This is a genomic window from Geodermatophilus sp. SYSU D00663, from assembly GCF_054050655.1.
In genome coordinates this window covers 1-57671 of the sequence record NZ_JBJGZT010000027.1, presented here as the reverse complement: position 1 = coordinate 57671, position 57671 = coordinate 1, and the positions used below count along the sequence as shown (strand labels likewise).

Sequence of the window (57671 nt, the reverse complement as noted above, 5' to 3'; positions counted from 1 at the left end):
CGCTCGGCCGCGGTGATCAGCTCGTACGGGGGCGCGCCGGTGACCAGCAGCTCGGCCAGCCGTTCCAGGTGCCGCCGCCGCACCCGGCCGCTCGCGGCGAGCTGGTCGGCGTGCCCGGAGGCACTCGCCGACGAGAGCTGGTCGATGTAGGCGAACACCAGCTCGGCGAAGCGGGCCAGCGCCGCGGCGGGCATGCCGGCCGCCACCGCCGTCTCGCTCAGGTGCCGCCAGGCCACCCGGGCGCCGACCCGGTAGGCCGACAGCAGCGCGTCCATCGACCGGCCGGTGCGCGCCTCCCCGCGCCCGAGCAGGTAGGCGCCCTCGATCGCCGGGTCCACCGGCCGGCTGGCGTCCGCGCCGCCGGTGGCGAGCTCGAGGAAGCCGCCGAGGGCCAACTGGACGGCGTTCTCGATCTTGCGGCCCATCTGCCCGCGGAAGGCCTCGGCGTAGCCGGGCACCTCGACGACGATCGCCGCGACCGTCCGCTCGGCGACCGACGGCAGCTCGGTGCGCATCGCCGCCGCGACGGGCAGCGCGAAGGTCTCCTGCTGGGGGACCACGTGACCTCCCCGTGACACGGATTGTCCTCCGCGAACAGTATCCGGCGGAACGTTCACGTCCAGGGCACAGGTGATTGCACGTTCCGCAGGGAACAGTGAGGGCATGACCGCGACCGCTCCGCGCCCTTCCCCGGCCCGGCCGGCCCTCAGGGCGCTGCGCGACCGCGTCCTGCGCGTCGCCGAACTCGTCACCACCCCGCTGCTGCCCGCCGACTACCTCGACCTGGTCGACCCGCTGCGCCCCGGCGCCGACCTGCGCGGGCGGATCGAGGCGGTCGTGCCCGAGACCCGCGACGCCGCCACCGTGGTCATCCGGCCCGGCGCCGACTGGCAGCCGCACCGGCCCGGTCAGTACGTGCGCATCGGCATCGACGTCGACGGCGTCCGGATGTGGCGCGCCTACTCGATCACCTCCGACCTCGGCCGCACCGACGGCTGCTTCACCGTCACCGTCAAGGCGATCCCCGGCGGCAAGGTGAGCAACCACCTGGTCCGGCGGACCAGGCCCGGCACGATCGTGCAGCTCGACCAGGCCACCGGGGACTTCTGCCTGCCCGCGCAGCTGCCGGCCAAGGCGCTGTTCGTCACCGCCGGCTCCGGCATCACCCCGGTGATGGGCATCCTGCGCAACCACCCCGAGCTGACCGACGTCGTGCTCGTGCACTCCGCCCCCACCCCCGACGACGTCGTCTTCGGCGCCGAGCTGCGGCAGCTCGCCGCCGACGGCCGGATCCGGCTGGTCGAGCAGCACACCGACACCGCCGGGATGCTCGACGCCGCGGCCGTCGCCGCCCTCGTCCCCGACCTCGCCGAGCGCGACACCTGGGCGTGCGGCCCGGTCGGCATGCTGGAGGCGCTGGAGGAGCACTGGGCCGCGGCCGGGCTCACCGAGCGGCTCTACACCGAGCGGTTCCGCCCCAAGGTGCTGGTCACCGGCGAGGGCGGCACGGTCACCTTCACCAGGAAGGGCACCTCGCTCGAGGCCGACGGCGCCACCCCGATCCTCGACGCCGCCGAGGAGGCCGGCGTCCTCATGCCCAGCGGCTGCCGCATGGGCATCTGCTACGGCTGCGTGCTCCCGCTGCGGGAGGGCGCCGTCCGCGACCTGCGCACCGGCGAGGTGACCACCGCCGCCCCCGGCGACGGCGTCCTCGTCCAGACCTGCATCAGCGCCGCCGCCGGCGCCTGCGACATCGACCACTGACCCGCTCGACCCCCGAGGAGACGCACCGCATGACCGCTCTGCAGAAGAAGGACGTCAACCCGATCGAGCACCTCACCCCCGAGGACGTCGAGCTCATCGGCAAGGAGCTCGACGAGATCCGCCAGGGCGTGATGGACAGCCGCGGCGAGGCCGACGCGCGCTACATCCGCAAGGTCATCGACGTGCACCGCAAGATCGAGCTGGGCAGCCGCGCCGTGCTGCTGGCCTCGGGTTTCCCGCCGGCCTGGATCGCCGGGACGATCGGCCTGTCGATCGCCAAGATCCTCGAGAACATGGAGATCGGGCACAACATCCTCCACGGGCAGTGGGACTGGATGCGCGACCCGAAGATCCACTCCACGACGTGGGAGTGGGACATGGCCAGCCCGGCCGAGCAGTGGAAGCACTCGCACAACGAGTTGCACCACACGTACACGAACGTGATCGGCAAGGACAACGACCTCGGCTACGGCATCATGCGCGTCGACGAGGACCAGCCGTGGACGCCGATGTACCTCGGCCAGCCGCTGTGGAGCTTCATCAACGCCTGCTTCTTCGAGTACGGGATCGCGGCCTACGACCTCGAGCTCGGCGCCGTCATCGCCAAGAAGCAGACCGGCGACCCGGAGTTCCGCCGGCGGGCCAAGCAGGTGCTGGTCAAGATCGGCCGGCAGGTGCGCAAGGACTACGTCATCCACCCGCTGCTGTCGGGCCCGAACTTCCTGGCCACCCTGGCCGCGAACTTCACCGCCAACATCGTGCGGAACCTGTGGTCGAACTCGGTGATCCTCTGCGGGCACTTCCCCGAGGGCGTCGAGACCTTCGAGAAGAAGTCCATCGACGGCGAGACCCGCGGCGAGTGGTACCTGCGGCAGATGCTCGGCTCGGCCAACATCTCCGGCTCCAAGGCGATGCACATCCTGACCGGGAACCTGTCCCACCAGATCGAGCACCACCTGTTCCCGGACCTGCCGAGCAACCGGTACGCCGAGATCGCCCCGAAGATCCGTGACCTGTTCGACCGTTACGGCCTGAACTACCACACGGCGCCGCTGCCGAAGCAGGTCGGCTCGGCCTGGCACAAGATCATCCGGCTCTCGCTGCCGAACGGCTGGCTGGCGAACACGAACGCCCGCAACCTGCCCTCGCAGCTGGCCAAGCTCTGGAAGATGACCACCGGGGAGCCGAAGGTCCGCCGCCGGCTCATCCGGGAGCAGGCCGCCATGGCCGCCGCCGCCTGACGGCACACGGAGAGGGGCCCGGGACGGATCGCCGTCCCGGGCCCCTCGTGCGTCGGCCGACCGTCAGAAGTTGAGCGGGAGCAGGACCCGCGGGTCGACGACCGGGACCTCCCACACGTCGCCCGCAGCATCGGGGTCGATGACCTCACCCCGGCCCAGGAAGGCCGCCACCTGCGCCTGCCCCTGGATGGCGGCCGGGTTGGTCACCACGAGCAGGAACGAGTGCGGGTTGGGCAGCCGTGTCGCCCCCGCCCTGTCGTTGCGGTAGAGGCTGGTCCGCGACCACAGGTGCCCGGCGTCGACGAGCGTGTACGACGTCGGGTTGGGCACCGTCTGGTCGCCGAAGGCCACCTGGACGAGCGCCCGCTGCGGGTCGATGAGCGGCGCGAAGGTCTCCGGGCTGCCCGGACGGGAGAGCCAGGTGGACCGGGCCAGGTACTCCTGGATCTCCGCGGCCTTCGGCGCGGTGAGCGTCACCGGACCCTCACCGCGCAGCGGCATCTGCTCGGTGAAGCCGCCGACCCCACCGTTGAGCAGGCCGGCCGCACCGAGCGCAGCCGCCGTGAGCGGGCGGAACGCCGGCGACAGCCGGGCGATCTCGCTGATCGGACCGCCGGGGACGTTGAGCACGGAGCGGGTCACCGCCCGGTCGACGCCGGTCAGCATGGTGCCGTAGATGCCGCCGAAGCTCTGGCCGAAGTAGGTGACGCCCCGGCCGGACAGGTCCGGCGTCCCGTTGCCGTCGACGTCGGTGCCGCCGAGCGAGCGGATCAGCGTCATGTTGTCCGCGACGGTCTGCCGCAGCGCGTCCCGGGAGGACTGGGCCGCGGCCGCACCGGTGGCCGAGGAGCCCTCGCTGGACTCGACGTCCCCGTCACGGTCCTGGTCGATGCCGCGCCCGTGGGCGGGGATGGTCGTCGTCGTGCCGCCGCTGGTCACCTGCCAGGCGCTGTCCGGGCCGAAGCCGTGGCCGACCACGTTCGTGCCGATGGTGGCGATGCCGTTCTTCGCGTTCTCCACGGCCGCGAGGAACACGGCGTTGGTCGAGCTCGTGAACCCGTGGCCGAACACCGCGACCGGCCAGCCGCCGGCCGGGGCCTGCCCGGGCGGCAGGACGGCGACGAAGGGCAGCCGCTCGGCCTCGACCGGCCGCGGGCCGCCGTCGCGCGTCGGCGTCTGGGGGATCGTGACGTCGGGGGTGAGCCAGGACGGCGCCTGGAACGTGCCGAAGACGATCGAGCCGCCGAGGGCCGCCGTCGGGACGGGCACGTCGGTCGCCGCGGGGTCGGTGACGCCGCGGTCGGTGGCCCACTTCACCGTCGTCCCGGCGGCGGGGAAGACGCCCTGGACCTGCAGGCCCGGGCGGTCGATCCCGACGGCGCGGAAGGCGCTGCCGCTGTCGATCTGCCGCTGCAGGTCCTGCAGCCCGTCGGTGGCCGACAACGTGGTGAAGGTGTCCTGGGCGGCCTTGATGGTCGGGCCGCCCTGGACCTTGACCCGGTAGGTCGTGCCGGGCGCGAGCTGCTGCGCCGGGTGGGCGTAGAGCGTGTTGGTCGCCGGGTCCCACACGACGCGGTCGACGCCGGTCCGCCAGCCGCCGCGGTCCTCCTGGACCGTGATCTGCGCGGCGGCGGTGGCCACGTCGACCGGCTCGCTGAAGCGGATCGCCAGCCGCGGGTCCAGGTCGAAGCCGTCGAGCTGGTTGAGCTGCTGGACCAGGCCGCAGCTGATCGGCGCGCCGCAGCCGGACGTCGGCAGGTCCACCCGCCGCCCGGTCAGCTGGGCGGGGTCGCGCACGGTGAGGGTGTCGGACGGGAAGACCGAGACCGGCTCGGCCTTCTGCGGGTCGGCGAGTGCGGGGGGCGCGGTGACCGAGAGGGCGGCCGTGAAGGCCAGCGCACCGACGAGCGACGTCGTCGCGCGGTGCCAGCGTCGTTGCTGCAAGGCGTCTCCAGGTGGGAGGAAAGGGGGCGCCTCTTCCTAGTCTCCGGTGACTCGGATCACAAGACGATCACGGGAAGTCGCAGGTCAGGACCGGTCCGTCCCCGCCCGGGATGCCGGGAGGACGCCCTCCCGGCCCCGGACGGGGCCGTCACGTCCGGGCGGCCGCGGCCTCGATCGCCTCGCGGGTGCGGACGTGGGTGCTGCGCCGGCAGACGTCCTGGATCTCGTCGATCTCGTCGGTGGGGTCCGAGGTCCGGCGCGGCAGCGCCGCGGACGCACGGAGGGCCCGGGACCACGACGGTCCCGGGCCCTCCTGCGCATCGGCGCGGCCGGTCAGTTCGCCATGTCGACGAAGCGGCTGTAGTGGCCCTGGAAGGCGACGGTGACGTTGGCCGTCGGGCCGTTGCGGTGCTTGACCAGCATGATGTCGGCCTCGCCGGCCCGCGGGCTCTCCTTCTCGTACATGTCCTCGCGGTGGATCATCATGACCATGTCGGCGTCCTGCTCGATCGAGCCGGACTCACGGAGGTCCGACAGCATCGGCTTCTTGTCCTGACGCTGCTCGGACCCGCGGTTGAGCTGCGACATCGCGATGACCGGGACCTCGAGCTCCTTCGCCAGCAGCTTCAGCGCGCGGGAGAACTCCGAGACCTCCTGCTGGCGGCTCTCGACGCGCTTGCCCGACGTCATGAGCTGGAGGTAGTCGATGACCACGAGCTTGAGGTCGTTGCGCTGCTTGAGCCGCCGTGCCTTGGCCCGGATCTCCATCATCGTCATGTTGGGCGAGTCGTCGATGTAGAGCGGGGCGTCGGCCACCTCGCCCATCCGGCGGGCCAGCTTCGACCAGTCCTCGTCGGACAGCGTGCCGGCGCGCATGTGGTGCAGCGGCACCTTCGCCTCGGCCGACAGCAGACGCATGGTGATCTCGTGCTTGCTCATCTCGAGCGAGAAGATGACGGCCGGCATGTGGTGCTTGACGGTGGCCGACCGCGCGATGTCCAGACCCAGCGTCGACTTGCCCACACCGGGCCGGGCGGCGATGACGACCATCTGGCCCGCCTGCAGGCCGTTGGTCAGCTCGTCGAGGTCGCGGATGCCGGTGGGCACGCCGCGGGCGGTGCCGCCGCGGGAGGCGATGGCGTCGAGCTCGTCCATCGTCGGCTGCAGGACGTCCTCGAGGCGCGAGTAGTCCTCGCTCATCCGCTTCTCGGTGACCTCGTAGATCTCCTGCTGCGCGCGGTCGACGATGTCGTCGACGTCGCCCCGCCCACCGGCCGCGCCGTAGCCCAGCTGCACCACGCGGGTGCCGGCCTCGACCAGGCGGCGCAGGGTGGCCTGCTCGGCCACGATCTGGGCGTAGTAGCCCGCGTTGGCCGCCGTCGGCGTCGAGGCGATGAGCGTGTGCAGGTAGACCGCGCCGCCCATCTTGGACAGCTGGTCGGTGCGGTTGAGCTCCGCGGCGACGGTGATGGCGTCGGCCGGCTCACCCCGGCCGTACAGGTCGAGGATGCAGTCGTAGATCAACTGGTGCGCCGGCCGGTAGAAGTCGTTGCCGGTCAGCTGCTCCACGACGTCGGCGATGGCGTCCTTGCTCATCAGCATGCCGCCCAGCACCGACTGCTCGGCCGCGACGTCCTGCGGCGGCTGCCGGTCGTACTCCGGCGCCGTCGCCTGCGGCCGGCTGAAGTCGTCGGCCACCGCCACCTGGGTACCTCCCTCTCTCGGGGCACGCGCGCGCGTACAGACCCCGGCCGCCCGGCCGGGGCCCGGTGGGGGAAGCACCAGGACGCCTCGCGTGCCGCTCGAACACGCGTTCGAGGACATCACTACCCGGAGCCACCGACAGTTCGCGGAGGTCCGGCGCAGGAGACGACGTTAGGAAGCGGGGACGGACCCGTCCAACACCCGTGTGGGCCGCGTTCTGCACAACTTGTGGACAAGTCGGTGGACAGCCGGAGTCGACATGTGGAGACGGGGAGGACACCGGCCCGTCGTGCCGCGGTCCCGCGGGCGTCACCTGCGCCGCGGCCACCCACCGGCTGTGGACACGAGAAAGTCGGCGCGCCGGGGGCTCCGGGCGTGTCGTGTCGTCCCGTCCGGCGCAGCCGTCACAGCCGCCCGGCGGCCGGCCGGGACGCGTCCACGACGGCCGCCGTCCGGGGTGCGTCCGGCGCCGCCCCGCGCCGTCGGGGGGTCCGGGACGACGGAGGACGCGGTCCGGCCCCGGAGACGCCGCGAGGGGCGCCGGACGGGTGTCCGACGCCCCTCGCGGGCGGTGCTGCGGCCTCCTCAGCCGGCGACGACCTCGATGGGGAGGGTCGTCGTGACCTCCGGGTGCACCCGCACGGTGACGGTGTGCTTGCCGGTGGTCTTGATGCTGCTCGGCAGCTCGATGCGGCGGCGGTCCAGCTCCGGGCCGCCGGCGGCCGTGACGGCCGCGGCGACGTCGGCGGTGGTGACGCGGCCGAACAGGCGGCCGCCGTCGCCGGAGCGGGCGGGCACCCGGACGGTCAGGCCGGAGAGGCGGCCGGCCACGGCCTGGGCCTCCTCGAGCGACCGCACCTCGCGGGCGGCACGCGCCCGGCGCAGCGACTCGACCTGCTTCTCGGCACCGCGGGTGGCGACGATGGCCAGGCCGCGGGGCAGGAGGTAGTTGCGGCCGTAGCCGCCCTTGACCTCGACGGTGTCACCGGAGGACCCGAGACCGGTGACCTCCTGCGTCAGGATCAGCTTCATCGTGCTCATGGTCAGCGCGCCGTCGAGGTGTAGGGCAGCAGGGCCATCTCACGGCTGTTCTTGACGGCCGTGGCGACGTCCCGCTGGTGCTGGCTGCAGTTGCCGCTCACGCGGCGGGCACGGATCTTGCCGCGGTCGGAGATGAACTTCCGCAGCAGCGTCGTGTCCTTGTAGTCGATGTAGGTCGCCTTGTCCTTGCAGAACTGGCAGACCTTCTTCTTGGGCTTGCGCACGGGGGGCTTGGGCACTGGGTTCTCCAGGTACGGCTAGAGCGTGGTGAGGTGATGGACCGGCCCCCTCGCAGGGGCCCGCGCCGAGCGGAGCGAGGCGTGGGGAGCGAGGGGGTCCTTTCTCAGAAGGGCGGCTCGTCGGACGGGCCGGCGGGCGTCGACCACGGGTCGCTCGCGCCGCCGCCGAAACCGCCGCCACCGCCACCGCCGCCGAAACCGCCACCGCCGCCGCCACCCTCACCGCGGGAGGCCCGGGTGACCTTCGCGGTGGCGTAGCGCAGTGAGGGGCCGATCTCGTCGACCTCGAGCTCGACGACGGTGCGCTTCTCGCCCTCCTTCGTCTCGAACGAGCGCTGCTTGAGGCGCCCCGAGACGATGACCCGCGAACCGCGGGTGAGGGACTCGGCCACGTTCTCGGCCGCCTGCCGCCAGACGTTGCAGCGGAGGAACAGCGCCTCGCCGTCCTTCCACTCCTGCGACTGCCGGTCGAAGGTGCGCGGCGTCGAGGCGACCGTGAAGTTGGCGACCGCGGCCCCCGACGGCGTGAACCGCAGCTCCGGGTCGGAGGTCAGGTTGCCGATGACGGTGATGACGGTCTCGCCGGCCATGGTCAGTGGACCTCGGGCCGGAGCAGCTTGGTCCGCAGGACCGACTCGTTCAGGTTGAGCTGACGGTCGAGCTCGGCGACCGCGGCGGGCTCGGCCTGGATGTCGACGACGGCGTAGATGCCCTCGACGTGCTTCTTGATCTCGTAGGCCAGGCGGCGCCGGCCCCAGATCTCGGTCTTGACGGTGCCACCGGAGTTGGTGACGACGGTCAGGAACCGGTCGAGGGAGGGAGCGATCGTGCGCTCCTCCAGGTCGGGGTCGAGGATGACCATCAGTTCGTAGTGACGCACGGAGAACCCCACCTCCTCTGGTCTGGGCGGCTGCAGGACGTCTGCAGCAGGAGGGTCGTACACGCGTCGCGCGCCCTGCCTGCCTCGGACGGCACACGGGACGCGCCCCCCGAGGGTACCAGCGCGGCCGCCGGCCCCCGCCGGGGTCAGCGGGAGCGGACCGCCCGGGAGGTGCGGACCAGCGCGGCCGTGCTGCCGGCCAGCGCGACGACGGCGACCGGCGCGGCGGGCGGCAGGGCCGGGCCGGACGGGGCGCCGTCGGCGCTCACCGTGCTGCTCTCCTCGTCGAGCGCGCCGCCGTCGAGCCCGCCGAGCCCGCCGGAGACCGGCACCGCGGCACCGTCGCGGCCGCCGGCGACCCCGCCGGAGCCGTCGGTGCCGCCGCTGCCGGACGCGGTGCCCGACGGGGAGCCGGCCAGCCGCGACGGGTCGAAGGCCGCGGACCCGCCGCCGGAGGGCGCCATCCGCGCCGCGCCGCCGCCGAGGTCGTAGGAGTAGGCGTCGCCGTCGACCCCCCGGGCGGCCGCGGGGGCCTCCGGGGCGGCGGCCGGGGCCTGCGGCGCGGTGGGGCCGGTGGGGGCCGGCGCCGGGAGCGACGGGAGGGAGGGCAGCGGGACGTCCACGGTCGGCAGCCGCGGCAGGCCGACCGAGGGCAGGTCCGGCAGCGGCAGCAGCGTGGTGACGAGGAACGGCGTCGGGACGCCGATCTGCACCGTCGTCTGCCGGCCGTCGTAGGTGACCGGCTGGGTCTGCGGCAGCGTGCTCAGCGCCCGGGTGGTCACGGTGTTCAGCGCGCTCCCGACGATCGAGGTGTTCGGGACGACGACCCGGTACGTGTAGGTGATCGTGCAGGTCAGGCAGGTGGTGTCGAAGCGCTCGGTGACGCCGGCGTCCTCCGGCAGCGGCTCCGGGCCCGACGGCAGGCCCAGCGTGACGTCGGTGAACACCTGCACGGTGACCAGCGAAGGCAGCAGCCCGCCGCCGCCGACCTGCACCGTCTTCGGCTCGATCCGGTTGGTGAAGGTGACCGTCCCGCCCGGGTCGACCGACACCAGCGGCGGGGTGAGGTCGCGGATGTCGACGGTGGCCGACGGGGCGGCGCCCGCGGCGGGCGGCAGCAGGACCGCGCCGCCCAGGACGGCGGCCACCACGAGCGCGAGCGCGGCCAGGAACCGCCGCGCGGCCCGCCGCGTCGTGCCGGTGGCCGCCGTCCCCGTCGTCATCCCCTGCGTCCCCTCCGCCCGCGTCCCCGTGTCACGGCGCACGCCACCACCCGCGCGTGTCCGCCGCCACGTGTCCCAACGAGGACGTGACCTGCGCGATACGGGTGGGTCCCCGTCCGGGGCGGAACTACTGTCGCCGGGGTGGCGGAGCACCCGATCGGCGTACACGTCGGCCCCGGCCTGACCGAGGACAACGAGCTGGACGCGGGCGGGCCGCTGGCCCGGGCCGCGGAGATGGACGCCGACGGCGTGCAGGTCTTCCTCGGCGACCCGCAGGGCTGGAAGGCGCCGCCGCCGCGCCCGGACGCCGAGGACCTGCTGGCCTCCGACGTCGCCGTCTTCGTGCACGCGCCGTACGTGCTCAACGTGGCCTCGACCAACAACCGGATCCGCATCCCGAGCCGCAAGACCCTCGCGGTGCACGCGCGGGCGGCGGCGGCGATCGGCGCCCGCGGGATGGTCGTGCACGGGGGCCACGTGCTCGCCAAGGACGACCCGGCCGCCGGGGTCGACAACTGGCGCAAGACGTTCGCGCGGCAGGCCGAGGACGGCGGCTTCCCGCTGCCGCTGCTCATCGAGAACACCGCCGGCGGCGACAACGCGATGGCCCGCGAGCTCGGCGCGGTGGCCCGGCTGTGGGACGCCGTCGGGGAGTTCGGCGCGGGCTTCGTGCTCGACACCTGCCACGCCTGGGCCGCCGGCTGGGACCTCGCCACCGCCGTCGCCGACGTCCGTTCGACCACCGGCCGGGTCGACCTCGTGCACCTCAACAACAGCCGCGACCCGCACGGCTCGGGCCGCGACCGGCACGCGCCGCTGACCGAGGGGGAGATCCCGCTGGAGCTGCTGCTCGAGGTCGCACGCGCCGCCGACTGCCCCGTCGTCCTGGAGACGCCCGGGGACGCCGCCGCGCACGCCGAGGAGGTCGCGCTCGTCCGCGCGGCGCTGCGCGGCTAGGCGGGCACCCGCCGGCGCAGGGTGAGCCGGTCGGGGGCGCCGTCCAGCGGGCCGCCGGCCGGGTCGTCGACGCCGGGCCAGCTGGTGCGGACGACGTCGCCGTCGGGGTGCAGCACGTCGCGGACGACCAGGCCCATGAGCACCACGACGGCGAGGTCCCGCACGGTCACCGCGAGGAAGAACCACTCGACGCCGACGCCGCGGTCCTCGGTGCCGAGGTACCAGAGCATCCGCACCACCCAGAGCACCGCCTCGGCGGCCTGCCAGAGCAGCAGCGAGCGCCAGCGCGGCCGGGCCAGCACCGCCAGCGGCAGCAGCCACAGCGAGTACTGCGGGCTCCACACCTTGGTGACCAGCAGGAACGCCGCGACCAGCAGGAAGGCGACCTGGGCCACGCGCGGCCGCACCGGGGCGCGCAGCACCAGCCAGCCCAGGCCGGCGCAGACCAGCAGCACGCAGACCGCGACGACGGTGTTGAGCAGCACCGGCGGCGTCCCCTCGGGCAGCGGGCCGTCGAGGAACCGCCCGTCGGAGGCGGTGATCAGGATGTTCCAGATGCTGTCCGGGTCGGCCGGGCGGGCGGTGTTGAGCCGGAAGAACAGCGACCAGTTCTCCGGCGCGAGCAGCGCCACCGGCAGGTCGACGGCGAGCCACGCGGCCCCGGCGGCGACGGCGGCGCGCAGCCACTCGCGCACGCGCCCGGCCCGAAGGCACAGCAGGAACAGCGCCCCGAGCAGCAGCAGCGGGTAGAACTTCGCGGCGACACCGAGGCCGAGCAGCACGCCGGCGAGCACCGGCCGGCTGCGCGCCCACGCCCACAGCCCGCCGGTGGCCAGCGCGACGGCGAACAGGTCCCAGTTCGTGAAGGCGTGCACGAGCAGCAGCGGGGACAGCCCGACCATCGCGGCGTCCCACGGCCGGTGCCCGGCCAGCGCCAGCACCTCCCGGACGAGGAGGAACGCGCACAGGGTCAGCAGCAGGCAGGTCGCCACGTAGTAGGCCTGCACGGGCGGGACCTGCGGCAGGAGACCGGCCGCCGTCGCGAGGTCGCCGTAGGCCCGCCCGAGCAGCGCGGCCAGGGCCGTGAAGGCGCCGGTGAGCACCGGGTACTCGACGGCCGAGTCGAGGTAGGGGACCGCGGCGGCGTCCAGGCCGTGCAGCGTGAACAGCGGGACGGTGTCGGAGTAGCAGAAGTGGGTGTACTGCACCGACCCGGCCCAGTTGCCGTCGGCGCAGGGCGCCTGCTTGAGCCACGCGGCCGCCAGGACCACGGTGGCGTAGAGCAGGCAGATCCGCAGCGGCGTCCAGAACAGCGCCCGGCCGGTCACCGCGTGCCGCCCCCACGGCCCGCCCACCGCCTCGCTGGCCTGCGCGGCGACCGGGTCCGACCACGTCGGCACCACCCGGTCGGGCCGCCCCGCGGGCGCCGGTGGCGGGGCCGCCGGTGCCGGGGCCGCGGACGCCGGAGACGCCGCGGGCCCGTCCGCCGGCTGGTCGGCCGGGGCGGACGGGCCCGTGGGGGAGGAGCTCACCCAGTCAGTCTGCCGGGTGGGGTCAGCCGGTCAGCTGGGGCTGCTGCGCGGTCGTGGGTGCCGGCTGACCGGGTTGCGTCGGCGGCCCGGTCGGCTGGCCGCCCGCCGGGGGAGGGGTGACGGGCGACGGCGGCGGGGTCGGCACCGTGGGCACCGACGGGTCGTTCGGCTCCTCCTCGGTCGTCCCGTCGTCCGGCGGCGCGGTCTCGGTCGGCGTGGCCGGGGTGGTGGGCGTCGGCTCCGTCGTCGGCGCGGACTGCGTCGTCGGCGCGGACTGCGTCGTCGGAGCCGCCTGGGTCTCCGGCGCCGGGACGCCCTCGCCCGTGTCCCCGCGGATGACCGGCCGGTCGGGCAGGTCCTCCTCCGGGGTGCCGGCGAGCACGGTGTCCATGAACTCCTGCCAGATGGCGCCCGGCAGGCCGGAGCCGTAGATGATCGCGCCGTCGGAGTTGCGGATCGGCTGGTAGCCGTCGGTGCCCATCCACACCGCCGTCGACAGCGACGGGGTGTAGCCGACCATCCAGGCGTCGGAGTTGTCGTCGGCGTCGATGCCCTGCGTGCCGGTCTTGGACGCCACCTCGCGGCCGTCGTCGAGCGCCCGGCGCGAGTACTGGGCGACGCCCTCGAGCGCGAAGGTGGTGTCGTTCGCGACGTCCTCGCTCATGACCCGCTCACCGGCCGGGGCGCCGTTCTCCAGCAGGACGGTGCCCTCGCTGTCGGTGACCCGGCTGACGAAGAACGCGTCGTGCCGCACGCCGCCGCTGGCGAAGGTGGCGAAGCCGACGGCCTGGTCGATCGGGCGCATCTCGTACTCGCCGATGCCGATCGAGGAGCCGGTGACCCCGGACTCGGGGGCGGCCAGCGTCGTCTTGTCGTCGAGCAGCGAGCCGGTGGCCGGCCAGGTCTCGGGCATGCCGGTCGCGGCCAGCGCCGTCTCGCGGACGTTCTCCGGGCCCACCTCGTAGGCCAGCCCGTAGAACGTCGTGTTCAGCGAGCGGGTCATCGCCTCGACCAGGGTGCAGGCCGGGCAGGAGGCGCCGCCGGAGTTGCGCACCGGGGCGTCGCGGTCGGGGAAGGTCTGCGGCGAGCTGCCGTCCCGGCGCGAGGTGACGCTGATCCCCTGGTCGAGCGCGGTGGCCAGCACGTAGGGCTTCATCGACGAGCCGGGCTGGCGGCGGGCCTGCGCGTAGTCGACCGCGCCCTCACCGGCGCCGATGTCACCGCCGTAGTAGGCGCGCACCCCACCGGTCCGCGGGTCGACGGCGACCAGCGCCTGGCGCAGCGTCTCCCGCGGCTCGCCGTCCATGACCTCGTTCACCGCGGCCAGCGCCGCGTCCTGGGTGGCCTTGTCGACGGTCGTGGTGATCCGCAGGCCGCCGGCCTGGATCTGCTCCTCGGTGTAGCCGCGCGCCTCGAGCTCGGAGATCGCCTGCGACACGACCAGGCCCTCGGGGCCGGTCGGGGTCCCCAGGGACGAGGACTGCGGCTTGGGCAGCACCGGCGGGTAGACCGACGCGTCGCGGTCGGCCTGCGTCATCCAGCCCTCCTCGACCATCGCGTCGAGGACCAGCCCCCAGCGGTCCTGCGCGCCCTCCGGGTTGGACTCGGGGTCGTAGGAGCTGGGGCTGCGGATCTGGACGGCGAGCACGGCGCCCTGCTGCGGGGTCAGCTGGGCGGCCGGTACGCCGAAGAAGGTGTTGGCCGCCGCCTCGATGCCGTAGGCGCCGCGGCCGAAGTAGATGGTGTTGAGGTAGTTCTCGAGGATCTCGTCCTTCGAGTGGTTGTTGTCCAGCTTGATCGCCAGGAACAGCTCCTGGAACTTGCGGCTGAACGTCTGGTCGGAGTTCTGCAGGATGGCGTTCTTCACGTACTGCTGCGTGATGGTGGAGCCGCCCTGCGTCGAGCCGCCGGTGAGGTTGTTCCACGCCGCCCGGACGATGCCGGTGAAGGAGATGCCCGGGTCGGAGTAGAAATTCCGGTTCTCCGCGGCGAGCACCGCGTTGCGCGCGGCCTCCGAGACCTGGTCGAGCGTGACGTCCCGCCGGTTGGTGTCGCCGAGGCGGGCCATCTCGGTGGTGCCGTCGGCGTAGTACACGACCGTCGTCTGCGACCGCTGCACCGAGCTCGGGTCGGGCACCTCGGTGGTCGCGTAGACGACGCCGACGAAGACACCGAGCAGCACCAGCAGGCCGAGCAGGGTGCCGAGGGCGACCTTCAGCCGGCGGCGGCGCCGCTGCTTCTTCGTGCGCGCCTTCTTGCCGCCGCCGGGCTTGCCGCCCGCGGGACGTGCACCGGTGGGCCGGGAGCCGCCGGGACGCGAGCCGCCGGAGCCCCCCGACCGCGTGGCCGTCGGGCGGCCGCGGCCGGCGGATCCGGAGCCACCGGTCGCCCGGGCGGCCGGCGGGCGCCGCGGCGGGCCGCCGGACGGCCCGACCGGCGTGGTCTCGTCGTGGGGAGGCACCAGGCAGCCCCTCCTCGGGTGTCGGTGGGCGGATCGGGTCCGGCCCAGCGTGGCGTCGTTGGCTGTGGTGACCGGGGAGGACGCGCAGGCGCACCGTCCTCCCGGGACGGGTGTGACGGACGGGTCCGCCGGTGTGCAACCGTGCGCCCGGCGGTCCTAGTCCGTGGCAGCGCGGCGGCGCCGGCGCGGCTGCCGCCCCGGCTCGGGCTCGTTCCCGAGCACGTAGGAGCAGTCCAGGTGGTTCCACCCGCACCCGCGGCACACCTCGACGGTGTACACGGAGAACTCCTCCTGCATGGCGTCCATCCGGGCGAGTTCCGCCTCGGTCTTCGCCTGCCCGGACACGTGGCCCAGCCCCTCACCGTAGACGTAGTTGACCAACGTCAGGCGCTCGCGGCGGCAGACCGGGCACGGGTCGTCGGTCTGCTCGCCGTGGTACCTCGCGGCGCGGGTGAGGTAGGGGCTGGCGTCGCAGACCTCGAACAGCCCGGTGCGGCCGGCGTGCACGTCCGCCAGGACGGCCCGCCTCTGCAGCGAGTAGTCGACGACGGAGCGACGTCCGGGCACGGCCGTCAATGTACGCAGGTCCGCCGGCGCCCGGGCCCGTCGTCACCCCGTGTGCGCGCCCTCCGCGAGTGGAGGAGGGGCCTCGGGTTGCCGACCGGATCACCTCCCGATGTATCGTCTCGATACATCGAACGGCAGGGGCCGACGGGGGGCGAGATGCTCGAGTTCGCCATCCTCGGACTGCTGCAGCAGTCCCCGATGCACGGCTACGAGCTGCGGAAACGGCTCGCGGAGGTGCTGGGGGGCCTGCGCAGCATCTCCTACGGCTCGCTGTATCCCGCGCTGAAGCGGTTGCACGCGGCCGGGTTCGTCACCACCGACGAGTCCGACCGGCGCGCGCCGCTCCCGGCCGACGCACCGCCGCTCACCGGCCGGCGCGGGAAGGTGGTCTACACGATCACCGCGGAGGGCAAGGAGCGCTTCGCGGAGCTGGTCAGCCAGGCCGGTCCCGAGGCGTACGACGACGGCAGGCTCTTCGGCGTCCACCTCGCCTTCTTCCGGCACACCGCCGCCGACGTGCGGCTGCGCATCCTCGAGGGGCGCCGCCGCACGGTCGAACGGCAGCGTGACGGCCTGCGGTCCTCACTGGCGCGGACCCGCGAACGGCTCGACCGCTACACGCTGGAACTGCAACGCCACGGCCTGGACTCGGTCGACCGGGAGGTGCGCTGGCTGTCGGAGCTCATCGACAGCGAGCGGCGCCGGCCCGAGCCGGGGCCCGGCGGTGAGCGCCCGCCGCCCGGCGAGGGGTGAGGCCGCCCCCGGGCGGGACCCACCCCAGCGACACCGCACAACAGGCACCACGGCTGTCCAGCTCGACCGGCAGCCACCGCCAGGACCGGAACGGTCCCGCGACACGGACCACCCGGTCCAGGGAGAGAGGAAACCCATGGGAGCTGTCAAGGTCGCCATCGTGGGCGTCGGCAACTGCGCCGCCTCGCTGGTTCAGGGGGTGCACTACTACCGCGACGCCGACGAGACCACCTCGGTCCCGGGCCTCATGCACGTCCGCTTCGGCGAGTACCACGTCTCGGACGTGCAGTTCGTCGCGGCGTTCGACGTGGACGCCAAGAAGGTCGGCCGTGACCTCTCCGAGGCCATCGTCGCCAGCGAGAACAACACCATCAAGATCACCGACGTCCCGCCGCTGGGCGTCACCGTGCAGCGCGGCACCACCCTCGACGGCCTGGGCAAGTACTACCGGGCCACCATCGAGGAGTCCGACGAGCAGCCGGTCGACGTCGTCGCGGCGCTGCGGGAGTCCGGCGCCGACGTCCTCGTCTGCTACCTGCCGGTCGGCTCGCAGCAGGCCGCGGAGTTCTACGCGCAGGCCGCCCTCGACGCCGGCGTCGCGTTCGTCAACGCCCTGCCGGTGTTCATCGCCGGGACGAAGGAGTGGGCGGACAAGTTCACCGCCGCCGGCGTCCCGATCGTCGGCGACGACATCAAGAGCCAGGTCGGCGCGACCATCACCCACCGGGTGCTCGCCAAGCTGTTCGAGGACCGCGGCGTGCAGCTCGACCGCACGATGCAGCTGAACGTCGGCGGCAACATGGACTTCAAGAACATGCTCGAGCGCGAGCGCCTGGAGTCCAAGAAGATCTCCAAGACCCAGGCCGTCACCAGCCAGGTCGACCGCGACATGGGCACCGACAACGTGCACATCGGCCCGTCGGACCACGTGCCGTGGCTGTCGGACCGCAAGTGGGCCTACGTCCGCCTGGAGGGCCGCGCGTTCGGTGACGTCCCGCTGAACCTGGAGTACAAGCTCGAGGTCTGGGACTCCCCGAACTCGGCCGGCATCATCATCGACGCCGTCCGCGCGGCGAAGATCGCCAAGGACCGCGGGATCGGCGGCCCGATCCTGTCGGCGTCGTCGTACTTCATGAAGTCCCCGCCGGTGCAGTACAGCGACAGCGAGGCCCGCGACGCCGTCGAGGCCTTCATCCGCGGCGAGGTGGAGCGCTGACGCGCTGACCGCGTCCCGCAAGCCGGCAGGCCCGTCCCCCGACCCGGGGGGCGGGCCTGCGGCCTGTCGGGGGCCCGGTGCCGCCGGGCTGCCTACGCTGACCGCCATGCCGCGCCGCCTGCTCGCGATCGCGCTGGTCCTGCTGGCGGTCCTGCTGGCCGGGTGCTCGGACGACCCCGCCGACCGGCAGCCCGGCGACCCGGTGACCGCCGAGGAGGCCGAGGTGCTCGCCGGCCTGCTGGCGCGGGACGCGGAGGAGGGTGGCGCCGACGTCGAGGTCGCCGCGCCCTTCGGCGACGGCGGCCTGCTGCGCCTCACCGGCGAGGTCGACCTCACCGGCTCCGCCGGCCGGGCGCAGGCGGTGACCACCTACGGCGACGGGCGCCCCGACGACACCCGCACGCTGTTCTTCACCCGGGACCGCATCTGGTTCGGCGACGTCCCCGGGCTGGCGGACGCCCTCGCCGCCGCGGGCCTGCCCGACGTCCCGTTCGTCAGCCGCCCGCTGGCGACCGGGCCCGACGCGGTGCCGCTGACCGACGTCCTCGTGACCGTGGTGCTCAACCTGGGCGCCCCCGAGGCCGACGACGCCGCCGCCTTCCGCGGCGGCGAGCACACCTGGGAGGGTCAGCGCTCGGTCGACCGCCGGCTGGCCACGGTGTACGCGGCCGACGCCGGCTGGACGGTCACCGTGGACGACGGCACCGGCCTGCTGCTGCAGTACGTGACCCCGCTGCCCGGGCAGGACACCGAGGTCACGGTGACGCTGTCGGACCACGGGCCGCGGACGATCGCCCTGCCGGAGGACGGGCAGACGGTGGACGCGACATCGCACCCGGAGGTCGCGGCGGCGGTCGGGATCTGACGGAGGACCTCGCCGCCCCACTCGCGGGCTCGCGGCGGGACCCTGCGGGGAGGCCGCTCCGGCACCTCACCGGGGCCGGGCACGGAAGAGGGGGCGGCCTCTTCCCCAGACCGCCCCCTCCGAGGTCATTCCTACCAGACCTCGCCGGGGCGCGCGCCCCGGACCGCGCTCCCGCGGCGTGTCAGTTCGCGGAGGGGTCGGCCGGTGCCGTGGACAGGACCGCCAGGCGGCCGGTCTGCCGGGCGAGGACCGCGCGCCACAGCTGCGGTCCGGACAGCTCGCTGAGCACGTCGCCCGGGGTGCCGGGCACGCACGCCCAGGCACCCTCGGCGACCTCGGCGGCCAGCTGGCCGGGCGACCAGCCCGCGTAGCCGGCGAACACCCGCAGGCCGGACAGGCCGCTCTCCAGGGTTCCCGGGTCGGCGTCGAGGTCGACGAGGTGGACGTCGCCGGCCACCCGCCGCAGCCCCTCGACCTCACCGGCCGCGCCGGGGGCGCTGGCCAGGCACAGCGCGGTGTCGGTCTCGCACGGGCCGCCGACGTGGAAGACGCCCGGCTCGACGGCGAGGTCGCACCAGCCGGGCAGCACGTCGCGGATCTCGACCTGGCTGGGCCGGCCGAGGACGACGCCGAGCGTGCCGCTGTCGTTGTGGTCGAGCACGTAGACCACGGTGCCGGCGAAGTTCGGGTCGGTCAGCCCGGGCATGGCCACGAGCAGCGAGCCGGGGACGACGTCGTCGAGGGTGCCGGTGGACAGCCGCGGCACCGGCGGACGCCGTCGGCCCGTGACCCGCCGGGTGGGCGGGCCGGACTCGGGTTCGGGTGAGGGCACCGGAGACATCCCGTCCAGTGTGCAACAGTCCGGGCCCCGGGGGAGGGCGGGCGCGCACCGTAGGGTGAGCCGGTGACGCGGGCCGCTGCGACCGTGCGGCTCCTGCTCGGCCGGGAGGACTTCCGCCGGCTGCTGGCCACCCGGCTCCTGGCGCAGTTCGGCGACGGCGTCTTCCAGGCATCGCTCGCCGGGAGCGTGCTGTTCAACCCGCAGCGGGCCACCGATCCGCTCGCCGTCGCCGCCGGGTTCGCGGTCCTGCTGCTGCCCTACTCGGTGCTGGGCCCCTTCGCCGGCGTCTGGCTGGACCGGTGGAGCCGCCGGCAGGTGCTCGTGCACGCCGACGTGCTGCGCGCGGGCCTGGTCGCCGTCGTCGCGGCGCTCGTGGTCACCGGGGCCGGCGGCCTGCCGCTCGCCGTCGCGGGGCTCGCCGTCTTCTCCGTCACCCGGTTCGTGCTGGCGGCGCTGTCGGCCGGGCTGCCGCACACCGCCGACGCCGGTGCGCTGGTGACGGCCAACGCGCTGTCGACGACCTCGGGGGCGGTGGCGACCGTCGTCGGCGGGGCGGCCGCGGTCGGCCTGCTGCAGATGGCCCCGGCCGGGGACGCCGGCTACGCGGCCGTGACGCTGTCCGCGGCGCTGCCCTACCTCGCGGCCGCGGCGGCCGTGGCGGGCTTCTCCCGGGCGCACCTGGGTCCCGACACCGCCACCCGGTCGGCCCGGCTCACGGCCCGGCAGGTGCTGCGCAGCATGGCCGACGGCGTCCGGGACGTGGCCGCGCACCCGCCGGCGACGGCGGCGCTGGTGGCCGTCTCGGGGCACCGGGTCTGCTACGGCGTGCTGACGCTGGTGTCGCTGCTGCTGTACCGCGGCCCGCTGGCGGAGGGGTCGGGGCCGCTGTTCCCGGGCGGGCTGGTCGGCCTGGGGCAGGTGGTGGGCGCCGGGGCGGTGGGCACGCTGCTCGCGGCGCTGGTCACCCCGGCCGCGGTGCGCCGGCTGGGCCGCCGCCGGTGGACGGCGTCGCTGCTCGTGGCAGGCGCGGTGCTGCAGCCGCTGCTCGGGCTGACCCTCGCGCCGCCGGGGATCGTGGCCGGCGGGTTCGTGCTCGGCTTCGTCGCCCAGGGCGTGAAGGTGTGCGTCGACACGACGCTGCAGGAGGTGCTCGCCGACGACGTCCGCGGGCGGGTGTTCTCCGTCTACGACACCCTGGTCAACGTCACCTACGTCGCCGCGCTCGTGGCCGGGGCACTGGTGCTGCCGGCCTCGGGGGTCTCGGTGCCGGTGCTGGTCGCCGTCGGCGCCGTGTACGGGCTGACCGCCGTGGCGTTCCTGCGGCGCGGCGCGGAGCCGGCGCGGGTCTAGAGGTCCGGCTCGCAGGCGCCGCGGCCCAGCTGCGCCAGGCCGGCGAGGTCGCCGGGGCCGAAGTCCACCTGGCCGTCGTTGCGCGGGGCCATGAGCTCGGCCGGGTCGTCGACGTGGTCCAGGCCCAGCACGTGCCCGAACTCGTGCATGAGGACGGCGCGCACCGCGGCCCGGCCCTCGGGGGACCCCGCGGCGCCACCGGCCCAGCCGGCGTCGATGGTCACCGCGCCGGTGACGAACACCCACGGCCCGCCGGCCGCGGCGGCCGCCTGGCTGCCGCCCAGGCCGGCCACGGTGCCCCCGAGGCCGGGCACCTCCTCCGGGGTGGCCCAGCTGACCAGGACCGGCGCCCAGCGGTCGCCGTAGCGGCCGGGCTGGTACACCGCCCGGTCGTCGGTGTACCCCTCGTCGGTGGTGCCGTCGGAGACGAACCGCAGGCCGGTGGCGGCCGACACCCGGGCCAGCGCCTCCTCGACCAGCCCGGCGGCGCCCGGCGGCGCGCCGTCGGGCCGCATGACCCAGTGGACCGGGCGGCACGGGTCGTAGGCGACCGGAGTGACGCCGTCGGCCTGGTGCTCGACGAACTCGAAGGTGCCGCCGACCGGGGCCGGCGGCGGCGTGCCGAGCGGGGAGCCCGCCGCCTCGCGCCCGGGTGTGGGCCGGTCCACCGGGACCGCGGGGCTGGCGGCCACGGCGGAGCCGGAGGAGGACTCCCAGGGCCACGGGCGCGGGCCGGCCAGGACCGCGGCGCCCAGGCCGAGCGCGAGCACCAGGACGACGGCCAGCACCCCGCGGACGGCGGGGGAGCGGCGGCGCGGGGGCGGCGGCCCGCCCTCCCAGGCGCGCCACGGCAGCGGGTCGGCGGGGCGGCCGGCCGTCTGGTCGAGCACCCACTGCGGCACGCGTCCGGTGGGTGAGGCGGGGAGGCCGGGCGGCGGCTCCGAGGGCCACCCCGGGGGCCGCTCCGAGGGCCACTGCGAGGGCCACTGCGAGGGCCACTGCGAGGGCCACGGCGCACGCACGGCACGCCCGTCCTGCGTTCCCCCGTGCACCCGTTCCCCCGTTCGCGGTCCGGCCGTCCGTCCTACCGGCGGACGCGGGGCGCGGGGAGGGGCGCGGGCGGAGGGCACACCCGAGCGGGGGAGTCAGGAGCGGGCGGCCCACCAGGCGCGCAGCTCGGCCTCGGCCTCGTCGGGCCCGAGCGGGCCGCGCTCCAGGCGGAGGTCCTTGAGGTACGTCCACGCCTCGCCGACCTCGCGGCCTGGCGGGATGCCCAGGATCTCCATGATCGCGTTGCCGTCCAGGTCGGGCCGCACCCGCGCGAGGTCCTCGGCCGCCGACAGCTCGGCGATCCGCCGCTCGAGGGAGTCGTAGGTGGCCGAGAGGGCGGCGGCGCGGCGCCGGTTGCGGGTGGTGCAGTCCGAGCGGACCAGCTTGTGCAGCCGGGACAGCAGGTCGCCGGCGTCGGTGACGTAGCGGCGCACCGCGGAGTCGGTCCACTCCCCGCGGCCGTAGCCGTGGAACCGCAGGTGCAGGAAGGTCAGCCGGGCGACCGCCTCGACGACGTCCTTGGGGTAGCGCAGCGCGGTCAGCCGCTTGCGCACCAGCTTCGCGCCGACGACCTCGTGGTGGTGGAAGGAGACCCGGCCGCGCGGCTCGTGCCGGCGGGTGGCGGGCTTGCCGACGTCGTGCAGCAACGCCGCCAGCCGCAGCACGAGGTCCGGCGACTCCGCGTCCGGATCGGCCTTCTCCAGCGCGATCGCCCGGTCGAGCACGGTCAGCGAGTGGGAGTAGACGTCCTTGTGCTGGTGGTGCTCGTCGATCTCCATCCGCAGCGCCGGCAGCTCGGGCAGCACGACGTCGGCCAGGCCGGTGGAGACGAAGAGCTCCAGCGCCGCGCGGGGGCTGTCCTGCAGCAGCGTCTTGGACAGCTCCGCCTGCACCCGCTCCGGGGTGATCCGCGCCAGCTCCCCCGACATGTCGGTCATCGCGCGGACCACGTCGTCGTCCGGGGTGAGCCCGAGCTGGGCGACGAAGCGCACCGCGCGCAGCATCCGCAGCGGGTCGTCGGCGAAGGAGTCCGCCGCCGCGCCCGGGGTGCGCAGCCGGCGGGCGAGCAGGTCGCCGAGGCCGCCGAACGGGTCGGTCACCGTGCGGTCGGGGCCGAGGGACACCGCCATCGCGTTGACCGTGAAGTCGCGGCGGGCCAGGTCGTCGGTCAGCGAGTCGCCCCACGCCACCTCGGGGTTGCGGGACTCCCGGTCGTAGCGGTCGGCGCGGAAGGTGGTGATCTCCAGCCGGGTGCCGCGCACCTCGGCGCCCACGGTGCCGAAGGCGATGCCCTGGTTCCACGTGGAACCCGCCCAGCCGCGCAGCAGCCGCAGCACCTGCTCGGGCCGGGCGTCGGTGGTGACGTCGAGGTCGCCGGGCGGCGTCGGCGCGCCGCTGCCGGCGGCCAGCAGGGCGTCGCGCACCGACCCGCCCACGAGGTGGGCCTCGAACCCGGCCGCGGCGAAGCGTTCCCCCAGCTCCACCAGCACGGGCGAGACCTCGACCAGCTCGCGCACGGTCTGCTGCACCGCCGGCGGGACGTCCACGGCGGCCGGACGACTCTTCCGCTCCCCGGACACGACGAGCCAGGGTAGTGCGGCGGCTCGCGCTACCCTCCTGGCATGGCAGGCACCGGCGGACGAGGGCGTCCCGGCCGCCGGCTGCGGCGGGTCGACGAGACCTCCGCCGGGGGCCTCGTGGTCGCCGACGACGGGATCTCCGGCCCGCGGGCCGCGCTGATCGGTCGCACCGACCGCCGCGGCCGGCTGCTGTGGTCACTGCCCAAGGGCCACATCGAGGAGGGCGAGACCCCCGAGGACACCGCCGTCCGGGAGGTCGCCGAGGAGACCGGGATCATCGGCGAGGTGCTCGCCCCGCTCGGGATCATCGACTTCTGGTTCGTCGCCGAGGGCCGCCGCGTGCACAAGACCGTGCACCACTTCCTGCTGCGCGCCATCGGGGGCGCCCTGTCCGACGCCGACGTCGAGGTGACCGAGGTCGCCTGGGTCCCCCTCGACGAGCTGTCCGACCGGCTGGCCTACGCCGACGAGCGGGCGCTGGTCGAGCGGGCGCCCGCGCTGCTCGCCGACAGTGCGTGACCCGGACCGCGACGTCCATCCTCGGCACAGCACCCCCCGGTCCGGGGCCGGCCGGCGCGGGAGGACGGTGACCCGCGTCCTGACGGTGGCCCTGCTGGCCCTTCCGCTCGCCGCCGCCCCGGCACTCGCCCCGGGCGTGGCCCCGGCCGCCGCGGCACCGGCGGCACCGGCACCGCCCGCCGCGCCCGCGGCCGACCCCGAGCGGCCGGTCACCGTCGACCTCACCCGGCTCGACCCGCGCACGGTCGCCCCCGGCGGCACGGTCACCCTGGCCGGCACGCTGACCAACGACGGCACCGAGACGGTCACCGACCTCGGCGTCCGGCTGCAGCGCGGCCAGGCCGTCACCACCCGCGCCGAGCTGCTCGCCTCCGACGCCGACCCCGACCCGGCCACCGCGTTCAGCACGCCGTTCCAGCCGCTGCCCGGCCCGCTCGCCCCCGGCGACTCCGCGCCGTTCACCGTCACCGTGACCACCGCCGACCTGGCCCTGGACCGCGACGGCGTCTACCCCGTGCTGGTCAACGTCAACGGCACCACCGACGGCGGCGAGCCGAGCCGGGTGGGCGAGGTCCGCACCCACGTGGTGCAGCAGAGCGCGCCGCCGGCCGCCGCCACCGCCGTCGCCTGGCTGTGGCCGCTGGCCGAGCGCACCCACCGCGACGCCTCCGGCGGGTTCGTCGACGACGGCCTGGCCGAGGCGGTCGCCGACGGCGGCCGGCTCGACCGCGCGCTGGCCGTCGTCGAGCGGCTGCCCGCCGTCGTCGCCCCCGGCGCGCCCGCGGCCACGCCCCTGGCCCCGGTGACCCTCGCGGTGGACCCCGCCCTGGTCGAGGAGCTCTCGGTCATGGCCGAGGGTCCCTACGACGTCGGCGGCGAGGAGGGCGCCGGCACCGGCACCGAGGCCGCCGCCGCGTGGCTGGAGCGGCTGCGCGCCGTGGCCGCCGACCACCCGGTGGTCGCCCTGGCCTACGGCGACGTCGACGCCGACGCGCTCCAGGCGGCGGGCCTCGAGCCCGCGCTCACCCGCGCGCTGCCCGGCGCCGCACCCGGGGCCGAGGGCGACACCCCGGAGGGCGGGGGCGTGGTCTCCGCGGCCTCGCCCGGGCCGGCCGGGGCCGCGCTGCTGGCCGACGTCCTCGGGGTCACGCCGCGCACCGACCTGACCTGGGCGGCCGGCGGGGCGCTGCGGCCGGACACGCTCACGACCCTCCGGGAGGGCGGCGTCGAGCAGGTCGTGGTGGCCTCCAGCGCGCTGAGCGACGGCGACGCGGCGCTCGGCGTCCCCGGCGGCGGCGCGGCCGCGCGGACCACCGTGCCCGGCACCGACGGCCCGGTCGAGGCGCTGGTGGCCGACGCCGGGCTGTCCTCCGTCGTCGGCACGGCCGACACGGCCGAGGGCGGGCCGCGGGTGGCCGAGCAGCGCTACGTCGCCGAGCTGGTGCTGGTCTCGCAGCAGGCGGCCGCCACCCCGGCCGGCCAGAGCGTCCTGGTCGCCCCGCCGCGCGACGTCGACCCCGACCCGGAGGCGGTCGCCGCGATGATCACCGACACCGCGCTGCCCGGGCTGCGCCCGGCGTCGCTGACCGACCTGTCCACGGGCCCGGTCGCCGACGCCGGCACGCCGGTGGACCAGGCCGGCGCGGCGGTGCTCGACCCCGCCGGCGTGGCCGGGCTGGTCGCCGCGACCGCGCTGCGCGACGACCTCGCCGGCGCCGTCGTCGAGGAGCCCGCCACCGTCCTCGCCGGCTACGACGCCGCGCTGGCCCGGGCCGCCTCGGCGGCCTGGCGGGACGACCCGGCCGGCTTCACCGCCGCCGCCGGGGACGTGCGCGACACGCTGGCCGGCCTGCGCGAGCGGGTGACGCTGGTCGCCCCCGCCGACGGCACCTACAGCCTGGCCTCCAGCGACGCGCCCCTGGTGCTCACCGTGCAGAACGACCTGCCCTTCGCGGTCCGGGTGCTGGTCGAGGCGCGCACCCGCGACAACGTCGGCCTGACCATCGGCGACGTCGGCGCGGAGCTCGCCCCCGAGCAGCGCACGACGCTGGAGGTCCCGACCGAGGTGCGCCAGTCCGGCCGCTTCGCCGTCACCGCGAGCCTCACCACCCCCGACGGCGGCCGGCTGGGCGACGACGTCGCGATCCAGGTGCGCAGCACCGCCTACGGGACGATCTCGCTGTCGATCACCATCGGCGCCGCCGTCCTGCTCGGGCTGCTGTTCCTGCGCCGCGGGGTCCTCTTCCTCCGCCGCCGCGGGCGGACCGAGGAGGAGCTGCCCGACGGCGCCGGGACCGCCTGGCCGCCCAGCCGGAGCCCGGTGTGACCGGCCACCCCCGCAGCGACGAGGACGCACCCGCCCGGGAGCCGGGGGCGCGCCCGCTGCCGCCGGTGCCCCCTCCCGTGTCCTCCCCGCCCCCCGCGGCGGCGTCCCCGGGGGCGTCGCCGCCCCCGCCGGCGCGCGACCGGTCCCGGCCGCTGCCCCCGCCGCCGTACCCGGTCGCCCCGCCGCCGGGCTCGGGCCTGCCGGGCACCCCGGCGGCCCGCCGCGCCATGCCCCCGGTGCCGCCGGCCCGGACCCGCCCGCCGAGCGCTCCCCGCACCGGGGACCAGCCCGGGGTGCAGGCCGACGGACGGCGCCCGGCGCCCCCCGGGGCCGACGTGCCCCCGCCCGCGGTCGTCCGGCCCGCGCCCCGTCCGCTGCCGCCGGTGCCCCCGCCGGTGCGGCGCCGCTTCATCCCGGCCGACGAGACGCAGGTCATCCCGATCCTGCACCTGCCCCCGGTCCCGCAGCCCGAGGGCGAGACCGAGGAGGAGGCACGGCGGCGGGAGGGCACCCCCGGCGGCAGCCGCGGCCTCCTGCGCGCCGCCGGGACGATGGCGGTGGCCACGCTGGTCTCCCGGATCACCGGCCTGCTGCGCACGGTCGTGCTGGCCGCCGCGCTCGGCGTCGGGCTGGTCAACGACGCCTACAACACCGCCAACACGCTGCCCAACATCGTGTACGAGCTGCTGCTCGGCGGGGTGCTGACCTCGGTCATCGTGCCGCTGCTGGTGCACGCGCAGGAGCGCGACCGCGACGGCGGCGTCGCCTACGCCCAGCGGCTGTCCACGGTGGCGATCGCCGGGCTCCTGGTGGTCACCGCGGTCGCCGTCGTCGTCGCTCCGGCCCTGACCGCGCTGTACGGCATCCAGGAGGACCCCGACCAGGTGCGGCTGGCCAACTGGCTGGCCCGGATCCTGCTCGTGGAGATCGTCTTCTACGGCATCGGCGCGCTGGCGCAGGCGATCCTCAACTCGCGCGGGGTGTTCGGCCCGCCGGCGTGGGCGCCGGTCCTCAACAACGTCGTCGTCATCGCCACCGGCGTGCTGTTCGTGATGGCGAGCGGGCCCGGCGACCTCGAGCCGCGGACGATCACCCCCGGCCAGGTGTGGCTGCTCGGCGGCGGCACGCTGCTCGGCATCGCCGTCCAGGCGCTGGTGCTGGTGCCGCTGCTGCACCGGGCCGGCGTGCCGCTGCGGCCCCGGTGGAGCCTGCGGCAGACCGGGCTGCGCGAGGTCGGCGGGCTGGGCCTGTGGGTGGTCCTCTACGTGGCGGTCAGCCAGGTCGGCGTCGTCGTGGGGGGGGGGGGGGGGGGCGGGCCCGCCCCCCCCCCCCCCCCCCCCCCAACGCGGCCGCCCGCGAGGGCGGGCTGGGCTCGAGCGCCTTCGCCTACGCCAGCCTGCTGTTCCAGATGCCCTACGGGATCATCGGCGTCGCGCTGCTCACCGCCCTGGTGCCGCGGATGAGCCGCGCCGCCGCCCGGAACGACGTCCCCGGCGTCGTCCAGGACCTCTCCCTCGGCACGCGGCTGTCCGCGCTGGGGCTGCTGCCGGTCGCCGCCGCGCTCACCGTCGTCGGCCCGGCGCTGGGGGTCGTCGCCTTCGCCCGCGGCAACACCTCGGTCGACGAGGCGCAGGGCATCGGCGCGGCCCTGGCCGTCGGCGCGTTCGGGCTGCTGCCCATGGCCGTCACGCTCCTGCAGCTGCGCGTCTTCTACGCGATGAAGGACGCCCGGACGCCGACGCTGATCCAGGTCGGCATGGTCCTCGTCCGGGTGCCGCTGCTGCTGCTCGTGCCGGCGCTGGTCGAGCCCGAGCACGTCGTCGCCGGGCTGATGCTGGCCACCAGCCTCACCTACCTCGCCGGCTGGGTGCTCGGGCACCTGGCGCTGCGGCGGCAGCTCGGCGCCGAGCCGGGTGTGGCGCGGGGCGGGGCGCTGGGCCCGGTGCTGCGGATGGTGCTGGCGGTGGCGGTGGCGGCCGGCGTCGGCTGGGTCGTCGTCCGCGTGACCCACGACGCGTTCGGCACGTCACTGACGGGCTCGCTCGGCACCCTGTCGATCGGTACCGTGGTCGTCGGCGTCACGGCCCTCGCCGGGTTCGTGCTCGCCCGCGTCCCGGAGCTCCGGGGACCCCTCGCCGCCGTGCGCGCGCGGCTGGGCCGCGGGTGAGCGGCGGACCGGCGGGCACGGACGGCGTCCCCGGGGCAGCGCGCAGCCGGGGGGAGCGGACAGGGGGTCGGACACGTCCATGACGGCGACGATCACCGGCCTCCCCGACCGGTACCGACCGCTGGACGAGGTCGGGCCCGAGGAACGCACCCCGACCGGCGTCATCCACTGCTGGCGCGCGAAGGACCGCATCCTCAACCGCGACGTCGCCATCCGCGTGCACGTCCCCGGCGGCCCCCCGGCCCGCGCCTGGATCGCCCGCGCCCTCACCGCCGGCGGGCTGGCCACCCCCGCGCTGGCCATGGTCTACGACGCCTCGGAGGGCAGCGGCGGCGAGGCCGGCGCGGCCTACGTCGTCAACGAGTGGATCGAGGGGCAGACCCTCGCCGAGCGGCTGCGGTCCGGGCCGATGGGCGAGCGGGAGGCCCGCACCGTCCTGCGCCGGCTGGCCGAGGGCGTCGCCGAGGCGCACCGGGTCGGCCTCGCCGTCGGCGGCCTGACCCCCGAGACCGTCGTCCTGCGGCCCAACGGGCTGGTCGGCCTCCGCGCCGTCCCCGCGGCCACGGGCTCCGTGCAGGAGGACATCGCCGCCCTCGGCGCGCTGCTCGAGTACTGCCTCACCGGCCGGCAGGCCGGCGTCCCCGGGCCCGACGGCGTCCCCGCCGCCGCCCCGGTCATCGCCCAGCCGGACCTGGCCGCCCTCGTCCGCCGCGCCCGCTCCACCGAGCCCGGCGCCCGGCTGGCCAGCGCCGCGGCGATGGCCGCGCTGCTCACCGAGCGGCCGCGGTCCTCGGCCGTGCCGGTCCGCGGCCGCGACGAGAGCGACAGCGGCTGGCTGCGGCGCCTGCGCGAGCACCGCGAGGCCGGGCAGCCCGCCACGCCGGCGCAGGACGCCGACCGGCCGCAGGGGCGCGAGCCCGACACCCTGCCGCCGGTGCCGCTCGGTCCCGCGCGCTCCCTCCCGCCGGTGCCGGCCGAGGGCTCCCACGACGTCGACGTCCTCGGTGAGCCGGTCGAGGAGGACGAGGACGACGCCGAGGACCCGCCCGGCCGCCGCCGGTTCCTGGTCGCCGGCCTGCTGCTGGCCGCCCTGGTCGTCGTCGTGCTGCTCGCCTGGTGGGTGGGCACCAACCTGCTCTCGGTCGCCACGAACGTCGACGAGCGGCCCGGCACGCCCGTGGTCCCGTCCAGCAGCGCGCCCGCCGAGGACAGCGCCGCCCCCGCGCCGGAGGCCGGCACGCCCCTGCCGATCCGCGACGCCACCGTCTTCGACCCCTTCGGCGACGGCGAGCCGGAGAACACCGACGAGGTGCCGGCCACCCACGACGGCGACCCGGCCACCACCTGGTCCACGCTGACCTACCGGGGCTCGGCCGACTTCGGCAACCTCAAGCCCGGCGTCGGCGTCGTCTACGACCTCGGCTCGGCCCAGGCGATCGGCGGCGTCACGCTGACGACGACCACCCCGGGCATCGCCGTCGAGGTCCGCACCGGCGAGGCCCCCGACGGCGACCTCGACTCCTTCGCCGTCGCCACCTCCGGCAGCGTCGACGGGACCACCGACCTCGCCTTCGACGAGCCGGTGACCGCGCAGTACGTCCTGGTGTGGGTGACCGGCCTGGTCCCCGCCGAGGACGGCTTCGCCGGCGACCTGGCCGAGGTCGCCGTCACCCCCGCCGCGGGGGAGTGACCTGCACGTCAGCGGCCTGTTCGCGGGAATCCCGCCCTACGATGCGGCGTTGTGCCCCGCGTGACGGACCCCCAGCCCACCCCCGGCCCCGCGACGACCACCGAGGTCGAGTCACCCGTGATCCCGCCCGCGGAGCGCGACGGCATCCGCGACCTGGTCATCATCGGATCGGGTCCCGCCGGTTACACGGCGGCCGTCTACGCCGCCCGGGCGAACCTGCACCCGCTGGTCTTCGAGGGCTCCCAGTTCGGCGGCGCCCTGATGACCACCACCGAGGTGGAGAACTTCCCCGGCTTCGCCGAGGGCATCCAGGGCCCGCAGCTGATGATGGACATGCGCCAGCAGGCCGAGCGCTTCGGCGCCGAGCTGGTCGCCCGCGACGTCACCGAGGTCGACCTCACCGCCACCCCCAAGGTGGTCAAGGTCGGCGACGAGGTGACCCTCGCGCACGCGGTCATCGTCGCCACCGGCTCCAAGTACCGGTACCTCGGCCTCGACAACGAGCAGCGCCTGCTCGGCCACGGCGTCTCCGCCTGTGCCACCTGTGACGGCTTCTTCTTCCGCGACCAGGACATCGTCGTGGTCGGCGGCGGCGACTCGGCGATGGAGGAGGCCACCTTCCTCACCCGCTTCGCCAAGTCGGTGACCGTCGTGCACCGCCGCGAGGAGCTGCGCGCCTCGAAGATCATGCAGAAGCGCGCGCAGGACAACGAGAAGATCCGCTGGGCGCTGGGCAAGCAGGTCACCGACGTGCTCGGTGACCGGACCGTCTCCGGCGTGCAGCTGACCGACGTCGCCACCGGCAGCACCGAGGAGCTCCCCGTCAGCGGCGTGTTCGTGGCCATCGGCCACGACCCGCGCAGCGAGATGTTCGCCGGGCAGCTCAAGCTCGACGACGAGGGCTACGTGCAGGTGGAGCACCCCACCACCCGCACCAACATCGACGGCGTCTTCGCCTGCGGTGACGTCGTGGACCACATCTACCGCCAGGCGATCACGTCGGCCGGCACCGGCGCCGCGGCGGCCATCGACGCCGAGCGCTGGCTGGCCGAGACCTTCGACGAGCGCTGACGGAGGCCCCCCTCGCGGGGCCGTCCCGGCACGTCACCACCCCCGGGCATACCGCACCCCCTCCGCGGGTTACTCCCCGCGGAGGCCGACCGACCTCGACCGCGACAGAGGAGAACGACCATGGCAGGCAACACCGTGACGGTGACCGACGCGACCTTCGCCAACGAGGTGCTGGGCAGTGACAAGCCCGTCCTCGTCGACTTCTGGGCGGAGTGGTGCGGGCCGTGCAAGATGGTCGCCCCGGTGCTCGAGGAGATCGCCAAGGAGCACGGCGAGAAGCTGACGATCGCCAAGCTCAACATCGACGAGAACCCGCAGATCGCCCGCGACTACCAGGTCATGTCGATCCCGACGATGACCGTGTTCCAGGGCGGCAAGCCGGTCAAGAGCATCATCGGCGCCAAGCCCAAGGGCGCGATCCTCTCCGACCTCGCCGACTACATCTGAGCCGCAGGCTCCGGCTCCCGAGGGCCCGTCTGGGGACGTCCCAGGCGGGCCCTCGCCGTTCCCGGGGCGGGACGGGCCCCGGGTGGGCCGGGAGGCGTCGCGGAGGCGACAATCGTGGGCACGATGGGTAGCGAGAGCGACATGCAGCCGCTGGGTCCGGGCAGCCACGGAGCCGCCGTCGCAGACGTACAGGCCGCGCTGCGCAGCCTGGGCCTGCTCCGGCCCACCGACGGCGCCGGGCCCGCCGACGGCGTCTACGACGAGGCCACCGCGCTCGCCGTCCGCCACTTCCAGCAGGTCCGCGGGCTGTCGGTGGACGGCCGGGTCGGCGAGGAGACCTACCGGGCGCTGTCGGAGGCGCGCTGGTCGCTGGGCGACCGGCTGCTGCACCACGACCCCGAGCGTCCCGTGCGCGGCGACGACGTCACCAGCCTGCAGGAGCGGCTGCTCGAGCTCGGCTACGACGCCGGCCGCGCCGACGGCATCTTCGGCCGCGACACCGAGTCCGGCCTGCAGGCCTTCCAGCGCGACTACGGCCTCACCGCCGACGGCACCTGCGGGCCCGCGACGCTGCGGGCGCTGCGCCAGCTGGGCCGCAAGGTGACCGGCGGGCGCCCCCAGCTGCTGCGGCAGAGCGCCGAGTTCGTCGAGAGCGGGCCGCACCTGATCGGCCGGCGCATCGTCGTCGACCCCGGCCACGGCGGCGCCGACACCGGCTTCGCCGCCGGCGAGACCACCGAGGCCGACCTGGTGCTGGACCTCGCCAGCCGGATCGAGGGGCGGCTGGCCGCGGCCGGCGCCACGGTCTACCTGACCCGCGGCCGCGAGCAGAACCCGGCGCCGGCCGAGCGGACCGCGTTCGCCAACGACGCCGGCGCCGACCTGTTCATCTCCCTGCACGTGGACGCCCACGACTCGCCGCACGCCCGCGGGGTGGCCAGCTACTACTACGGCACCGGCTCGGGGACGTCGTCGACGGTGGGGGAGCGCTTCGCCGACCTGGCCCGCCGCGAGGTGGTGGCCCGCACCGGCATGCTCGACCTCGGCGGGCACCCCAAGACCTGGGACCTGCTGCGGATGACCCGGATGCCCGCCGTGCGGCTCGACGTCGGCTACCTGTCGCACCCGGTCGACCGGCTGCTGCTGCTCGACGCCCGGCTCCGCGGCACCGTGGCCTCGGCCGTGCTGGCCGCCGTCCAGCGGCTGTTCCTGCCCGCCGAGGCGGACCCGCCCACCGGCACGTTCGTCCTCCCCCAGAGGGTGTGACGGGTGGGGCGCCTGGCGCCCCAGGTGTGACGGGTCCGTCTCACCCGCCGTGTCGGGCGGGCGGTCGCGGCGGCCTCCCTACACTCGGTCCGTGGCCTCTCTCCCGCCGTCGCACGGCCAGCCGCACCGCACGCCGCCGCAGCAGCACGGGCACGTGGTGCCCCGGCACCCGCGGCTGGACCCGCTGGCCGACCGGTACGCAGCCCGCACGCACGGCATGAAGAGCTCGGAGATCCGCGCACTCTTCTCCGTCGTCAGCCGGCCCGAGGTGGTCTCGCTGGCCGGCGGCATGCCCGCCGTCACCGCACTGCCGCTGGACGCCGTCGGGTCGATGATCGGCGAGCTGGTCAGCGGCATGGGCGCGCAGACCCTGCAGTACGGCTCCGGCCAGGGCGACCCGCGGCTGCGCGAGCGCATCTGCGACGTCATGGCGCTCGAGGGCATCACCGACGCCTCGCCCAGCGAGGTCGTGGTGACCGTCGGCTCGCAGCAGGCTCTGGACCTGGTGACCCGCGTCTTCTGCGACCCGGGCGACGTCATCCTCGCCGAGGGCCCGTCCTACGTCGGCGCGCTCGGGGTCTTCCAGGCCGCCGAGGCGCGGGTGAAGCACGTCGCCATGGACGACGACGGGCTGGTCCCGGAGGCGCTGGAGCAGGCGCTGCTCGAGTGCCGGGCCAACGGCGACCGGGTCAAGTTCCTCTACACGGTGCCCAACTTCCACAACCCGGCCGGCGTGACGCTCTCCGAGCCGCGCCGCCAGGCGATCGTCGACATCGCCGACCGCTACGACCTGCTGGTCATCGAGGACAACCCCTACGGCCTGCTCGGCTTCGACCACGAGCCGATGCGCGCGCTGCGGGCCCGCGACGCGCAGCGGGTCATCTACCTCGGCTCGTTCTCCAAGACCTTCTCCCCGGGCCTGCGGGTGGGCTGGGTGCTCGCGCCGCTCGCCGTCCGCGAGAAGCTGGTGCTGGCCACCGAGGCGCAGGTGCTCTGCCCGCCCTCGCTCACCCAGTACGCCGTCGCCCGGTACCTGGACACCCAGCCCTGGCGCGAGCAGATCAAGCTGTTCACCGAGCTGTACCGGGAGCGGCGCGACGCCACGCTGGAGTCGCTCGCCGCCCTGATGCCCCCGGGCACCACCTGGACCCGGCCCGACGGCGGCTTCTACGTGTGGCTGAAGCTCCCGAACGGCCTGGACGCCAAGCTCATGCAGCCGCGCGCGGTGGGCGCGCACGTCGCGTACGTCCCCGGCATCGGCTTCTACGCCGACGGGTCGGGCCGCGAGTACATGCGGCTGTCCTACTGCTACCCCGAGCCGGACCAGATTCGGGAGGGCGTGCGCCGGCTGGCCCGGGTCATCGAGGCCGAGCTGGACCTGCACTCCACCTTCGACGCCGTCGACACCGGCACCTTCCGCGCCGTCGGCCGGACCGACACCACCGCCGAGACGATCGTCGGCCCCGCCAGCAGCGACCGGATCGAGGACTGACGTGACCGAACCCGTGACCGACCCCGCCGCACCGGCCGCCCCGGAGGACGAGGAGACCGCGTTGCGCGCCGTCGTCCTGGCCGGCGGCCTGACCTTCGAGCGCGAGGTCAGCCTGTCCTCGGGCACCCAGGTGGTGGAGGAGCTGGCCCGCGTCGGTGTCGACGCCGAGCTGCGCGACGCCGACGCGGAGCTGCTGCCCGGCCTGGCCGCCGCCCCCGCCGACGCGGTGTTCATCGCCCTGCACGGCGCCACCGGCGAGGACGGCGCCCTGCGCGCGGTCCTGGACCTGGCCGGCGTCCCCTACGTCGGCTCCCCGGCCGCGGCCTGCCGGCTGGCCTGGGACAAGCCCGCGGCCAAGTCGGTGGTGCGCACGGCCGGGGTGACGACGCCGGACTGGGTGGCGCTGCCGCACAGCACCTTCCGCGAGCTGGGCGCCGGCGCCGTCCTCGACCTCATCGTCGCCCGGCTCGGGCTGCCGCTGATGGTCAAGCCGGCCTCGGGCGGCTCGGCGCTGGGCGCGCAGAAGGTCACCCGCGTCGAGGACCTGCCCGCGGCGATGGTCAGCTGCTTCGCCTACGGCGACACGGTCCTCGTCGAGCGGTTCGTCGACGGCGTGGAGCTGGCCCTGTCGGTGGTCGACCTGGGGGAGGGGCCGCAGGCGCTGCCGGCGGTGGAGATCGCACCGGAGTCCGGCGTCTTCGACTACACCGCCCGCTACACGCCCGGGCTGACCGAGTACCACGCGCCGGCCCGCGTGTCCGAGGACGTCGCGGCCCGCGCGGCCGAGGTCGCGGTGCGAGTGCACCGGGCGCTGGGCCTCGCGGACCTGTCCCGCACCGACGCGATCGTCTCGCCCGACGGCGAGGTGCACTTCCTCGAGGTGAACGTCTCCCCGGGGCTGACCGAGACCTCGATGTTCCCCATGGCGGTCGAGGCCGCCGGGCACGACCTGGGCGAGGCCCTCTCGCGGCTGCTCACCCGCCGGGCGCAGAGCTCGCGGTGACGTAGAGACAGAGGCCCGGTTCCGTCCGTGACGGAACCGGGCCTTTCTCGTCAGGCGCCTTCCGACTCCTCGCGGCGGCCGGTCAGGTCCGGCGCCATCTGGCCGATGATGCGCTGCAGGTCGTCGACCGAGCCGAACTCGACGACGATGCGGCCCTTGGCCCGGCCGATCTGGATCTTCACCTTGGTCTCGAAGACGTCGGACAGCCGGCCGGCGAGGTCCTCGACACCCGGCGCGCTGATCCGGCGGGCGCGGCGGCGGGAGGCCGGCTGCTCGGCCACGGCGAGCGCGACCGCCTCCTCTGTGGCGCGCACCGACAGCCCCTCGGCCACGATCCGGGCGGCCAGGGCCTCCTGCGCCTCGGCGTCGTCGAGGCCCAGCAGCGCCCGCGCGTGCCCGGCGGAGATGACGCCCGCGGCGACCCGGGTCTGGACCTTCACCGGCAGCTTGAGCAGCCGGATGGTGTTGGTGACCTGCGAGCGGCTGCGGCCGATCCGCTGCGCCAGCTCCTCGTGGGTGGCGCCGAACTCCTCCAGCAGCTGCTGGTAGGCCGCCGCCTCCTCCAGCGGGTTGAGCTGGACGCGGTGGATGTTCTCCAGCAGTGCGTCGCGGAGCAGGGCGTCGTCCTCGGTGTCCCGGACGATCGCCGGCACCGTCTCCAGCTCGGCCGCGCGCGCGGCCCGCAGCCGCCGCTCGCCCATGATGAGCTCGTAGGGCGCACCGCCGTCGCCGTCGGTGCGCTCGCGCACGACGATCGGCTGCAGCAGGCCGAACTCGCGCACCGAGTGGGTGAGCTCCTCGAGCGCCTCGTCGTCGAAGACCTGCCGCGGCTGGCGCGGGTTGGGGACGACGTCGCTGACGGCGACCTCGCGCAGCTGCGCGCCGGGGACGCCGACCGCGGCCGTGCCCGGAGACGACGCGGCCTGCGCGGCGACCGTGGCGGCCGCCTGCGCCGCCGGTGGCAGCAGGGTGACCGGCGCCGGCGCCCCACCCGTCCCGGGCGTCCCACCCGTCTCGGGGGCGGCCGGGGCCGGGCCGTCGGTCTCGGGCAGCGTCGGCTGCTCGACCGGAGGGGCGGTGGGGATCAGCGCCGCGAGACCCCGGCCGAGGCCGCCACGCTTGCTCATCGGGTCTCCTCGTCGACGGAGGTCGGAACGGGCAGGACGGCGGCGTCGGTGCCGGCGAACGCGGGGTCGGCGTGCCGGGCGGTGCCCGGCCGGACGGCGGGCATCGGCGCGGTCGCCGGCGCGGGGGGCGGCGGCGGGGGACCCATCGGCCGGACGTCGATCGGTTCCAGGCCGACGCCGCGCTCGGCGAGCTCGCGCGCGGCCTCGACGTAGCTGGTGGAGCCGCGCGAGCCCGGGTCGTAGGTGAGCACGGACTGCCCGTACCCCGGCGCCTCGGACACCCGGACGTTGCGCGGGATGACCGTCGCCAGCACCAGGTCCCCGAAGTGGCTGCGGACCTCCTCGGCGACCTGGTCGGCGAGCTTGGTGCGGCCGTCGTACATCGTCAGCAGGATGGTGCGGACGGCGATCCCCGGGTTGAGGTGCGCGCGCACCAGCTCGATGTTGTTGAGCAGCTGGCCCAGGCCCTCCAGCGCGTAGTACTCGCACTGGATCGGGATGAGCACCTCGTCGCCGGCCACCAGCGCGTTGAGCGTCAGCAGGCCCAGCGACGGCGGGCAGTCGATGAGGACGTAGTGCGGGCGCTGGTCCTCGGGCAGGCCGTGGATGTAGCCCTCGATCGCCCGGCGCAGGCGGTACTCGCGGGCGACGACGGAGACCAGCTCGATCTCCGCGCCGGCCAGGTCGATCGTCGCCGGGACGCAGCGCAGGTTCGGGCTGGCCGTCGTCGGGTGGACGACGTCGGCCAGCGAGCTGTCCCCGACGAGGGCGTCGTAGATCGACGGCGTCCCCACCGTGTGCTCCACGCCGAGGGCGGTGCTGGTGTTGCCCTGCGGGTCGAGGTCGATGACCAGCGCCCGCAGGCCGTAGAGCGCCAGCGCCACGCCCAGGTTGACCGTGGAGGTGGTCTTCCCGACGCCGCCCTTCTGGTTGGCGACGGTGATGACCCGGATGCGCCCGGGTGCGGGGAACGGCTCCTGGTCGGCGGCGTGCAGCACCCGGGTGGCCCGCAGCGCCTCCATCGCGATGGGACTGTCGAAGTCCCCGCCGGAGTGGGCCGCCGAGTCGGCCGCGAGGCTGCTGCGCAGCCGCTGGCCCGGGTCGGTCATCGCGGGTCCTCCCTGCCGACCCGTTTCACGTGGAACGGGACGGGTACCTGGTCGCGTTCCACGTGGAACGCCGTCGTCGTCCCGCGGGGCCTCACCGTCGGCCCCGCGTCATCACCACCACGGTAGTGGCAGCGTCCCCCAGCCCGGCGCCGACAGCCCGGACGTGGACGTCGCGCATGCCCGCGGCCTCCAGCTCGGGGACCAGCGCGGGCAGCTCCTCCACCGCGCGGGCGCCGACGAGGGCCACCAGCTGGGCGCCGGGCCGCAGCAGGCCGCGGCTCCAGCCGACCAGCCGGGGCAGCGCGGCGACCGCCCGGGCGGTGACGACGTCGACCGGGCCGACGGCGGTCACCACCGAGCGCTCCTCGGCGCGGCCGCGGACCACCCGCCACGGGGCGCCGAGTTCGGCGACGACCTCCTCGAGGAACTCGACCCGGCGGGCCATGGGCTCCACCAGGGTCATCCGCAGGTCCGGCCGGGCCAGCGCGAGCGGGATCCCCGGGAGGCCGGCGCCACTGCCGACGTCGACCACCCGGGCCCCCTCGGGCACGGCCTCCGCGACGGCGGCGCTGTTGAGCACGTGCCGCTCCCACAGCCGCGGGACCTCCCGCGGGCCGATCAGCCCGCGGGTGACGCCGTCGGAGGCGAGCCGGGCGACGTAGCGCTCGGCGCCGGGCAGCCCCGCCCCGAAGACGGAGGCGGCCACCTCCGGGGCGGGTGGGGCGGACGGGACGGGAGTGTCGCTCACCGCTCCGGCAGGACCACGACGCGGCGGTTGGGCTCCTCGCCCTCGGACTCGCTGCGCACCCCGGGGACGCCGGCGACGACGTCGTGGACGACCTTGCGCTCGAAGGGGTTCATCGGCGCGAGCCGCTCGGGCTGCCCGGTGCCGGCGACCCGGCGGGCGGCCTCGGCGGCCATGGAGGTGAGGTCCGCGCGCCGCCGGGCCCGGTAGCCGCCGATGTCGAGCATCAGCCGGCTGCGGACGCCGGTGGCCTGGGCGACGGCCAGCCGGGTGAGCTCCTGCAGCGCCTCCAGGACGGAGCCGTCGGAGCCGACGAGGTCGTCGAGGTCGCCGCCGACGATGGCGACCGAGGCGCGGTCGCCCTCGACGTCGAGGTCGATGTCCCCGTCCACGTCGAGGATGTCGAGCAGGCGCTCGAGGTAGTCGCCGGCGACGTCGCCCTCGCGGACGAGCAGGTCGGTGCCGGCGGCGGCGGCGCGGCCGTTCCCCGAGGGGGCGGGCGCGACCTCGTCGGTGGGCTCGAGGACGGCGTCGGTGCTGTCGCCGTCGGCGTCGGGGAGGTCGGGGGTCTCGGCCGGTGCGGTGTGGTTCGGGACGCTCACGGAGGTACCTCCAGTCGGTGCGGGCGGCCGGGGCGGGCCCGGAGGTCGGAGGCCGGAGGGCGCGTGGTCGCTGCTCCTCCCGGCGGGTCCGCGGCGAGCGGCGTCGGGGGACGCCGTTCGCCGCGGACCGGGGTCTAGCGGCGCTTGCGCTTGCCGCCGGTGCCGGCGGGCCGGCCGTGCGGGCCGCGGTTCGCGGGCCGGGGGGCGCGGTTCCCGCCGCCGGAGCGGCCCCCGGAGGCGGTCCCGCCCGCGGCGGTCGCCCCGCCGGCCGTGCCGCCGCCCCCGGCCCCGTTCGCGCTACCGGTGCCGTTCGCGCCGGTGCCGGTGCCGGTGCCGGTGGCGCCGTTCCCGCCGGCCGGGGTGCCGTCCGCCGGGGCCCCGTCGGCGCCGCCCTTGGTCAGCTCGACGCCGGCGGCCGCCGGCCGGCCGCTCTTGCCGCGCACCGGCTTGGCGCCGGGCCGGGGGGCGAGCGTCTTGGGGTCGATCGCGGGCTTCTCGGCCGCGGCCTTCGCCTTGGCGGCGGGGCTGCCGGGCGGGGGCATCTTGCGCAGGATGAAGAACTGCTGGCCCAGGGTCCACAGGTTGTTCGTCATCCAGTACAGGAGGACGCCGATGGGGAAGAAGAAGCCGGTGACGAAGAGGCTGACCGGCATGCCGTAGAGCAGCAGCTTCTGCACCATCGCGGCCTGGCCCTCGACCGGCCCCGAGCGCTTCATGATCTGCTTCTGCGTGACGAAGGTCGTCACGCACATGACCACCATGAGGATCAGCGCGACCGTGCGGATGCCGCCCTGGCTGACGCCGGGCAGCGCCAGGATGTCGGTGGCCTTCTGCCCCGACATGGTGAACGACGAGGAGATCGGCGCCCCGAACAGCTCCGCCTTGGCGGCCTGGTCGGTGAGCTGGTCGTCCCAGCTGTAGAGACCGGGGGCGCCCGGCCGCAGCCGGCGCAGCACGTGGAACAGCGCGAGGAAGACCGGGATCTGCGGGAGGATCGGCAGGCAGCCGGCCAGCGGGTTGACCCCGCGCTCCTTCTGCAGCGCCATCATCGCCTGGCTGAAGCCCTGGCGGTCCGCGCCGTACTGCTTGCGCAGCTTCTGGATCTCCGGCTGGATCTCCTGCATCGCCCGCTGGCTCTTGATCTGCTTGACGAACAGCGGGAACAGCAGCAGCCGGACGGTGACGACGAGGAACACGATCGACAGCGCCCAGGTGATGCCACCGGCCGGGTCGAGGAACGTCGAGAACACCGAGTGCCACGTCTTCATGACGAAGGCGATGGCGGTGTAGAGCCAGTCAAGCAACGGAGGACTCCTCCTGCGGGGCCCGGCGGGACGCCGGCGGGGTCTCGGGGGCGGGGCGACGGGCACCGTCGGCGGCGGGCACGCCGTCGGCGGGGGCCGCGGGTGCCGCTGTCATCGACGTGCGGCCGTCGCCACCGGTTCCGGGGCGTCCCCGGCCCGCGCGCGGCGCGGGGACCGGGTCGTAGCCGCCGGGGTGCCAGGGCGCGCACTTGAGCAGCCGCCGCAGCGCCAGCCACGACCCGCGGGCGGCGCCGTGGACGGCGACCGCCTCGGCGGCGTAGGCGCTGCAGGTGGGGGCGAAGCGGCAGCGCGGCGGCAGCGCGGGGCTGACGGCGCGGGAGTAGAAGCCGACGGCGGCCAGCAGCGCGCGGGCCACCGGTCCGGGACGCCGGGCCGCGGGGGCGCTCACGAGGACCGCGTCCGCTCGGCCGACGGCCGGGACCGCTCTGCGAGCACCCGGTCCAGGCCGGCGGCCAGGTCGCGGCGCAACTGCGCGGAGGTCGCCGTCGCGGCGTCGGGGCGGGCCCGGACGACGAGGTCGGCGCCGGCGGGCAGCCGGCCGAGCTCCTCGCGCACGGCGGCGCGCAGCTGCCGGGTCACGCGGTGCCGGACCACGGAGTTGCCGACCGCCTTGCCGACCACGAACCCGGCACGGGGCCCGGCGGGCGTCCCGTCCCCGGGCACGTCGAGACCCCCGGCCGTGCGGGCCGGGGGTCGGACGGGGAGGTAGTGGAGCACCATGGTCGGCCGACCGGCACGCCGGCCCGACCGGACGACCGCGGTGAACTCCGGACGCCGGCGCAGGCGGGCCTGCGCGGGCAGCACCTCAGGCGGAGAGCTTCTCGCGACCCTTGCGGCGGCGGCCGGCGAGGATCGCGCGGCCTGCGCGGGTGCGCATCCGCAGCCGGAAGCCGTGGGTCTTGGACCGGCGGCGGTTGTTCGGCTGGAAGGTGCGCTTGCTCACGGGGTACTCCTACGGCAGGACATCGGTGGTGCGGCCGGCCGGTGGGCAGGCACGCGGCGGGGCTCCGGGAGAGGCGGCGGGGCCACTCCGCGGGACCCCGCGAGGCTGGCGCTGTGGGCCCCGGCACCGGCGGCCCGGGACACGGACGGCGCCGGGATCCGGCGGACGACCGCGTCCGCGCACCGCTACCGGTCCACAGACTCCGACCAGCATAACCGAGGACGGCGACGCCCGAGGACGCCGTTCCCGCGGTCCCGGTCACGCGACCGGCTCGCCGACGGCGACCCGCCAGGCTGCACCCTCCGGGCGGACGGTCGGTGTCGGCACGCCGACCGGCCGGGGACGACACGCCGAACGACACGCGCACCGGCCGTCCCAGGCGTCCCCGGACGTCGTTGCCGGGCTGTGGACGGGGCTGTTAGCGTCGCCGTCGCTCCGGTCCGGGCAGACCGCCCGGTACGGGGGCCGACCACCCGGTCGACCTGACCGCAGTCCGTCTCGAGCCGTATCACGACCTCCCTCCCGACCAGCGACGACCCCGCTGCGACCTGACATCCACAGGTCGACACGGCACCATGTCGCCGGTCGTGCACAGCCTGTGGACACTCGTGTGGAACCCGGGTGTCCAGGATGTCCACTTCCCGGGCAGCCGCGGCACCGGGGACGCCGGCTCCCGAGGACGCCGGAGGTCGGACAGCGGGGACGAACTGCAAGGGGAGGACACGGTCATGGCCGATGCCGCGGTGGACCTGGCGGAGGTCTGGGACTCGGTCCGCGAGCGGCTGGCGACCAGCCTCACCCGGCAGCAGAACGCGATGCTCAACCTGACCCGGCCGGTGGGCCTGGTCGGTGGCACCGCCGTGCTCGCCGCGCCCAACGAGTTCACCCAGACCGTGCTCGAGTCGCGGATGCGCCGGGTGCTTGCCGAGGCGCTGTCCGAGCAGCTCGGCCGGGACATCGGCGTCGCCATCCAGCTCGAGGACGCCCCCGCCTCGGCGCCCGCGCCCGAGGAGCAGCCGACCCGCCGGCCGTGGACGCCGGTGGACGCCGCCCCCAGCGACGAGGACCGCGAGCGGGCCGACGACGGCCGCAGCGCCTTCGGGGTGCGCAGCGACGCGCGTCCGCTCGACCGTGCCGGCTTCGAGCCCGCGCCGTTCGAGCCGGGCCCCTACGAGTCCTCGCCGTACGAGCCGGCGTCCTACGAGTCGGCCCCGTACGAGGCCGGCCCCTTCGAGCCCTACGACGCCGGCCGGGCCGACGCCGCCCGCCGGGACGCCGCGCGCCGGGAGGCGTCGTCCCCCGCCGACGCGCCGGCACCCGCCGGTGACGGCGTGGGGGAGTGGGGCGGCACCGACTGGAGCCCCGCGAGCCGCGGGCGCACCGGCCGCCGCCGCGGCCCGCGGGTCGGGGAGGGCGCCGAGGTGCTGCCCTTCGACCTCGGTGACGCCGCCCCCGACGGCGCCGACGAGCCCGCGCCGCAGCGCGGCGGGTCCCCCGGCCGCGCGTCCGGCACCGCGGTGCCGCTGTTCGGTGACCGCCGTCCACCGGCCGGCCTGGACCCGGGGCTGAACCCCAAGTACGTCTTCGACAGTTTCGTCATCGGCAACAGCAACCGGTTCGCCCACGCCGCGGCGGTCGCCGTCGCCGAGGCCCCGGCGCGGGCCTACAACCCGCTGTTCGTCTACGGCGACTCCGGGCTGGGCAAGACGCACCTGCTGCACGCGATCGGGCACTACGCGGCGCGGATGTTCCCCAACGTGCGGGTGCGCTACGTCAGCACCGAGGAGTTCACCAACGAGTTCATCAACCTGGTGCACTCCGGCCGGGCCGAGGACTTCCGCCGCCGCTACCGGGACATCGACTTCCTGCTCATCGACGACATCCAGTTCCTGGAGCGCGCCGAGCGGACGCAGGAGGAGTTCTTCCACACCTTCAACACGCTGCACAACGCGAGCAAGCAGATCGTCATCACCTCCGACCGGGCGCCGAAGAAGCTGACGACGCTCGAGGACCGGCTGCGCACGCGGTTCGAGTGGGGGCTGATCACCGACGTCCAGGCGCCGGACCTGGAGACCCGCATCGCGATCCTGCGCAAGAAGGCCTACGGCGAGCGGCTGCAGGTGCCCGACCCGGTGCTGGAGTTCATCGCCAGCAAGGTGCAGACCAACATCCGCGAGCTCGAGGGCGCGCTGATCCGGGTCACCGCCTTCGCCAGCCTCAACAAGCAGCAGGTCGACCTGCCGCTGGCCGAGCTGGTGCTCAAGGACCTCATCAGCGACGAGCAGGGCCCGCAGATCACCGCGGCGATCATCATGGCCGCGACCGCGGAGTACTTCTCCGTGACGATGGAGGAGCTGCAGGGCTCCAACCGCAGCCGCACGCTGGTCAACGCCCGCCAGATCGCCATGTACCTGTGCCGGGAGCTCACCGAGCTGTCCCTGCCGCGGATCGGGGCCTCCTTCGGCGGCAAGGACCACACCACGGTCATGCACGCGGTCAAGAAGATCACCAACCTGATGAGCGAGCGCCGGGCGACCTACACCCAGGTCACCGAGCTGACCGCGCGCATCAAGAGCCGCGCCCGCCAGTAGCCCCGGCGGCCCCTCGGAGGGCCCTCGGTCGGCCGTCGTCGGCCGTCACCGGCCCGCCGCGGTGGAGACACCGGGCCGGCTGTCCACAGCCGGTGGGCGGTGGCGGGGACCGGTCGTCGCCCGTCGTCCCGCGGTTGCCGGGCGGTCACCGGCTCCCGCCGTGTCGACATGCCGCCGAGTTGTCCCCAGGGATGTGCACACCCTGGGGAGATCGTCATCCCGGTGTGACCGGACCGCTCCGGGGAGCCGCGGCACCGGGTGTCGTCCCCAGGTGGTTCCCCAGTGTGTGCATCCAGCGACGTTCCGCCGTGGTGACCTGCGCTTTCGTGCCCCCGGAGGGCCGCCGTCCCCACCCGCGCCCGTCGTCGGCCGGCGCGGTCGCCGGGGGCCTGGGCACGGACTGGGGACAGACCGGGGGTGCAGCGGGGACGGGGCGTGGAGAGACGGCGACGCCTGTGCACCGCCGTCGAGATGTCCACGTGTCGACAACAACGGCACGTGACTTCCCCACAGCGAACCAACATGTCGACTCGGGCGCTGACCTGCGGGAAGGGGCCCGATCCCCAGCTTCCACACCGGTGATGACGGAGATGAGGGAGATAGATCCAGGTTTTCTCGAACCCCAGTAGGGGTGGGGACGCTGCGGCCCGGAGGGGCCCCGGGGCCGCAGCGGGACGGCAGCCGAGAGCAGGAGGAAGCAGGAGCGGCCACCTGATCGGGTCCCGGGTTCCCCCATCCACACCCCGACGGGCACGATGAACGACGCAACAGACACGGAGCCCCGTTCCCGGTCCGCACGGACGCCGGGGCACCGGGGTGCGCAGACGACAGCAGTGGGCCGTGCAGAGCTGGGGTGGGTCGGTCATGGAGTTCCGGGTGACACGCGAGGTGCTCGCGGATGCCGTCGCGTGGACGGCGCGCAGCCTCCCGCCGCGGCCGTCGGTGCCGGTCCTCGCCGGCATCCTGCTCGAGGTCGACGGCAGCCAGCTGTCGGTCTCCGGCTTCGACTACGAGGTCTCCGCGCGCGCGGAGGTCGACGTGCAGGCGGGGGAGAGCGGCCGCGTGCTGGTCCCGGGCCGGCTGCTCGCCGAGATCACCCGCGCGCTGCCGCCGCAGCCGGTCGACGTCCGCGCCGACGGCCCGCGGCTGGCGATCACCTGCGGCAACGCGCGGTTCAGCCTGCCCACGCTGCCGGTGGAGGACTACCCGTCGCTGCCGGCGATGCCGTCGTCGGCCGGCGTGGTGGACAGCGACGTCTTCGCCGAGGCGGTCGGCCAGGTCGCCGTCGCCGCCGGCCGCGACGACACCCTCCCCATGCTCACCGGCGTCCGGCTGGAGATCGACGACGACCGGGTGACCCTCGCCGCCACCGACCGCTACCGGCTGGCCGTGCGCGAGTTCGCCTGGCGCCCGGAGACCCCCGGCATCTCGGCCGCGGTGCTGGTCCCGGCGCGCACGCTCGCCGACGCCGCCCGGACCCTCACCAGCGGCCCGGAGATCGTGGTCTCGCTGTCCTCCAGCGGGTCCGGCGAGGGCATCCTCGGCCTGTCGGGCAAGGACCGGCAGACCACCACCCGGCTGCTGGACGCCGAGTTCGTCAAGTACCGCGCGATCATGCCGAGCGAGTCGGCCGCGCACGCCACGCTGCCGGTCGTGCAGTTCACCGACGCCGCCAAGCGCGTCGCCCTGGTCGCCGAGCGCGGCACCCCGCTGCGCTGCGAGTTCACCCCCGGCCAGGTCACGCTGCGCGCCGGCGGCAGCGACGACGAGGGCCAGGCCGAGGAGCGCTGCGACGTCGAGTTCGAGGGCGACCCGCTGACCATCGGCTTCAACCCGACGTTCCTGCTGGACGGGCTGGCCGCGGTGCACACCGGCCGGGCGCGGATGGACTTCACCAGCCCGCTCAAGCCCGCGGTGCTCTCCGGCGTCGAGGACCCGGCGACGGACGACGAGGACGGCGGCGAGCGCCCGGTGGAGCGCCCCGGCAGCTACCGCTACCTGATCATGCCGGTGCGCCTGCCGGGCTGACGTCGGCCGACGTCCGCTCGGAGGTGTCCCGGGCAGCCCGGGAGGGCACCGCACACCGCGGGCACCCGCACCGTCGCGTGCGCCCGTGCCATGACGACCGCGAGGGAAGGACTGAGCCGTGCAGCTGGGGCTGATCGGGCTGGGCAAGATGGGCGGCAACATGGCCACGCGGCTGCGCCGCGCCGGCCACGAGGTGGTCGGCTTCGACCACCACCCGGAGAAGCGGGACGTCGACAGTCTCGAGGCGCTGGTCGGCGCGCTGTCCGCGCCGCGGGTGGTGTGGGTGATGGTCCCGGCCGGCGAGCCGACCCGGGAGACGGTGCGCCAGCTCGGTGAGCTGCTCGAGCCCGGCGACGTCGTCGTCGACGGCGGGAACTCCAAGTTCACCGACGACAAGGTGCATGCCGAGATGCTCGGCGAAAAGGGCATCGGCTACGTCGACGCCGGCGTCTCCGGCGGCGTCTGGGGCCTGGAGAACGGCTACGCCCTCATGGTCGGCGGCTCGAAGGACGACGTCGCCAAGGTGCAGCCGGTGTTCGACGCCCTCCGGCCGCCGACGCCGACCGACGAGTCCGGGCAGGAGATGCCGGGGGCGGGCTTCGTGCACGCCGGCCCGGTGGGTGCGGGCCACTACGCGAAGATGGTCCACAACGGCATCGAGTACGCGCTGATGCAGGCCTACGGCGAGGGCTACGAGCTGCTCGCCGCCGTCGACCTGGTCGAGGACGTGCCCGGCGTCATCGCGTCCTGGACGCAGGGAACCGTCATCCGCTCGTGGCTGCTGGACCTGCTGGTCCGCGCGCTGCAGGAGGACCCGCAGCTGGAGAAGATCAGCGGCTACGCCGAGGACTCCGGGGAGGGCCGGTGGACGGTGCAGGAGGCCATCGACCACGCCGTCCCCATGCCGACGATCGCCGCGTCGCTGTTCGCCCGGTTCGTCTCCCGGCAGGACGACTCGCCGACGATGAAGGCGGTCGCCGCACTGCGCCAGCAGTTCGGCGGGCACGCGGTGCACGCCGTCAGGGCGCAGGAGGTCGAGCGGCCGGCGTGAGCACGGTCGTCGTCCTCCCCGCCGGACGCTGATGTACGTCCGGCACCTCCAGCTCGTCGACTTCCGCAGCTGGGAGAAGGTCGACCTGGCGCTGCGGCCCGGCCCGACGGTGTTCGTCGGCCGCAACGGCGAGGGCAAGACCAACCTCGTCGAGGCGGTCGGCTACCTCGCGACCATGAGCAGCCACCGCGTGTCCGCCGACGCGCCGCTGGTGCGCCACGGCGCGGGGCAGGCCGTCGTCCGGGCGGCGCTGCGCCGGGAGGACCGCGAGCTGCTGGTCGAGGTGGAGGTCAACCCGGGCCGGGCCAACCGGGTGCGGGTGAACCGGGCGGCGCTGCCGCGCCCGCGCGAGCTGCTCGGGCTGGTGAAGAGCGTGCTGTTCGCCCCCGAGGACCTCGCGCTGGTGCGCGGCGACCCGGCCGAGCGGCGCCGCTTCCTCGACGACCTGCTGGTCAGCCGCACGCCGCGGCTGGCCGGGGTGCGCAGCGACTACGAGCGGGTGCTCAAGCAGCGCAACGCCCTGCTCAAGACCGCCCGGCTGGCCCGGGGCGACGCGCTGGCCACCCTCGACGTGTGGGACGCCCACCTCGTCGAGCTCGGCGGGCAGCTGCTGGCCGCCCGGCTGGCGCTGGTCGCCGACCTCGCGCCGCACGTCGCCCGCGCCTACGCCACCGTGGCCGGCGCGGGCGCCGCGGCCGCGGGCCTGGGCTACGCGAGCACCGTGCCGCTGGCCGGCGACGGCGCCCCGCTGCCCGAGGGCACCGCGACGCCATCGGCGGCGGAGCTGTCCGTGGCGCTGCGCGAGCGGGTCGCCGAGCGGCGCCGTGACGAGGTGGACCGGGGGATGACGCTGGTCGGCCCGCAGCGCGACGACCTCGTCCTGCACCTGGGCCCGGCCCCGGCCAAGGGCTTCGCCAGCCACGGCGAGTCCTGGTCGCTGGCGCTCGCGCTCAAGCTCGGCTGCTTCGGCCTGCTGCGCGCCGACGGCGAGGAGCCGATCCTCGTCCTCGACGACGTCTTCGCCACCCTCGACGCCGGCCGGCGGGCGGCGCTGGCCGAGGTCGCCCGGGGCGCCGAGCAGACGCTCATCACGGCCGCCGTCCTCGACGACGTGCCCGGCGAGCTCCGCGGCGCCCGGGTCGAGGTGGGCGAGGGGACGGCGACGCTGGTCGAGGCGGGCGCCGACGGTGAGGAGGTCGACGGTGGCTGACGAGCGGCCGGCCCGGCCCAGCGACATCGCCCGCGCCGCGCTGGAGGCGGCCCGCGCGGCGTCGGCCGCCCGCCCGGCGCCCACCCGCCGCCGGGTGGCGGGCCCGCGGCGGAGGTGGACGGGCCCGCGCCCGGGCGACGACGACCCGCAGCCGCTGGGCCGGCTGGTCGACTCGCTGGTCAGCGCGCAGGACTGGTCGGAGCAGACCCGGGTCGGCGCGGTGTTCGGCCGCTGGTCGGCGCTGGTCGGCCCCGACATCGCCGCGCACTGCCGCCCGGAGACGCTGACCGAGGGCGAGCTGCTCGTCGTCGCGGAGTCCACCGCGTGGGCCACCCAGCTGCGGCTGCTCGCCCCGACGATCCTCGCCAGGCTGCGCGCCCAGGTCGGCGGGGACGTGGTGACCCGGCTGCGCGTTGTCGGTCCGACGGCCCCCAGCTGGAAGAAGGGTCCGCGGTCGGTCCGCGGACGGGGGCCCCGCGACACGTACGGATGAGGACGGTGCCCCGATGAGCAGCCCGCACGACGACAGACCCCGCGACGACGACCCGCGCGACCGGGACGGCTGGCAGGAGCCGGCCCACCTCGGCGAGGGCGGGCCGGGCGACGGTGACCGGGAGCAGGAGCCGGCCCGCCCCGGGCCGGTCGTCTCCTGGGCCCCGCCCGCTCCGCGGCAGCGCACCCCCGGCGTCGTCGAGCAGGTGTTCCGCTACCAGGGCGACACCGTCGGGGCGCAGGGCTGGGCGCTGCAGCACGGCTGGGAGATCTCCGACGGCACCGCGCCCCAGGACGCCGTCCTCGCCGAGCTGGTGGCCACCGCACCGGTCCGTGCCACCAAGGACCACCGGCCGGCGGGGGTGATGCGCGGGCGCGCCGGGACCCTCGAGCTGGTCGCCTTCGACGTCGTGTTCACCGACAAGCGGTACACCGTGCCCGAGTGGGCGGTCACCGCGGCACCGGTGCTGCTGCCGCTGCCCGGCCTGCGGCTGTCCCCGGCCCGGTTCTGGCGGCACCGCACCGGCGGCCTGCTGCACGTGCCCAGCGGCGACGAGGCCTTCGACGCCCGCTGGGTGCTGCTCGCCGCCGAGGACGGCGAGGCGGTCCGCCGGCTGGTCGGTGACCAGACGGTGCGCGGGCTGCTGATGGCCTCCGACGACGGCGACGAGTTCTGGACGGCCGCCGGCCACCTCGCCGCGGTCCGCCCGGACGGGCAGCGGCCCGAGCTGATCGAGCACCACGCCCGCCTGCTGGGGGCGATGGTCTCCGCCCTGGCCGGCGTCTCCTGAGCGCTCCCGAGGCCGTCGTCGGCCCCGCGGCCGCACCCGCGGCGGGGCTGCGCGACCTGCTGCCCATGCTCCGCCCGCACCGGCGGCCGCTGCTGCTGGCCGCCGGGCTGTCGCTGGTCGGCGCGGCCGCCGCGCTGGCCCAGCCGGCGCTCACCGGGCGGGTCATCGCCGCCGTCGGCGCCGGCCGGCCGCTGCTGCCCGCCGTCGCCGCGCTGGTCCTGGTCCTGGTCGCCGGGGCGGTGCTGGACGCCGGGCAGTCCTACCTGCTGCAGCGCACCGGCGAGGGCGTCGTCCTCACCACCCGGCGCACCGTGGCCGACCGGTTGCTGCGGCTGCCCGTGGCCGAGTACGACCGGCGGCGCACCGGCGACCTGATGTCGCGGGTGGGTGCCGACACCACGCTGCTGCGCGCCACCGTCACCTCCGGCGTCGTCGAGGTGGCCGGCTCCGCGGTGGTCGGGATCGGCGCGCTCGTGGCCATGGCGCTGGTCGACGTCTGGCTGCTGCTGGTCACGCTCGGCGCGGTCGCGGTCGGCATGGCGGTCGTGGTGAGCACCAGCCGGCGGGTGCGCCGGCTCTCGCGGCTGGCGCAGGAGGAGGTCGGCGCGATGACGGCGGCCGTCGAGCGGGCGCTGTCGGCGGTGCGCACCATCCGGGCCAGTGGCGCCACCGCGCGCGAGGTCGACGCGGTGGGGGACAGCGCGGCGCGGGCCTACCGGGCGGGGGTCTCGGTGGCGCGGGTGCAGGCGCTGGTCGCGCCGGCCGGGTCGATCGCCGTGCAGGGCGCGTTCCTCGCCGTCCTCGGGCTCGGCGGGTACCGGGTGGCCACCGGCTCGATCGCCGTCGCCGACCTGGTCGCCTTCATCCTGTACCTGTTCCTGCTGGTCATGCCGCTGGGCCAGGCGGTCTCGGCGTGGACCCAGCTGCAGACCGGGCTCGGCGCGCTGGCCCGCATCCAGGAGGTGCTGGTCCTCGAGCCCGAGCGGGACGCCGTCGCGGAGGTGGGCGGCGTGACGACCGCCCCGCGCGCGCCGGCGCCCGGTGTCCCGCTGCTCGAGCTCGACGACGTCTCGTTCGCCTACCCCGACGGCACGGAGGTGCTGCGCGGGGTCTCACTCACCGTGCCGGCGGGCGGCCGGGTGGCGCTGGTCGGGCCGTCCGGCGCGGGGAAGTCCACGGTGCTCGCCCTGGTGGAGGGCTTCTACCCGCTGACCGGCGGGGCGATCCGGTGGGCCGGCACCGACGTCCGCGAGCTGCCCCGCGCGGCACTGCGCGCGCAGCTGGGCTACGTCGAGCAGGAGGCGCCGGTCCTCGCCGGGACGGTGCGGGAGAACCTGCTGCTGGCCGCGCCGCACGCCGGCGACGACGAGCTGTGGGCGGTGCTCGCCGACGTCGGGCTGACCGGCGTGGTGCAGCGCTCGACCCGCGGGCTGGACGTGCCGGTCGGCGACGAGGGCGTGCTGCTGTCCGGCGGCGAGCGGCAGCGGCTGGCCATCGCGCGCTCGCTCTTGGCCCGCCCGGCGCTGCTGCTGCTCGACGAGCCGACCGCCAGCCTCGACGCCCGCAACGAGACCCTGCTGCGCGAGACGCTGGCCGCCGCGGCCGCCGACCGGGCGCTGCTCGTCGTCGCCCACCGGCTGTCCACCGTGCTCGACAGCGACCAGATCGTCGTCCTCGACGGCGGCCGGGTCGTCGCCCGCGGCACGCACGCCGAGCTGGTGGAGACCAGCCCCCTCTACCGCGAGCTCGCCTCCGCCCAGCTCCTGGTCTGACGGGCGGCCGCGGGATCGCCAGGTGGGCCGCCCCGCGGGGCGGCGGGAGGAGTGGGGCCCGGAGGGTCCCGCGATCGAGCGCCGGGAAGGGCTCCGAGCAGCCGGGGGACGGGACCTGACCGCGGTGTCGGCCGGCAGACCGACGAAGTGCTACGCGGCTCGCGAGGCCGCCGTCGCGCCCTTGCCGTCCTGCGCCTCCGCGGCCTTGCAGAGGTTGCGGACCATGCTGCCGAAGACGACGCCGTGGAACGGCGAGATGCCCCACCAGTAGAGCTGCCCGAGCAGGCCGAAGGGGTGGAAGGTCGCCTTCTGGCGCAGCCGGGTGCGCCCGTCCTCGGCACGTTCCACGTGGAACTCGAGCCAGGCCAGGCCGGGCAGCCGCATCTCCGCGCGCAGCCGCAGCAGCCGGCCCTCCTCCAACTCCTCCACCCGCCACCAGTCCAGCGCGTCGCCGACGTAGAGGTCGCTGGGGTCGCGCCGGCCGCGGCGCAGCCCCACCCCGCCGACGGCGCGGTCCAGCCAGCCGCGCACCTCCCAGGCCAGCGGGAAGCTGTACCAGCCGGTCTCCCCGCCGATGCCCTCGACCACCCGCCACAGGGCCTCCGGCGAGGCGTCGGTCTCCCTCGTCCGCTCGTCGAGGAACAGGCTGCCGCCGGCCCAGTCGGGGTCGGAGGGCAGCGGGTCCGACGGCGCCCCGGGCACCGAGGCGCCGGTCCACCGGGTGTCGACGGCGTTGTTGCGGACCTTCTGCACCGCCAGGAGCACCGCCTCGTCGAAGCCGAGCAGGCCCTCCGGGGGGTCGGGCACGTACCGCGCGACGTCGTGCTCGGCGCAGACGACGGTGTTGCGCAGGGACTCGACCAGCGGCCGGGCTATCGACGCCGGGACGGGCGTGATGACGCCGACCCAGTGGCTGGACAGCGACGGCGTGAAGATCGGGACGGGCAGGATCCGCCGCCGCGGCAGCCCGGTGACCTCGGCGTACCGCTGCATCATGTGCGCGTAGTCCATGACGTCGGGTCCGCCGATGTCGAAGGAGCGGTGCACGTCCGGCGGCAGCGTGGCGCAGCCGACCAGGTAGCGGAGCACGTCGCGGATGGCGATCGGCTGGATGCGGCTGTGCACCCAGCGGGGCGTGACCATGACCGGCAGCCGCTCGGTGAGGTAGCGCAGCATCTCGAACGACGCCGAGCCCGAGCCGAGGATGACCGCGGCCCGCAGCACCACGGTGGGCACGCCGGAGTCGAGCAGGATGCGCGCCACCTCCGCCCGCGAGCGCAGGTGCGGGGACAGCTCCTCGTCCTGCGGCTCGAGCCCGCCCAGGTAGACCAGCCGCCCGACGCCGGCCTCCCGCACCGCGTCGGCCATGACCCGCGCGGTGTGCCGGTCCCGCTCCTCGAACTCGCGGCCGATCGCCAGCGAGTGGACCAGGTAGTAGGCGACGTCGGCGCCCTCGCAGGCGCGGCGGACGGCGTCGGCGTCGCCGGCGTCGCCCTCGGCGACCTCGACCCGGTCCCGCCAGGGGACGTCGCGCAGCTTGCGCGGTGAGCGGGTGAGGACCCGGACCCGGTGGCCGGCGGCCAGCAGTTCCGGGACCAGCCGGCCACCGACGTACCCGGTCGCGCCGGTGACGAGACAGGTGAGGGAGCGGGCTGCGGGCTGCATGTCGACCAGTCTGGGAGTCGCCGGCGGACGGTGCCGTCCGGTCGACCGGCCCAGCGGCCCCTGGGCGGGCGTGTCGACCCCCGGGGCAACACCGGTGGTACGTCGCGAGCCGCGAGTGGCGCAGCGGCGGCCTGAGGGCCTGCGCGACGCGGTTTCTGTCGGTGGACCCGGTAACATGGAGGACAGGAATCCCCAGCATCCGGCTGAGCGGCGCTGTGCGCCCCCGGGGCCCCTCTCCGTGGAGAGGTGCCCGCATGCCGGGAGCGCGACAGAAGGGCCCCACGTGGTCGCTCGACCGAAGACCGAGAACTCCTACTCCGGCAGCTCCATCACCGTCCTCGAGGGGCTCGAGGCGGTCCGCAAGCGGCCCGGCATGTACATCGGCTCCACAGGTGAGCGCGGCCTCCACCACATGGTGTGGGAGGTCGTGGACAACGCCGTGGACGAGGCGCTGGCCGGCTACTGCGACACCGTCCGGGTCACCCTGCTGGCCGACGGCGGCGTCCGCGTCGAGGACAACGGCCGCGGCATCCCCGTCGACCTGCACCCCGTCGAGAAGCGGCCGACCGTCGAGGTCGTCATGACCGTCCTGCACGCGGGCGGCAAGTTCGACGGCAAGAGCTACGGCGTCTCCGGCGGTCTGCACGGCGTCGGCGTCACCGTCGTCAACGCGCTGTCCACCGCGCTCGACGTCCGCATCTGGCGCGACGGCCGCGAGTGGCACCAGTCCTACGACTTCGCCAAGCCCGGCAAGCTGGAGGAGGTCGGCCCGACCTCCAAGCAGGGCACCCAGATCACCTTCTGGGCCGACGGCGGCATCTTCGAGACGACGACCTACTCGTTCGACACCATCAGCCGCCGGCTGCAGGAGATGGCCTTCCTGAACAAGGGCCTGAAGATCGTCCTGCGCGACGAGCGGCCCGGCCAGGGCAAGGCCGAGACCGGCGTGGCCGACGAGGTGTCGGTCGCCGAGTCCGCCCCGCAGCCCGGTGCCGAGCAGCAGGCCTTCGAGGCCACCGAGGTCACCTACCACTACGAGGGCGGCCTGATCGACTACGTCGGGCACATCAACGCCAAGCGGACGCCGATCCACCGCTCGGTCATCAGCTTCGGCGCCGAGGGCACCGGCAAGAACGACATGCGCATGTCGGTCGACGTCGCGATGCAGTGGTCCGACGCGTACTCCGAGTCGGTCTACACCTTCGCCAACGTCATCAACACGCACGAGGGCGGCACCCACGAGGAGGGCTTCCGCGCGGCGCTGACGTCGATCGTCAACCGCTACGCCGTCGAGAAGAAGCTGCTCAAGGAGAAGGACGAGAAGCTCACCGGCGAGGACATCCGCGAGGGCCTGGCCGCGATCGTCTCGGTCAAGATCGGCGACCCGCAGTTCGAGGGCCAGACGAAGACCAAGCTCGGCAACACCGAGGTCAAGGGCTTCGTGCAGAAGGTCTGCAACGACCAGATCTCGCACTGGTTCGAGGCCAACCCGACCGAGGCCAAGACCATCATCACCAAGGCCGCCTCGGCCGCCCGCGCCCGCCGCGCCGCGCAGGACGCCCGCAAGCTCGCCCGCAAGAACCTGCTGAGCAACAACTCGCTGCCGGGCAAGCTCGCCGACTGCCGCTCGACCGACCCGCGCAACTCCGAGATCTACATCGTCGAGGGCGACTCGGCCGGCGGCTCGGCCAAGTCCGGCCGCGACTCGATGTTCCAGGCGATCCTGCCGATCCGCGGCAAGATCATCAACGTCGAGAAGGCGCGCATCGACCGGGTCCTCAAGAACACCGAGGTCCAGTCGATGATCACCGCCTTCGGCACCGGCATCCACGACGAGTTCGACCTGTCGAAGCTCCGGTACCACAAGATCGTGCTGATGGCCGACGCCGACGTCGACGGCCAGCACATCTGCACCCTGCTGCTGACCCTGCTGTTCCGCTTCATGCGGCCGCTGGTCGAGGCCGGGCACGTCTACCTGGCCCGGCCGCCGCTCTACAAGATCAAGTGGGGCGGCAAGGTCGGCGACGAGTACGCGTACTCCGACCGCGAGCGCGACGCGCTGCTCAAGGCCGGCGCCGAGGCCGGCCGGAAGCTGCCCAAGGAGGAGGGCATCCAGCGCTACAAGGGTCTCGGCGAGATGAACGCCAGCGAGCTGTGGGAGACCACGATGAACCCGGAGACCCGCCTCCTGGGCCAGGTCACCCTCGAGGACGCCGCGACGGCCGACGAGCTGTTCAGCGTGCTCATGGGCGAGGACGTCGAAGCCCGCCGCAGCTTCATCACCCGCAACGCCAAGGACGTGCGCTTCCTGGACGTCTAGCCGCCGCACCGGGGCCGGGGGAACGGCGTCCGACGCCCGCCCCCCGGTCCCCGAACCGGCGCCCGACCAGCGCGTTCGTCCACTCCTGTGCACTCACCCGTGGAGATCTGACCAGTGACCGAGACCCCTGCCCGCGACCGCGTCGAGCCGGTCGACCTGCAGCAGGAGATGCAGCGCAGCTACATCGACTACGCGATGAGCGTCATCGTGGGCCGCGCGCTGCCGGAGGTGCGGGACGGCCTCAAGCCGGTGCACCGCCGCGTCCTCTTCGCCATGTACGACCAGGGCTTCCGCCCCGACCGCGGCTACGTCAAGTGCGCCCGGCCGGTCGCCGAGGTCATGGGCAACTACCACCCGCACGGTGACTCGGCGATCTACGACGCCCTCGTGCGGCTGGCCCAGCCGTGGTCGATGCGCTACCCGCTCATCGACGGCCAGGGCAACTTCGGCTCGCCGGGCAACGACCCGCCGGCCGCCATGCGCTACACCGAGTGCCGCCTCACGCCGCTGGCCATGGAGATGCTGGCCGGCATCGACGAGGAGACCGTCGACTTCCAGGCGAACTACGACGGCCGCACGCAGGAGCCGCTGGTCCTGCCCTCGCGGATCCCCAACCTGCTGATCAACGGCTCGGCGGGGATCGCCGTCGGCATGGCGACCAACATGCCGCCGCACAACCTGCGCGAGGTCGCCGAGGCCGCCTACTGGATGCTCGACAACCCGGACGCGGAGCCGGAGGAGGCCCTCACCGCCTGCATGAAGGCGATCCCGGGCCCCGACTTCCCGACCCACGGCCTGATCGTCGGGCGCGAGGGCATCGAGGACGCGTACCGCACCGGCCGCGGCTCGGTGAAGATGCGCGCCGTCGTCACGGTCGAGGAGGACAGCCGCGGCCGCGTGCAGCTCGTCGTCACCGAGCTCCCCTACCAGGTCAACCCGGACAACCTGGCCGAGGCGATCGCCGAGGCGGTCAAGGACGGCCGGCTGCAGGGCATCAGCGAGATCGCCGACGAGTCCAGCGACCGCGTCGGCCGCCGGCTCGTCATCACCCTGCGCCGCGACGCCGTGGCCAAGGTCGTGCTGAACAACCTGTACAAGCACACGCAGCTGCAGACCTCCTTCGGCTGCAACATGCTCTCGATCGTCGACGGCGTCCCGCGGACGCTGCGCCTGGACGAGCTGGTCCGCAACTGGGTCAACCACCAGATCGAGGTCATCGTCCGGCGCACCCGCTACCGGCTGCGCAAGGCCGAGGAGCGCGCGCACATCCTGCGCGGCTACGCCAAGGCCCTCGACCAGCTCGACGCGGTCATCGCGCTCATCCGCAACAGCGAGTCCGCCGAGGCCGCCCGCACCGGCCTCATGGAGCTGCTCGACGTCGACGAGGTCCAGGCGACCGCGATCCTCGACCTGCAGCTGCGCCGGCTGGCCGCGCTGGAGCGGCAGCGGATCCTCGACGAGCTGGCCGAGATCGAGGCCCGCATCGCCGACCTGCAGGCGATCCTCGACTCCCCGGAGCGGCAGCGGCAGCTGGTCCGCTCCGAGCTCGAGGAGATCGTCGAGAAGTACGGCGACGAGCGCCGCAGCAAGTTCGTGGCCAACGACGGCGACGTGACGATGGAGGACCTCATCGCGGAGGAGGAGGTCGTCGTCACCATCACCCGCACCGGCTACGCCAAGCGGACCAAGAGCGACCTCTACCGGTCGCAGCGGCGGGGCGGCAAGGGCGTGATGGGCGCCCAGCTCAAGCAGGACGACATCGTCGACCACTTCTTCGTGGGCTCCACCCACGACTGGATCCTGTTCTTCACGACCAAGGGCCGGGTGTACCGGGCCAAGGCCTACGAGCTGCCCGAGGCCAACCGCACCGCCCGCGGCCAGCACGTGGCCAACCTGCTGGCGTTCCAGCCGGACGAGCGGATCGCCCAGGTCATGCAGATCAAGGACTACGGCGTCGCGCCGTACCTGGTGCTGGCCACGGCCAACGGGCAGGTGAAGAAGACCCGGCTGTCGGACTTCGACTCCCCGCGCAGCGGCGGTGTCATCGCGATCAACCTGCGCGACGGCGACGAGCTGGTCGGCGCGGCGCTGATCGACCCCGAGCAGGACCTGCTCCTGGTCACCCGCTCGGCGATGTCGATCCGGTTCAAGGCCGACGACGCCACGCTGCGGCCGATGGGCCGGGCCACCGAGGGCGTGCGCGGCATCTCGCTGGCGCCCGGTGACCGGCTGCTGTCGATGATGGTCGTGGAGGAGGGCGTCGACGTCCTCGTCGCCACCGAGCGCGGCTTCGCCAAGCGGACCGGCATCGAGAACTACCCGCCGCAGGGCCGCGGCGGCAAGGGCGTGCTCACCGCGGACCCGAAGGCGCGCAAGGGCGCCCTGGTCGGGGCGCTGGCGGTCCGGCTCGGCGACGAGCTGTACGCCATCACCTCCGGCGGCGGCGTGATCCGGACGCCGGTCAACGGCGTGCGCCACAACAAGGACCGGGCCACCATGGGTGTCAAGCTCATGAACTTGCCCGAGGACGTGTCGATCGTGGCGATCGCGCGCACGACGGACAACGACGAGCCCGCCGCCTAGGGTGGAACCGGGAGCAGGCGTGGGGGGGGGTGGGGGGCCCCCCCCCCCCCCCCCGCGCAGCGAGATGTTCGCCGGGCAGCTCAAGCTCGACGACGAGGGCTACGTGCAGGTGGAGCACCCCACCACCC

49 protein-coding genes (1 of these 49 running past the window's edge) are annotated in these 57671 nt (G+C 75.0%); 26 read left to right on the top strand and 23 right to left on the bottom strand.

The window, feature by feature from the left end; all coding sequences use genetic code 11:
• Positions 1 to 560 carry the start of a PucR family transcriptional regulator gene (locus tag ACI79Z_RS18785; protein ID WP_456903471.1) on the bottom strand. The gene continues 616 nt to the left of window position 1, outside the view, so 560 of the gene's 1176 nt are visible here — the first part of the coding sequence; its start codon is at positions 558 to 560; its stop codon lies off the left edge, out of view.
• A 103-nt stretch (positions 561 to 663) separates the two neighbouring features.
• Between ACI79Z_RS18785 and ACI79Z_RS18780 the strand changes: the two genes are divergently transcribed.
• Together ACI79Z_RS18780 and ACI79Z_RS18775 are read left to right on the top strand one after the other, a co-directional pair.
• Positions 664 to 1764: a ferredoxin reductase gene (locus ACI79Z_RS18780; RefSeq protein WP_387988601.1), complete on the top strand. Its 1101-nt coding sequence runs from the start codon at positions 664 to 666 to the stop codon at positions 1762 to 1764.
• Between the two features lie 29 nt (positions 1765 to 1793).
• A complete protein-coding gene (locus tag ACI79Z_RS18775) occupies positions 1794 to 3005 on the top strand; it encodes a fatty acid desaturase family protein (RefSeq protein WP_387988602.1) in 1212 nt (403 codons plus the stop codon).
• 63 nt (positions 3006 to 3068) lie between these two features.
• Here ACI79Z_RS18775 and ACI79Z_RS18770 read toward each other — a convergent pair whose 3' ends face one another.
• The 7 genes from ACI79Z_RS18770 to ACI79Z_RS18740 form a co-directional block, all read right to left on the bottom strand.
• Positions 3069 to 4949: an Ig-like domain-containing protein gene (locus ACI79Z_RS18770; RefSeq protein WP_456903470.1), complete on the bottom strand. Its 1881-nt coding sequence runs from the start codon at positions 4947 to 4949 to the stop codon at positions 3069 to 3071.
• 333 nt (positions 4950 to 5282) lie between these two features.
• The gene (gene dnaB / locus ACI79Z_RS18765) at positions 5283 to 6647 is read right to left on the bottom strand and encodes a replicative DNA helicase (protein ID WP_456903469.1); all 1365 of its coding nucleotides are present in this window, start codon (positions 6645 to 6647) and stop codon (positions 5283 to 5285) included.
• A gap of 591 nt (positions 6648 to 7238) precedes the next feature.
• Positions 7239 to 7685 (bottom strand): 50S ribosomal protein L9, encoded by a 447-nt coding sequence (rplI, locus tag ACI79Z_RS18760; RefSeq protein WP_456903468.1) that lies wholly within the window; start codon positions 7683 to 7685, stop codon positions 7239 to 7241.
• Between the two features lie 11 nt (positions 7686 to 7696).
• Positions 7697 to 7933, bottom strand: coding sequence for a 30S ribosomal protein S18 (gene rpsR, locus ACI79Z_RS18755; protein WP_073422051.1), 237 nt, complete (start codon positions 7931 to 7933; stop codon positions 7697 to 7699).
• A gap of 104 nt (positions 7934 to 8037) precedes the next feature.
• Positions 8038 to 8523 carry a single-stranded DNA-binding protein gene (locus ACI79Z_RS18750; protein WP_387988607.1) on the bottom strand — a complete coding sequence of 162 codons (486 nt, stop codon included), beginning with the start codon at positions 8521 to 8523 and terminating at the stop codon, positions 8038 to 8040.
• A 2-nt stretch (positions 8524 to 8525) separates the two neighbouring features.
• On the bottom strand, positions 8526 to 8813 hold the full coding sequence (rpsF, locus tag ACI79Z_RS18745) for a 30S ribosomal protein S6 (RefSeq protein WP_387988608.1): 288 nt from the start codon (positions 8811 to 8813) through the stop codon (positions 8526 to 8528).
• A gap of 146 nt (positions 8814 to 8959) precedes the next feature.
• Positions 8960 to 10036 (bottom strand): hypothetical protein, encoded by a 1077-nt coding sequence (locus ACI79Z_RS18740; RefSeq protein WP_387988609.1) that lies wholly within the window; start codon positions 10034 to 10036, stop codon positions 8960 to 8962.
• A 141-nt stretch (positions 10037 to 10177) separates the two neighbouring features.
• Between ACI79Z_RS18740 and ACI79Z_RS18735 the strand changes: the two genes are divergently transcribed.
• On the top strand, positions 10178 to 10993 hold the full coding sequence (locus ACI79Z_RS18735) for a deoxyribonuclease IV (RefSeq protein ID WP_456903467.1): 816 nt from the start codon (positions 10178 to 10180) through the stop codon (positions 10991 to 10993).
• Here ACI79Z_RS18735 and ACI79Z_RS18730 read toward each other — a convergent pair.
• From ACI79Z_RS18730 to ACI79Z_RS18720, 3 genes are all read right to left on the bottom strand, one after another.
• A complete protein-coding gene (locus tag ACI79Z_RS18730; protein ID WP_456903466.1) occupies positions 10990 to 12393 on the bottom strand; it encodes a glycosyltransferase family 87 protein in 1404 nt (467 codons plus the stop codon). The two genes, ACI79Z_RS18735 and ACI79Z_RS18730, sit on opposite strands and share 4 nt — an antisense overlap.
• A gap of 154 nt (positions 12394 to 12547) precedes the next feature.
• Positions 12548 to 14986, bottom strand: coding sequence for a transglycosylase domain-containing protein (locus ACI79Z_RS18725; RefSeq protein WP_456903465.1), 2439 nt, complete (start codon positions 14984 to 14986; stop codon positions 12548 to 12550).
• 156 nt (positions 14987 to 15142) lie between these two features.
• Complete coding sequence (locus ACI79Z_RS18720) at positions 15143 to 15553, bottom strand: DUF5318 family protein (RefSeq protein WP_387988613.1); 411 nt, start codon at positions 15551 to 15553, stop codon at positions 15143 to 15145.
• Positions 15554 to 15709: 156 nt separating this feature from the next.
• Between ACI79Z_RS18720 and ACI79Z_RS18715 the strand changes: the two genes are divergently transcribed.
• From ACI79Z_RS18715 to ACI79Z_RS18705, 3 genes are all read left to right on the top strand, one after another.
• Entirely contained in the window at positions 15710 to 16306 is a 597-nt protein-coding gene (locus ACI79Z_RS18715) for a PadR family transcriptional regulator (protein WP_387988614.1), read from the top strand.
• Positions 16307 to 16442: 136 nt separating this feature from the next.
• Positions 16443 to 17522 carry an inositol-3-phosphate synthase gene (locus tag ACI79Z_RS18710; protein ID WP_387988615.1) on the top strand — a complete coding sequence of 360 codons (1080 nt, stop codon included), beginning with the start codon at positions 16443 to 16445 and terminating at the stop codon, positions 17520 to 17522.
• A 106-nt stretch (positions 17523 to 17628) separates the two neighbouring features.
• A complete protein-coding gene (locus ACI79Z_RS18705; protein WP_387988616.1) occupies positions 17629 to 18387 on the top strand; it encodes a hypothetical protein in 759 nt (252 codons plus the stop codon).
• Between the two features lie 181 nt (positions 18388 to 18568).
• Here ACI79Z_RS18705 and ACI79Z_RS18700 read toward each other — a convergent pair whose 3' ends face one another.
• Positions 18569 to 19219 carry a YqgE/AlgH family protein gene (locus ACI79Z_RS18700; RefSeq protein ID WP_387988617.1) on the bottom strand — a complete coding sequence of 217 codons (651 nt, stop codon included), beginning with the start codon at positions 19217 to 19219 and terminating at the stop codon, positions 18569 to 18571.
• A 72-nt stretch (positions 19220 to 19291) separates the two neighbouring features.
• On the opposite strand from ACI79Z_RS18700, the gene ACI79Z_RS18695 reads away from it, so the two are divergent.
• The gene (locus ACI79Z_RS18695) at positions 19292 to 20578 is read left to right on the top strand and encodes an MFS transporter (RefSeq protein WP_456903464.1); all 1287 of its coding nucleotides are present in this window, start codon (positions 19292 to 19294) and stop codon (positions 20576 to 20578) included.
• On the opposite strand, the gene ACI79Z_RS18690 is transcribed toward ACI79Z_RS18695, so the two are convergent.
• The gene (locus ACI79Z_RS18690) at positions 20575 to 21480 is read right to left on the bottom strand and encodes a matrixin family metalloprotease (protein WP_387988619.1); all 906 of its coding nucleotides are present in this window, start codon (positions 21478 to 21480) and stop codon (positions 20575 to 20577) included. The genes ACI79Z_RS18695 and ACI79Z_RS18690 overlap by 4 nt on opposite strands.
• A 243-nt stretch (positions 21481 to 21723) precedes the next feature.
• Positions 21724 to 23208, bottom strand: a complete 1485-nt coding sequence (locus ACI79Z_RS18685) for a CCA tRNA nucleotidyltransferase (RefSeq protein WP_456903463.1) — start codon at positions 23206 to 23208, stop codon at positions 21724 to 21726.
• Between the two features lie 42 nt (positions 23209 to 23250).
• Between ACI79Z_RS18685 and ACI79Z_RS18680 the strand changes: the two genes are divergently transcribed.
• The 10 genes from ACI79Z_RS18680 (at position 23251) to ACI79Z_RS18635 (ending at position 35189) form a co-directional block, all read left to right on the top strand.
• Positions 23251 to 23727 carry an NUDIX hydrolase gene (locus ACI79Z_RS18680; protein WP_387988621.1) on the top strand — a complete coding sequence of 159 codons (477 nt, stop codon included), beginning with the start codon at positions 23251 to 23253 and terminating at the stop codon, positions 23725 to 23727.
• 67 nt (positions 23728 to 23794) lie between these two features.
• Positions 23795 to 26053 (top strand): DUF6049 family protein, encoded by a 2259-nt coding sequence (locus ACI79Z_RS18675; RefSeq protein ID WP_456903462.1) that lies wholly within the window; start codon positions 23795 to 23797, stop codon positions 26051 to 26053.
• Positions 26054 to 26436: 383 nt separating this feature from the next.
• A complete protein-coding gene (gene murJ, locus ACI79Z_RS18670; RefSeq protein ID WP_456903461.1) occupies positions 26437 to 27516 on the top strand; it encodes a murein biosynthesis integral membrane protein MurJ in 1080 nt (359 codons plus the stop codon).
• Positions 27462 to 28220 carry a lipid II flippase MurJ gene (locus ACI79Z_RS18665; protein ID WP_456903460.1) on the top strand — a complete coding sequence of 253 codons (759 nt, stop codon included), beginning with the start codon at positions 27462 to 27464 and terminating at the stop codon, positions 28218 to 28220. The genes murJ and ACI79Z_RS18665 overlap by 55 nt, the downstream gene beginning before the upstream one ends.
• 79 nt (positions 28221 to 28299) lie before the next feature.
• Positions 28300 to 29910, top strand: coding sequence for a hypothetical protein (locus tag ACI79Z_RS18660; RefSeq protein WP_456903459.1), 1611 nt, complete (start codon positions 28300 to 28302; stop codon positions 29908 to 29910).
• 51 nt (positions 29911 to 29961) lie between these two features.
• Positions 29962 to 30981 carry an NAD(P)/FAD-dependent oxidoreductase gene (trxB, locus tag ACI79Z_RS18655; RefSeq protein WP_456903458.1) on the top strand — a complete coding sequence of 340 codons (1020 nt, stop codon included), beginning with the start codon at positions 29962 to 29964 and terminating at the stop codon, positions 30979 to 30981.
• 120 nt (positions 30982 to 31101) lie between these two features.
• Positions 31102 to 31428: a thioredoxin gene (gene trxA, locus ACI79Z_RS18650; RefSeq protein ID WP_387988625.1), complete on the top strand. Its 327-nt coding sequence runs from the start codon at positions 31102 to 31104 to the stop codon at positions 31426 to 31428.
• A gap of 123 nt (positions 31429 to 31551) precedes the next feature.
• Positions 31552 to 32694, top strand: coding sequence for an N-acetylmuramoyl-L-alanine amidase (locus ACI79Z_RS18645; protein ID WP_387988626.1), 1143 nt, complete (start codon positions 31552 to 31554; stop codon positions 32692 to 32694).
• Between the two features lie 91 nt (positions 32695 to 32785).
• The gene (locus ACI79Z_RS18640) at positions 32786 to 34186 is read left to right on the top strand and encodes an aminotransferase-like domain-containing protein (RefSeq protein ID WP_456903457.1); all 1401 of its coding nucleotides are present in this window, start codon (positions 32786 to 32788) and stop codon (positions 34184 to 34186) included.
• A 1-nt stretch (position 34187) separates the two neighbouring features.
• Positions 34188 to 35189, top strand: a complete 1002-nt coding sequence (locus ACI79Z_RS18635) for a D-alanine--D-alanine ligase family protein (protein WP_456903456.1) — start codon at positions 34188 to 34190, stop codon at positions 35187 to 35189.
• 50 nt (positions 35190 to 35239) lie between these two features.
• On the opposite strand, the gene ACI79Z_RS18630 is transcribed toward ACI79Z_RS18635, so the two are convergent.
• The 8 genes from ACI79Z_RS18630 to rpmH all read right to left on the bottom strand — a co-directional run bounded on the left by ACI79Z_RS18630 (position 35240) and on the right by rpmH (position 41040).
• Complete coding sequence (locus ACI79Z_RS18630) at positions 35240 to 36316, bottom strand: ParB/RepB/Spo0J family partition protein (protein ID WP_387988629.1); 1077 nt, start codon at positions 36314 to 36316, stop codon at positions 35240 to 35242.
• Complete coding sequence (locus tag ACI79Z_RS18625) at positions 36313 to 37425, bottom strand: ParA family protein (protein ID WP_387988630.1); 1113 nt, start codon at positions 37423 to 37425, stop codon at positions 36313 to 36315. The genes ACI79Z_RS18630 and ACI79Z_RS18625 overlap by 4 nt, the downstream gene beginning before the upstream one ends.
• Positions 37426 to 37516: 91 nt before the next feature.
• On the bottom strand, positions 37517 to 38131 hold the full coding sequence (gene rsmG / locus ACI79Z_RS18620) for a 16S rRNA (guanine(527)-N(7))-methyltransferase RsmG (RefSeq protein ID WP_456903455.1): 615 nt from the start codon (positions 38129 to 38131) through the stop codon (positions 37517 to 37519).
• A 38-nt stretch (positions 38132 to 38169) separates the two neighbouring features.
• Positions 38170 to 38772, bottom strand: coding sequence for a Jag family protein (locus ACI79Z_RS18615; RefSeq protein WP_456903454.1), 603 nt, complete (start codon positions 38770 to 38772; stop codon positions 38170 to 38172).
• A 134-nt stretch (positions 38773 to 38906) separates the two neighbouring features.
• Complete coding sequence (yidC, locus tag ACI79Z_RS18610) at positions 38907 to 40076, bottom strand: membrane protein insertase YidC (RefSeq protein ID WP_456903453.1); 1170 nt, start codon at positions 40074 to 40076, stop codon at positions 38907 to 38909.
• Entirely contained in the window at positions 40069 to 40485 is a 417-nt protein-coding gene (yidD, locus tag ACI79Z_RS18605) for a membrane protein insertion efficiency factor YidD (protein ID WP_387988634.1), read from the bottom strand. Before yidD ends, yidC begins: the two co-directional genes overlap by 8 nt.
• Positions 40482 to 40901: a ribonuclease P protein component gene (gene rnpA, locus ACI79Z_RS18600; protein WP_387988635.1), complete on the bottom strand. Its 420-nt coding sequence runs from the start codon at positions 40899 to 40901 to the stop codon at positions 40482 to 40484. Before rnpA ends, yidD begins: the two co-directional genes overlap by 4 nt.
• 1 nt (position 40902) lies before the next feature.
• Positions 40903 to 41040, bottom strand: coding sequence for a 50S ribosomal protein L34 (gene rpmH, locus ACI79Z_RS18595; RefSeq protein ID WP_040338882.1), 138 nt, complete (start codon positions 41038 to 41040; stop codon positions 40903 to 40905).
• Positions 41041 to 41768: 728 nt separating this feature from the next.
• On the opposite strand from rpmH, the gene dnaA reads away from it, so the two are divergent.
• From dnaA to ACI79Z_RS18560, 7 genes are all read left to right on the top strand, one after another.
• Positions 41769 to 43631 carry a chromosomal replication initiator protein DnaA gene (gene dnaA / locus ACI79Z_RS18590; RefSeq protein WP_387988636.1) on the top strand — a complete coding sequence of 621 codons (1863 nt, stop codon included), beginning with the start codon at positions 41769 to 41771 and terminating at the stop codon, positions 43629 to 43631.
• A gap of 840 nt (positions 43632 to 44471) precedes the next feature.
• Positions 44472 to 45659, top strand: a complete 1188-nt coding sequence (gene dnaN, locus ACI79Z_RS18585; RefSeq protein WP_387988637.1) for a DNA polymerase III subunit beta — start codon at positions 44472 to 44474, stop codon at positions 45657 to 45659.
• Between the two features lie 118 nt (positions 45660 to 45777).
• The gene (gene gnd / locus ACI79Z_RS18580) at positions 45778 to 46710 is read left to right on the top strand and encodes a phosphogluconate dehydrogenase (NAD(+)-dependent, decarboxylating) (RefSeq protein ID WP_387988638.1); all 933 of its coding nucleotides are present in this window, start codon (positions 45778 to 45780) and stop codon (positions 46708 to 46710) included.
• Positions 46711 to 46741: 31 nt separating this feature from the next.
• The gene (gene recF / locus ACI79Z_RS18575) at positions 46742 to 47920 is read left to right on the top strand and encodes a DNA replication/repair protein RecF (RefSeq protein WP_387988639.1); all 1179 of its coding nucleotides are present in this window, start codon (positions 46742 to 46744) and stop codon (positions 47918 to 47920) included.
• On the top strand, positions 47913 to 48413 hold the full coding sequence (locus ACI79Z_RS18570; RefSeq protein ID WP_387988640.1) for a DUF721 domain-containing protein: 501 nt from the start codon (positions 47913 to 47915) through the stop codon (positions 48411 to 48413). The genes recF and ACI79Z_RS18570 overlap by 8 nt, the downstream gene beginning before the upstream one ends.
• A gap of 13 nt (positions 48414 to 48426) precedes the next feature.
• Positions 48427 to 49203: a hypothetical protein gene (locus ACI79Z_RS18565; RefSeq protein ID WP_387988641.1), complete on the top strand. Its 777-nt coding sequence runs from the start codon at positions 48427 to 48429 to the stop codon at positions 49201 to 49203.
• Positions 49204 to 49268: 65 nt separating this feature from the next.
• On the top strand, positions 49269 to 50975 hold the full coding sequence (locus ACI79Z_RS18560; protein WP_387988709.1) for an ABC transporter ATP-binding protein: 1707 nt from the start codon (positions 49269 to 49271) through the stop codon (positions 50973 to 50975).
• A 150-nt stretch (positions 50976 to 51125) separates the two neighbouring features.
• Here the strand turns inward: ACI79Z_RS18560 and ACI79Z_RS18555 are convergent, their stop codons facing one another.
• Positions 51126 to 52640 carry an SDR family oxidoreductase gene (locus tag ACI79Z_RS18555; RefSeq protein WP_456903452.1) on the bottom strand — a complete coding sequence of 505 codons (1515 nt, stop codon included), beginning with the start codon at positions 52638 to 52640 and terminating at the stop codon, positions 51126 to 51128.
• A gap of 283 nt (positions 52641 to 52923) precedes the next feature.
• Here ACI79Z_RS18555 and gyrB point away from each other — a divergent pair, with 283 nt between their 5' ends.
• Complete coding sequence (gyrB, locus tag ACI79Z_RS18550) at positions 52924 to 54960, top strand: DNA topoisomerase (ATP-hydrolyzing) subunit B (protein WP_387988643.1); 2037 nt, start codon at positions 52924 to 52926, stop codon at positions 54958 to 54960.
• 114 nt (positions 54961 to 55074) lie between these two features.
• Entirely contained in the window at positions 55075 to 57543 is a 2469-nt protein-coding gene (gene gyrA / locus ACI79Z_RS18545) for a DNA gyrase subunit A (protein WP_456903451.1), read from the top strand.
• Positions 57544 to 57671 lie beyond the last annotated feature (128 nt).

Excerpts from the sequence above, each read along its gene's own strand:
- ACI79Z_RS18780 (WP_387988601.1), top strand. The coding sequence starts at position 664 with ATGACCGCGACCGCTCCGCGCCCTTCCCCGGCCCGGCCGGCCCTCAGG.
- ACI79Z_RS18775 (WP_387988602.1), top strand. The coding sequence starts at position 1,794 with ATGACCGCTCTGCAGAAGAAGGACGTCAACCCGATCGAGCACCTCACC.
- rplI (WP_456903468.1), bottom strand. The coding sequence starts at position 7,685 with ATGAAGCTGATCCTGACGCAGGAGGTCACCGGTCTCGGGTCCTCCGGT.
- ACI79Z_RS18750 (WP_387988607.1), bottom strand. The coding sequence starts at position 8,523 with ATGGCCGGCGAGACCGTCATCACCGTCATCGGCAACCTGACCTCCGAC.
- ACI79Z_RS18740 (WP_387988609.1), bottom strand. The coding sequence starts at position 10,036 with ATGACGACGGGGACGGCGGCCACCGGCACGACGCGGCGGGCCGCGCGG.
- ACI79Z_RS18715 (WP_387988614.1), top strand. The coding sequence starts at position 15,710 with ATGCTCGAGTTCGCCATCCTCGGACTGCTGCAGCAGTCCCCGATGCAC.
- ACI79Z_RS18710 (WP_387988615.1), top strand. The coding sequence starts at position 16,443 with ATGGGAGCTGTCAAGGTCGCCATCGTGGGCGTCGGCAACTGCGCCGCC.
- ACI79Z_RS18705 (WP_387988616.1), top strand. The coding sequence starts at position 17,629 with ATGCCGCGCCGCCTGCTCGCGATCGCGCTGGTCCTGCTGGCGGTCCTG.
- ACI79Z_RS18680 (WP_387988621.1), top strand. The coding sequence starts at position 23,251 with ATGGCAGGCACCGGCGGACGAGGGCGTCCCGGCCGCCGGCTGCGGCGG.
- ACI79Z_RS18665 (WP_456903460.1), top strand. The coding sequence starts at position 27,462 with ATGCCCTACGGGATCATCGGCGTCGCGCTGCTCACCGCCCTGGTGCCG.
- ACI79Z_RS18660 (WP_456903459.1), top strand. The coding sequence starts at position 28,300 with ATGACGGCGACGATCACCGGCCTCCCCGACCGGTACCGACCGCTGGAC.
- trxA (WP_387988625.1), top strand. The coding sequence starts at position 31,102 with ATGGCAGGCAACACCGTGACGGTGACCGACGCGACCTTCGCCAACGAG.
- ACI79Z_RS18645 (WP_387988626.1), top strand. The coding sequence starts at position 31,552 with ATGGGTAGCGAGAGCGACATGCAGCCGCTGGGTCCGGGCAGCCACGGA.
- ACI79Z_RS18630 (WP_387988629.1), bottom strand. The coding sequence starts at position 36,316 with ATGAGCAAGCGTGGCGGCCTCGGCCGGGGTCTCGCGGCGCTGATCCCC.
- ACI79Z_RS18625 (WP_387988630.1), bottom strand. The coding sequence starts at position 37,425 with ATGACCGACCCGGGCCAGCGGCTGCGCAGCAGCCTCGCGGCCGACTCG.
- dnaA (WP_387988636.1), top strand. The coding sequence starts at position 41,769 with ATGGCCGATGCCGCGGTGGACCTGGCGGAGGTCTGGGACTCGGTCCGC.
- recF (WP_387988639.1), top strand. The coding sequence starts at position 46,742 with ATGTACGTCCGGCACCTCCAGCTCGTCGACTTCCGCAGCTGGGAGAAG.
- ACI79Z_RS18565 (WP_387988641.1), top strand. The coding sequence starts at position 48,427 with ATGAGCAGCCCGCACGACGACAGACCCCGCGACGACGACCCGCGCGAC.
- ACI79Z_RS18560 (WP_387988709.1), top strand. The coding sequence starts at position 49,269 with ATGCTCCGCCCGCACCGGCGGCCGCTGCTGCTGGCCGCCGGGCTGTCG.
- ACI79Z_RS18555 (WP_456903452.1), bottom strand. The coding sequence starts at position 52,640 with ATGCAGCCCGCAGCCCGCTCCCTCACCTGTCTCGTCACCGGCGCGACC.